The following is a 57,671-nucleotide window of genomic DNA, read 5'->3' as shown; positions in this document are numbered from 1 at the left end:
GGCAAGCCCTGGCGGCTGGCGCAGGCGGACGTCGACCGGGCTGTCGACGGCGTGCGCTGGTACGTCGACGGAATCGAGCCCATGCTCGAGGGCCGGGCCCCGCTGGACGGTCCGGTGTCCAACATCGCGAGCTGGAACTACCCGATGAGCGTGCTCGTTCACGCAGTACTGGTACAGGCATTGGCAGGGAACGCGGTCATCGCCAAGACCCCGACCGACGGCGGCGTCGCGTGTCTCACCCTGGCCTGCGCGCTCGCCGCACGCGAAGGGATTCCCGTCACCCTCGTCAGCGGCAGCGGAGGCGAGCTGTCGGAGGCGCTCGTGCGCGCGCCCGAGATCGGCTGCGTCTCCTTCGTCGGCGGTCGCGACACGGGCGCCGCGGTGGCCACGGCCGTCGCCGACCTCGGCAAGCGACACGTACTCGAACAGGAAGGACTCAACACCTGGGGCATCTGGAACCACACGGACTGGGACGCGCTCACGGCGGTCATCCCGAAGCTCTTCGACTACGGCAAGCAGCGCTGCACGGCGTACCCGCGCTTCGTCGTCCAGCGTTCGCTCTTCGACGAGTTCCTCGCCGCGTACCTGCCGGCCGTACGCACCCTGCGGATCGGCCACCCGCTCGCGGTGGAGCAGCCCGACGACCCGTATCCGCAGCTGGACTTCGGGCCGGTGATCAACGCGGCCAAGGCGAAGGAGCTTCACGATCAGGTCGCCGAGGCCATCGACCGCGGTGCCGTCCCGCTGCACCGCGGCAAGCTCATCGACGCGCGCTTCCTGCCCGGCCAGGACATGGCGGCGTACGTTCAGCCGGTCACGCTGCTCAACCCGCCGCCGTCCTCACCGCTGCACCACGCGGAGCCCTTCGGCCCGGTCGACACCATCGTCCTGGTCGACACCGAGGCCGAGCTGCTGGCTGCCATGAACGCGTCGAACGGCGCCCTGGTAGCCACCCTCTCGACCGACGACCCGGCCACGTACGAGCGGCTGGCCCCGCAGATCCGGGCATTCAAGGTCGGCCACGGGAAACCGCGCTCCCGCGGGGACCGGGACGAGCTGTTCGGCGGCTTCGGAGCGTCGTGGCGCGGCGCGTTCGTGGGCGGCGAGCTGCTCGTGCGCGCCGTCACCCAGGGCGCGGCCGGGGAGAGGCTGCCCGGCAACTTCCCCGACTACCACCTGATGCCCTGAGCCCCACGGCGTGACCGGGGGAGCTCCGCACGTCGTCGGCTTGCTGCGCCTGCTCGTAGCTGTGCCGACCCGACTACTCGCGGTGCCTTCCCCGGCTCGTCCCCTCCGCCCCTGCGCGGCCCGGATACGCAGGTGAAACGACGTCCCAAAGCTTGGTATTGTTGTCTCTGTCGCCGCGCGGAACACTCCCTGCAAGGCGGCAGACACCTGGTCCGGGTGGCGGAATGGCAGACGCGCTAGCTTGAGGTGCTAGTGCCCTTTATCGGGCGTGGGGGTTCAAGTCCCCCCTCGGACACAAGATTTTTTACGCGGCCGGTGCCGACCGATTCTTGGTCGGCACCGGCCGCGTTTCGTGGTCGTATGTCGGCTTTCACCCTCGTCGTTTTTTCATCCTCGTTGTGTTTGTCGTCGCTGCCGTGTTCTGTGCCGGCGGTGTCCAGGCATGCGCCGACAGTGTCTGCCGCCGGAGACCCGGCCCGGATATCCGGGTCAGGAGCGATCGGCCTGGTGCCTGTGCATGCGCTCGGCCAGCGGGAGGGGCGTCTCGTCCAGACCGGTGGCCGACCCGCTCGCCATCCGTGCGCAGACCCCGCGGCAGGCGACCAGTTGCTTGCCGTCGCGGTGGGAAACCACCCTCGCGTCCGCGTCCGGTGCGCTCCGGTAGTCGGTGCCGCAGATGAGGCAGGCCAATCCGGAGATCATCTCGGCGGTCGGTTCGGGACGGCCGCGGCGGTGGCCGGAGATCGAGTCCTGGGAGTACATGCGTTCCGCATCCTTTTGATCGGTGTCGAACCCTCGCCGCATCGAGCCATGTGACCGAATCTCCCTGAGGCCGTCAGGTGGTCAGTCCACCCGACGCGAGTCGATCGCTCACGTCGCTCACCAATCCCTTGGCCAAGCTGTCCGTCCTGGTGAGGAGCTCCTCGAAGGTCCGGAGACGACGGAATGTTTCAGCGTACGCCGCCTGCTCCTCCAGGGGGAGTTGCAGGACCTGAAGGCGCCGGATGTCGACCCTGGACGAACTGGAGGCGTGGGTGCCTGCCTGGCGTCCGTTGGCCGGCGCGCGCAGGCAGCCTGCGAGGAAGTGGGCATCCAGTTTCTCGGGATCCACCCGCAAGGCGTAGAGCTGGGGGCCCAAGGCGATCGGCGGTCCTCCGTGCACCCACGCTTTGAAGGCCCGAACCACTCCGGTGACCACGACGTCACCCTCCTCCGCGATGGCGTGTGCCGAGCCGGCGGAGAGCAGCCCGCTGGGGGTGCGGTCCATCAGTAGATCGGCCACGGTGAGGAGCGGCACGGCGGCATCGCGAGGTGGTGCCGCGGCCTCCGAGGATTGTTGTCCGGCGCGTAGCGTCAGTACACCGGCCTTGACGAGGTCCCCCACAGTGGTTGTGGTCTGCGGCGTCTCGGCCTCGAAGTTCAGTTTGGACAGATACTGCGCGTGGCCGGTCAGGTCGGCCAGAATGGTCCCCAACTCTCCCCAGGATGCTGCGAGTTCGATGTGGGAAGGTTCCGTACTCGATGCGGTGTAGCGACCCGGAGTGACGTCCACCTCGTCGTCCAGCAGTTCGAGGAGGGGGACGCGAACGGCGCTGTCCGGTAGGTCATCCTCCGGACGGTCGAGGCCTTCCAGGGCGGAGAGGACGAAAGAGCCGAGATCGTCCCAGTCAGGCCCTGGGTCGCGTGCGCCGATCCTTGCGAAGTGTGTGGCGTCCACGAGGAGCGCGTCCTGGCTGGGTGGAGCGGTGACAGGGCTGTCCGGAGCAGCTCTGAGGACCCACAACTGGAGTGACACGCTGTGCGGTTGGGCGCTGCCGGGCGGCAGGGCCACAACCGCCCGAAGGACCCCGGTACGCAGCAGGGAGCCTCGGATGCGGCGACCCGCCTTGCGTGATGCGACGGCGGGCGGAAGGACGATGACGGCCGCCCCGCCGGGCCTGAGGTGGGAGAGCAGATGCTGAACCCAGGCCAGTTCCGGCTCGGTCCGCGGCGGTAGTCCGTGGCTCCAGCGCTGGTCGGTGGCGAGTTCCTCGTAGCCCCAGTCGCGTTCGTTGAACGGTGGGTTGCAGACCGCGATGTCGGCCCGCACTCCGGCGAAGGGATCCGCGCGCAGCGCGTCCGCCGTGGCTATATCGATACGGAAGTCCCGGTTCTCCGCGATGAATCCGAGCCGGGCGGAGGCCAGCGCGACGAGTGCCGGATCTCGCTCGCACCCCAGCACCACCAGACCCGAACCGTCGTACTCCTGCACGGCCGCGGCAGGCAGATGACCAGTGCCACAGGCGGGATCGAAGACGGTCAGTCCGTCATCGCTCTCCCCGAGACGGACGGCGAGGGCGATACGGTTCATCAGCGCGGCGAGCTGAGGGGGCGTGGTGCTGAGCTGCCGTACATGCGTTTCGAGCCACCGTTGCAGCAGGAACTCAAAGGTTTCACGTGGCCCCTCGCTTCGCCCCAGCCTCGCCGTATCGCTCACCAACTCCCGTGCGTCAGCGGAGAGTTCGGACTGCGACATACGCGCACGAGGAGCCCGCATCCGACGGGCCGCCTCGGCGACGGCCAGGCCCGACTCGTCCCTGCTGCCCAGCGCCTCGAACCGTGGCCAGAGGAACTCGCGGCCGCCGATGTCCTTGAGCTTGCCGTTGTCCCGCAGCCACTGCTCCACCTCCGCCAGTGAGAACTGCGGACTGACGTCGGTGCCGCCGATGCGGGTGGGGAACGAGTCATGGCGGCGGCGCCAGTTGCTCACCGCCGCGCGCCCCACACCGGCGATCCGGGCGATCTCGGCCAAGCTGACGGGTACGGCCTTGGATGTACTCATCGAACAGTCTCCGAGGTGCTTGGCCGGCTGGGCTGGTCGGCGTCCCAGCGGCCGTGTTGCCGGAAAGGCTACTACGCTCATTGACTTTGTTCACAGTAAAAATCCTTGGGCTCGCTGTGGGGAAAGTGTGGAGGACGGGAGAAAATGCAGAAATTCACGCCGGGAATGGTGCTGCGCAACCGCTATGAACTGAGGTCGGTTCTCGGCCAAGGCGTGATGGGGCAGGTGTGGCAAGGGTGCGACCTGTATCTCGAGCGGCCCGTGGCGGTGAAGACGATCGCCGCGGAACTGCTGGCCGTTCCGCAGAGTCGCCAGGAGGCACTTGCTCGCTTCAAGAGGGAGGCACAGGCCGCGGCGCGCCTCGACCACTCCAACATCACCACGGTCTTCGACGCTTCGATCACGGACGACACCTGCTGTCTGGTGATGGAACTGATCGAGGGCACCACCCTGGAGTACCTCTTCGACCAGCAGGAGGGCGAACGATTCGATGTGCCCTCGGCTGTCGCCGTCGCCGCTCAGCTGTGTGCCGGGCTGTCCGCAGCCCACGCTGCCGACCTCGTGCACCGTGACCTCAAGACGCAGAACGTCATGGTCCGGCGGGACGGCGTCGTCAAGATCCTGGACTTCGGGCTGGTGAAACTACTCACCGACGCCGACCCACGCCTGACCATGACCGGTGAAGGCATCGGCAATATTCTCTGCGCCTCACCCGAACTGCTCTCCGGCCAGGGGCGGCTCGACGGCCGCAGCGACCTCTACGCGGTGGGCTGCCTGCTCCATCACATGCTCACGGGCACAGCACCTTTCGCAACCGACCAGCCGGCCCTCCTGGCCTCCCGCCATCTGAGCTCGCCCCCGCCCGCCATCTCCGACTCGGGTGTGGACGTGCCCTATGCCCTCCAGGACCTGGTGACGTCCCTGCTCGCCAAGCGTCCGGACGACCGCCCGTCCTCCGCCACCGAGGTCTACGCGGCCCTTGCGCCCTACCTTCCCGTATCGGCTCCCGAACTGGCCGCCCGCCCAGGCCTGCCCGAGGACCCCCGCCGCCCTTTCCTCGTCCCGCAAGGGCCGAGGCCCGTGTGAACATTGAGAGAATGACCTCACCGACCGGGTGCGCAGCGCCGCCCCGGTCGCAGGGGTGTGACAGGCGCCGAGGGTGACGGGACTGGGGACGGGCGCAATGCGGCGAAGCCTTGGACGGTACGAGCTCACGCACGAACTCGGCCGGGGCGGCATGGGTGTCGTCTGGGCAGCGCACGACCGGCGGCACGGCCAGGACGTGGCCATAAAACTCCTCGCATCCCACGGTCGCGGAGCCGAGCCCACGACACTGGAACGCCGGTTTCTGCGCGAGGCACGCCTCACCAGCCGTCTGGATCACCCGGGCATCCCCGCGGTCCACGATCACGGCAGCCACGAAGGCGAGTTGTACCTCGTCATGGATCTAGTCCCGGGCCGTGCCCTCGACGCCGTGCTCAAAGATGACGGCCCGCTGGCCGTGGAGCACGCCGCGGACATCGCACGGCATATCGCCGACGTGCTCGCCTATGCGCACAGCCAGAGCGTCGTGCACCGCGATCTCAAACCGTCGAACCTGATGATCACTCCGGACGGCGAGATCAAAGTCCTCGACTTCGGTGTCGCCGCCGCCCTGGAGCCCCGACCGGGCGAGACCCGGTTCACCGCCGCCAACGCCACCCCGGGCACCGTCGTCTACATGGCACCCGAGCAGGCCATCGGCCAGACCGTGCCGGCAAGCGACCTCTACTCGCTCGGCTGTGTCCTCTACGAAATGCTCACCGGGGCCCCGCCCTTCACCGACGGCAGCCCTTTCATGCTGTACCACCAGCACGCACACGAGCCGGTGCCTCCGCTCGCCGACCGCCGCTCCGGCGTCCCGACCGGATTGCGGACGCTGATAGCGGGCCTGCTGGAGAAGAAACCCGAGGACCGGCCCGGCTCGGCGGCCGAGGTGGCCATCCTGCTCGCAGCCTGGTCCCCGGCGCAGCTTCCGGCTGCCGCGACGGTGCTTGAGCACCCGCGACTGGCTGAAACGGCCGCCCTGCGCCAGTCCGGCCGACCGGCCCGCGCCTTGGAGGAGTACGAGGCCCTCATGGCTGCCTCAGGCCTGGGGCGCGCCGACCTCCTCGCGGCCCGGGTCGGAGCCGCTCTGTGCGTGAGCGCACTCGGCCGCACCCGCGAGGCCCTGGACGAGTTGAAGTCGATCCTCGCCGAGCAGCGCAGCCTTCTCGGCCCGAGTGATCCCGCGGTGCTGGACACGCGATACGAGATCGCCGTCCTGCTGGTCCGTACGGGAGAGCGCCACGCGGCCGAGGAACTCCTGCGACGCCTGGCTGACGACGAGGAGAGGGTCCTGCCGGTGGACGATGCTCGACGCGGACGCACACGCTCGCTACTGGCCCGGCTGCGGCGCATGGCCTGAGAGGCGCCCCGCACCGACCATGATTTTGTAATCTCTGTTCACAAGTATTACGTCGTGTTACTCTGCGGCCGCGCCGTTCCGGTGGGGAGACAGGACACTGTCTACGGACGGCAGCAGGAGACACCGAGGGGACAGCGCCCATGACGTCAGCAGCTCAGCGCGAGACCGAGCGGACGGGGACGCAGGAGCTCCCCGAGGAGGGCAATCTCGTCGAGGTGCGCGGCCAGTCCTGGGTCGTGGCCCGCGTCGAACCGTCCCCGACAGCCGACGGTGACGGCGCCGACGGCCATGAGCGACACAGGCCCGCCACTCTCGTCCACCTCCAGTCCGTGGCCGACGGCCGCTTCGGCGACACCCTCTCCGTCATCTGGGAGGTCGAGCCCGGCCGCCGCGTGCTGCCCGCCGGCTCCCTCCCCGACGCCTCCACCGGCACGTACGACTCCCCGAACCGCCTCGCGGCCTTCCTCGACGCCGTCCGCTGGTCCGCCGTAGCCTCCGCCGACGCCAAGACTCTGCAGGCCCCGTTCCGCTCCGGCGTCGCCGTCGAGCCGTACCAGCTGGAGCCCGTCTCCCGCGCTGTCGGCGCCCCCCGCGTCAACCTCCTCCTCGCCGACGACGTCGGCCTCGGAAAGACCATCGAAGCCGGTCTCGTCGTCCAGGAGTTGATGCTGCGCGGCCGTGCGCGGCGCACCATGGTCGTCTGCCCGGCCGGCCTCACCCTCAAGTGGCGTGACGAGATGGCCGAGAAGTTCGGCCTGGAGTTCACCATCGTCGACTCCGAGCACTGTGCCCGCCTGCGCCGCACCCACGGAACGGCCGCCAACCCCTTCCGCGTCCACCCGCTCACCATCGTCTCCCTGCCCTGGCTGCGCGGCCAGAAGGCCCAGCGCCTCCTCGACGAGGTCATCGGTGCCCCCGAGGAAAGCTCCGACGGCGAGCACAAGCGCTTCTTCGACCTGCTCGTCCTCGACGAGGCCCACCATGTCGCACCCGCCGCCCCCAAGCAGGTGTACGCCGTCGACTCCCAACAGACCAAGCTGATCCGGCGTCTCGTCCCGCACTTCGAGCACCGGCTCTTCCTCTCCGCCACCCCGCACAACGGCTACCCCGAGTCGTACACGGCGCTCCTCGAACTCATCGACGACCAGCGCTTCGCTCGCGGCGTCGACCCCGACAAGGAAGCCCTCAAGGACACCGTCGTACGACGTCTGAAGTCCACCGTCACCAACGCCGACGGCACGCCCCGCTTCCGCACCCGTAAGACCCTCGAACTCTCCGTGGACTACACGCCACAGGAGCGCGAGATCCACCAACTGCTCAGCGCTTTCGCCGAGTTGCGCCGCAAGAAGCTGACGCCGAAGGCCCGCGGTGGACGCCGCGCCGCCGACCTGGTGACGCTGCTGCTGAAGAAGCGCCTCTTCTCCTCCCCGGCCGCCTTCCTCCACACCGTCCAGGTCTACCTCTCCCACCTGGAGGACACCGGCCCCGCGCGCGGACGCGCCGCCGCGGCCGAAGTCCCCGAGTGGCTGGAGGAGTTCGCCGATCTCGTCGCCGACCTCGACGACACCGGCCTCGTCGACGCCGAGGACGACGCGCTGACCCGCTCCACCTCGCTCACCCCCGCCGAGGACGGCCAGGAACTCGACCTGCTCCAGGAGATGGAGCGCTGGGCTCTCACCCACGAGGCCGCCCCCGACTCCAAGGCCGACGCCCTGATCGGCGCCATCAAGGCCATCTGCCGCCCCGACGGCAAGAAGTGGACCAACGAGCGGGTCGTCATCTTCACCGAGTACCGCGACACCCAGGAGTGGCTCCACGACCTCCTCCAGCAGGAGGAACTCACCGACGGCGGCCGCGTCGAGCGTCTCCACGGCGGCCTGCCCACCGAGGAACGCGAGCGCATCCGCCTCGGCTTCCAGGCCGAGCCGACACGGGCAGAGGGCAAGGTCCGCATCCTCCTCGCCACCGACGCCGCCGGTGAGGGCATCGACCTCCAGAACCACTGCCACCGCCTGATCAACTACGACATCCCCTTCAATCCCAACAAGCTCGAACAGCGCATCGGCCGTATCGACCGCTGGGGCCAGAAGAACGACCCGGAGATCACCCACTTCATCGGCTCCGGCTGGCAGCAGGCCCAGGCCGGCTCCTACGAGGCCGACCTGGAGTTCCTCTCCCGCGTCGCCAAGAAGGTCGCACGCATGGAGCACGACCTCGGCTCCGTCAACGCCGTCCTCGCCGACGCCGTACAGCGTCGCATGACCGGCGACACCGCACCCGTCGACATCGAGAACGCCAAACCCAAGCCGATCAAGGGCCGCCGCACGGGCGGCGAGGTCGCGCCCGAGCAGAACGTCACGGCACAGACCAAGAAACTCGCCGACCAGTACGAGGAGACCGTTTCGTCCCTCGGCCTCAGCCCGGTCAACGTCAAGCGCGTCGTCGACACCGCCCTCGCTCTCGACCACCAGCCCGCGCTCGTCCCGTCCCCACTGCGCGCCGAAGAGTTCGAGCCCGGCGACCTGTTCGACGTACAGCCGCTCTCCGGCAGCTGGGAGCGAGCCACCCGTGGCCTCGCCCACAAGCTCCGCGAGGGCGAACAGCGCCCCCTCACCTTCTCCCCGGCCGTTGCCACGCAGGGCAGGGACGACGTGGTCCTCGCCCACCTCAAGCACCCACTCGTCGCCCTCTCCACGCGCCTGCTCACCGCCGCCGTCTGGAACGCCGACTCGGTCGGCCTGAACCGCGTCACCGCCGTCGTCTCCGACGACCCGGCCGTCACGACGACCCTGGTCTCCGCTTACGCCCGCTACGTCCTTGTCGGCACTGACGGCACCCGCCTCCACGAGGAAGTCCTGTACGCGGGCGGCTGGTTCGGCGACACCGGACGCTTCCGCCGCTGGGAGTCGGTCGGCGAACAGGGCAGGGTCCTCTCCCGCGCGCTCACCGAGGGCGCCGAGGCCGCCCCGCACCTGCGCAACGAACTGACCGAGGCCTGGCCGAAGCTCCGGGACCCGCTCTACAGGTCACTGGAGGCCCGCGCCTCCGAACTCGGCCGCCAGCTGGAGAGTCGGCTCGCCGACCGCCGGACCGAGGAGGAGCGCCGCATCACCGCCACCCTCGACCGCTTCGAAGCCACCCTGCGCACCAAACTCAAGGAGGAGGGAGACGGCGAGGGCGAACAGCTGGCCCTGCTCTCCACCCACGAACTGACCGGCCACGAGCGCCGCCAGTTCGAGGACGACCGCCGCCGCTGGCAGGAACGCCTCGAAGGCCTCCCCGCCGAACGCGAACGCGAACTCACCGCCATCGCCGCCCGCTACCGTGAGCCCCGCTCCCACCTCTTCCCCGCCGCCGTCGTCTTCGTCGTTCCCGCAAAGGAAGCCCGCCGATGAGCACCCGCCGCCCCATGAGCCGTGGAGTCGCCGCCGCCAAGGCCCAGGCCGCCGACGGCCGTCGGCAGCACCAGGAGTGGCTCGACCTCACCGAGGTCTCCGGTCCCTTCCTCACCATGCCCGTCCTGCTGCGGGCCTGGCCCCAGCTCGACACCCTGGAGAAGGACGAACGGGCCAGGCTGCGCGCCCGTCACGCTGACTGGCAGACGGACATGACGGCGGGGCGCGACGAGTGGGTGGCGTACATCCTGCGCAGCCTCCTCGGCTGGGACGACGCCCTGACGCTGCGTCAGGGCGAGGCCGAGCACCACGGCTTGGACCGCCTCACCCTGCGAGTGGCGGAGCACAACACCGAGGTACGCCCCGACTTCGCCCTCGTCGAACCGGGTACGGATCTCGCCGCCGAGCCCGATGTCGAGTCCGCCGCCAAGCGCGTACGGCTGCTGGGCATCACGGTCCCGGCAGGCACCGCGCCGACCGCCCGCGCGGGCGGTGGCGGCGACTGGGCCGCGGCCCCCGCCGACCGCCTCGCCCGCCTCCTGCGCCACCACGGCGTTCCGCTGGGCCTCGTCACCGACGGCCGCTGGTGGTGCCTGGTCTGGGCCCCGCTCGGCGGCGTCACGACCACGGCCGTCTTCGACTCCATCGGCTGGAACGAAGCCGCCGAACGCAACGTCGTCCGCGCCTTCGTCTCGCTGCTGCGCCGCCGCCGCTTCTTCGAGTACGAGGAGGCCGAGACGCTGGTTGGCCTGCTCAAGGCGAGCCTCGCGGCCGGCGAGGACGTCACGGAGGCGCTGGGCATCCAGGTCCGGCAGGCCGTCGAACTCCTCGTCGACGCCATAGGGCGAGCGGACGTGCGCGCCATGGAGCACGGTGCTGCTGGGCTGCATGCGTCCGGCGTCAGCGCGGGCGAGGTCTACCGCGGCGCGGTCGCGGTGATGATGCGCATCGTGTTCCTCCTGTTCGCCGAGGAACGCGGCCTGCTCCCGGCGGACAACGAGGTGTACGCGCGGTCCTACTCCGCCCGCTTCCTGCGCGACGAACTCAAGGCGCGGGCGGACGAGGAGGGCGAGACCTCGCTGGAACACACCACGTCGGCGTGGCACCGGCTGATCGCCCTGTTCCACGCCGTGCACGGGGGAGTGGACCACCCGGGCTCCGGCTTCCGCCTGCCCGCGTACGACGGCTCGATCTTCGACCCCGACAAGTACCCCTGGCTGGAGCGCACCACCCCGCTCCTCCCGATCGACGACCGCACGGTCCTCCACATGCTCCAGGCCGTGCAGGAGGTCCGCGTCGGCAAGGGCAGGGACCGCGAGGTCCGCACGCTCAGCTTCCGGGCGTTGGACGTTGAGCAGATCGGTTACGTGTATGAGGGCCTGCTGTCGTTTGACGGGCGGCGGGCGACTGAGCACATGGTGGGGCTGATCGGGCCGGAGGGACTTGAACACGAGGTGCCGCTACGGGAGTTGGAGTCGCTGGCGGCGAAGGCGGCTACGTCGGTCAAGGCGCTGGCGAAGGCAATCTATGAGAAGTGGAAGGACCCCAAGCCCCCGGCGACGGCGGGGCAGTTGGAGAAGCGGCTGGCCCCGCTCGGGGGTGAGGACGCGGCGGAGGCGAGGCGTCGGCTGAACGCCGTGACGAAGGACGTGGCGCTTACGGAGCGGCTGTTGCCGTTCGTTGGCATTCTTCGGGACGACCTACGGGGCCTGCCGACGGTCATCCCGAACGGCGCCCTGTACGTTACGGAGTCCTCGCTCCGGAAGAACACGGGCACGCACTACACGCCCCGGTTCCTTGCCGAGGAAGTCGTGCTGCACGCGCTGGAGCCCCTGGTGTACGAGCCGGGGCCGCTCCAGACGGCGGACACGGGGGAGTGGCGCCTCAAGTCCTCTGAGCAGATCAAGGAATTGAAGGTCGCCGACATCGCGATGGGCTCGGCGGCGTTCCTGGTGGCGGCCTGCCGCTACTTGGCGGATCGCCTGATCGAGGCTTGGGAATCCGAGGGTCGCACGGACGCGATGACGTACCGGGCGGGCCGCGCGGTGGACGCCGTGACGGCGGCGGACGCGGAACAGGACCCGGTGGTGGTCGAGGCCCGGCGTCAGGTGATTGAGCACTGCCTGTACGGGGTGGACATCAACCCGATGGCCGTGGAGATGGCCAAGCTGTCGCTGTGGCTGGTCTCCATGGACCCCGGACGGCCGTTCACGTTCCTGGACGACCGGTTGGTGGCGGGGGACTCGTTGCTCGGTGTGCACAACATGGAGCAGATTCAGTCCGTGCACATGAAGCCGGGGCAGCAGGCCGACATCCTTGCCGAGCAGGCACGGCAGTTGGTGGACCAGCTGACGCGGGAACGTCTGGCGATCACCGCGATCAAGGGGGGCGACCTGTCGGCGCTTCAGGAGAAGCGGGAGCGGCTGGCCGAGGTCAACCGGCACTCGCAATGGCTGCGGTTGGTGGGTGACCTGATCGCGGGTGCGGCGCTGGCGACGTGCGCCTCAGGGCGCGTGCCGTGGTACGCGGCGGACGGTGGCGAGCGCGTCAGAGACCTGTTTCCGCATGCGGCGTTGATTGTGCAGCGGATCGTTGAGGACGAGGTGGAGGACGACTCGGACGTGGTGCGCGAGGCGCGCGCCACGGCGGAGGAGTGGCTGGGGTCGGAGCTGCCGGACGGGGCGCTGGAGAGGCGGCCGGTGCACTGGCCGCTGGTGTTCACGGAGGTGTTCTCGCTGCGGGGTGGGTTCGACGCGATTGTGGGGAATCCGCCGTTCTTGGGGGGAAAGAAGCTGACGGGGCCTTTCGGGTCGGCTTACCGTGAATACCTTGTGGATTATCTGGCGCAGGGGGCGCGGGGCAATGCGGACCTGGTCGCATATTTTGAACTGCGTGCGCACGCATTGCTGAACTCTGGCGGGCAGACGGGTCTAGTTGCAACCAATACCCTTGCCCAGGGGGACACCCGTGAGGTTGGACTCGACCAGTTGGTTGATGGTGCTGTAGACATTCGTCGCGCAATCAAAAGTGAGTCGTGGCCTTCAAGTTCAGCGACGCTAGAGTATTGTGCAGTTTGGACCACGAGACACCCTATGGCGCCCGAATCATCCAGAATTCTCGATTCCCTGGCTGTGCCTCACGGGATCACCTCGTCGCTGAATCCGGCTTCTCGCGAGTCGTCGTGGAACGAGAAACTCAAGATCAACTCTAGTTGCGCTTTCATCGGTAACTTCGTGAATGGTATAGGATTCGTGCTCACCCGTGAGGAGGCGGAAGAGCTAGTCGCTGCAGATCCTGCGTCGAATGATGTCCTATTTGACTATTTGAATGGGCAGGATTTGAACACTGACTCGCGGGTGGCGGCCAGGCGAAAGATCATCGACTTTCGTGACCTTTCTTTGTCGCAAGCTGAGAAGTATCCGGCGGCATTGACTAGAGTGCGTGATTTGGTAAAGCCTCAACGTGACTTGTTGGGTAACGATAAGAGATCAGTGCGTGAAAAGTGGTGGCAATACGAGAAGCTGGCTCCAGGGCTGCGTACTGCTATCGCGCCGTTGGAGAAATGTATCGCCATCACGCTTGTTAGTAAGGTTGTGATGCCGGTGATGGTGCCGACCGGCCAGGTGTTCTCGCACATGCTCGGTGTCTTCGCCTCAGACGATTTCGCACTGCTTGCGGTTCTCTCCAGTGCCCCCCACTACTGGTGGGCGATCGACCGCGCCTCCACTATGAAGGGCGACCTCCGCTACACGCCCACCGACGTCTTCGAGACCCTCGTCCGCCCCCCGCTCACCTCTCGCCTCCGTGTCGCCGGGGCCCGCCTCGACGACTACCGTCGTGACCTGATGCTCGCCCGGAACATGGGGCTCACTGCCACCTACAACCTAGTCCACAACTCCGACTGCCAGGATGAGGACATCGTCGAACTCCGTCGCATCCACGAGGAGATCGACAAGGCCACCGTCGAGGCGTACGGCTGGCTCGACCTCTTGGACGACTCCGGGCAGGCCCCACCCGCCGATCCGACCCACGAGACCTTCCCGCTAGACCACGGCTTTCACGAAACCGACCAGGGCACCCGCTACACCATCGGCCTGCTCGCCCGGACCGAGATCATCGACCGGCTGCGCCAGTTGAACCACCAGGCATACGCCGACGAGGTCCACCTCGGGCTGCACAAGAAGCCGGCCAAGCACCCCGACATGCCCCCGCCCTCAGCCGAGGCCGTCCAGAAGCGCAAGGAGCAGCTGGCCGCGCGAGGTGGGTCGGATTTCGGTGAGGGCGCCGAGGGTGCCCTCTTCTGAGCCGTCAGAATGACAGCGGGCTGGTTCGCCTCACTCCAAGTGAGGCGAACCAGCCCCTTGTTCCGCTCGGAGCCCCTGGATGGGACTACCCGGCTGCGAGCGCCACGAACGCATCCCACTCGCCCCGGCCGACCCGTAGCACCTGCCCGCCATCCGCAACCTTTGAGTCCCGTACGTACACGGCGCTCTGCTGGATCACGGACGACGCACCCGACCTCCTGGGACTCGATGTATCCGAGGTGCCGATGCTCCTTCGTCTCCAGCATCACGAACGGTCCGTTCAGCCCGGCGTGGAACCCCGGCGCGGCAGGCATGACCTGAACCTCGGCGTTACGCAACGCACCGACTTCCAGCAGCCGTTGCCACTGGCCGCGCATGACCTCGGCATCACCCACCGGGTTGCGGAGCGCCTCCTCGCTGATGATGAGCGACAGCTCCGCCATCGGCACCTGCGTCGGCAACTTCTGACGGCTCAGCCGCGTCTCCGTGTGCTGGTCAGTTGTCCAGGCGCACCGGCATCAGCATCGAGAATGTGTCCTCGGTGTCGGGCCGGCGGATCGCCAGGGGTGCCGTAGGGGCGCCGAACTCCAGGATCAGCTGGTCGCAGGCTCCGGCGGTGAGCGCGTGCAGCAGGAACTCGCGGTTGACAGCGACCAGGTCCTGGCCGTCGGCACCGTCCTCGCAGATGGTCACCGTGCCGTCGGCCGTCACCTTGAGCACGCTGAGATCGACGGACCCACCGTCCGGCTTGCGCACCTCGCTCGCGCGGACGGGACCGGTCTCCACCGCCTTCCGGAAGGCCGGCACATCGATCAGGGTGCGGCGCCCGGCCGGCAGCTGGATGAGGCGACGGTAGTCGGGGAAGTCGTGATCGAGGCACTGGCCGGCCGCCTGACGGCTCCCGCCCCCCATCTCCAGCGTCACACGGTCACCGTCCACAGCGAGCTCGACGGGTTCCTCACCATTCAGCAACGCCCGCATCGCGTCGGCGAGCGGGACAGGCACGATCACCTGCACACGGGACCCGCCGTGCCCTGCAGCACCGACTCGCGCGACGGCCATCCGGTACCGGTCGGTGGCCACGACGTGGAGTGCCTCGTCCTCGATGTCGAACAGGACACCGCCGAGCATCGGCAGCTCCGGGTCGGTACTGGCGGCGAATCGGACCGCGTCCAGTGCGGCGGCCAGCTCAGGTGCGGAGACAGTCAGCTTGATGGTGGCGGTGCGGAGCGACGTCATGGGATTCTCCCGGTGTTCGAGTAGCGCTCGGAGTGTGGAGAACTCGCTGCGGGCATCGGACAGCCCCTGTTCGAGACGGCGCAGATGCGTCTGAAGGAGCTTGTGCACCAGGTCGGTGTCCGCGCTGGACCAGCCGGCCAGTACCAGCCGGATGTCCGCCAACGGCATACCGGCCCGGCGCAACCGGGCCAGCAACCGGGCCTCTTCCAGCTGCTCGGGGCCGTACCAGCGGTAGCCACTGACCGGATCCACCCAGGCGGGGACCAGCACACCGGCACGGTCGTAGAACCGCAGGGCACTCACGCCCAGTCCGCTGTCCCGGGCCATCTCACCAATGCTGCGCATCTCGCTCTCCACACCCGGGACTCTGAGCCCTGCACAAGGTCGAGGGTCAACTCCTGGACAGAGAGCCACAACCGCGTTCGAGGTTTCGGGCAACCCCGCACCACTCACCAAGTGAGTGCGAGCGCGCCTACGCCTACGCGGGCAGCGCAGGGAGCACGACCACCGAGCCGTCCTTGTTGCGGGCGATCTCAATCGCCACGTCTGTCGTGCGGCTGTTGGCCATGACGCCGTCGCCCAGCTTGTGAATTCGGTTTGCCGCGCTCATGAGGCGATCGACTTCACCCGTCGTGAAGACGGGTCGCAAACCGTTCGGACGTGCCAGCTCCAGTGCCGACAGGCGTACCAGGACACCGGCGATGCCCGACTCCAGTTCGTCGAGGCGCTGCTGATCGCGCTTGAGTACGCGGGTGAAGTTCTCGAACGGATTGCCGGGGTCGCTCTGGGCGTGCTCGACGGCTTGGAGGACGACGACCCGCCGCATCAGCGCGATGGCCAGGGAAGCGAGTTCGAGGTGGGTGCGGAACATGCCGCCGTCGTCGTCGATGCCGGGGAATGACTTGGTCAGCGTGCCGAGTTCGACGGCCTTGCCCTCGGGGAGTCTGTCGAGCGCGCTCTGCCATCGGGCGAGGCGGATGTCCGCTTTGCTCAGCGCCGTGTCGATGGTGTGCACCGCCGAGTCGAGTCCCAGCGAGACACCGAGCTTGCCCTGATCGAGCAGGATGGCCGTGGCCTTGTCGATGGCGGCACGGCAGCCGTTGAGTCCGCTGTGCTCGTCGTCGAGCTTGTCCTCCTGAAGTTGCTCCAGCAGTTCCGTGATGTGCGCGATGGCCTGCTGGCGCTTGTGGTCTGCATGCGCGCTCACCCCCACCGCCACGGCCATGAGCACGAGCGGAGCGGCCACGGTGAGCGCCGCGCCGCCGGCGGCCGCGACACCGGCGGTAGCACCGGCCCCACCGACTGCGCCTGCCGCTGCCGCTCCTCCGACCGGCACGAACGTCGCATTGGCGGCGATGCCCGTTGAGTTCATGAGTGCACTGTGGATGCCACCGGCCGCCGCCTTCGACGCCATCGGGCGAACGATGCCCTGCCCGAACTGGGCGGCGACCTTCGCCGGAACCACCATGCGATACAGACTCTCGTCGGAAGCGGTCGCTCTGGCCGCCGTAAGGGAACTTCGCGCCGATTGCGTGATGAACTGTGACAGGTGCTGCGCCAGGGGACTCGCGGCGTCGAGCGGGATGCCACGGCCGCGGTCGATCTTGTCGAGCAGCGGATGTACCTCAAGTGTGACGATCGGCTCGTCGGCCAGGATGGCCAGCACTCCGCGTAGTTCAGCCAAGCGCTCAGCCGTCATCGACTCGCCCGCGGTCAACCCTGGCACTCGGACGTCAGCGGTCGCCAGCGTCCACACGGGCACAGCCGTCTTGCGGTCGTCAGTCATCGTCTCCCCTTGTTTTCCAACGGCAGCCCACGACTGACGTCCGATCCCCCTGAACGCAGGCAATCTACGCGATCCGGGAACTTGCCACCGCCCTGGATCAATGCGGCCGTTTGTCGTAGGCGAACCACGCTGACTCGAGTGCATCTGGCAGGACGCCGTTCCTCAGGCAGTGCCGTCACCATTGCTCCTCGGTCGGTCGTATGGATGGTCGCTGATCGGGGCAAGCCGTTGGGCCTGCGGAGAAGGGCGCACCTGCCTCATGCCCGCCGTGCCAGATCGAGCGCAGCCGTATGCACGAACCAGTCCAGCACTTCACAGATCTCGTCGCCGTGCTCCGCGAAGACCCGTACCGGGAACGACGGACGCAGCTCCAGCTTCGCCTCCGGCAGCTCGATGCCGTCGATCTTGTTGAGCCGGTGCAGCAGCTCGCGGCGTTGCTCCGTGTCGTCGAACGGACTGCGGTCTTTCAGGTACTGGAAGACCACCTCGACCGTTCCGCTCACCGGGTAGATCGCCACCGGCCAGATCAGGTGGGGCCGTTGGCTGGTTCCGGCGTCGAGCATCGGGAAGCAGCTGGTCTCCTCGTACTGCCCGTAGTCGAGGTAACCGCCTTGTCTCCGCCAGAAGTCGAGGGCCGACCGCACTCCGGTGGAGGCCTCTGGCCAGTGCTCGTGAAGCTGGTCGCGGAAGCGTTCGGCCGCTTCGGCGTTCTCGCTGTCGGGCAGCGGGTCGTGTGAGACCGGCTGGGACACGTCCTTGCCGAGGAGGGTGGCCAGTTCCGCGGCGGTAAGGCGTTGCGAGCGGTGGGCCCGGCCCGAGGGGTCGAACTTCACTCCCTCGCCCTTCAGCAGTTCCTGCGGCGGCTGCCGGTCGCTGCCCTCCGCCCAGCGGAAGGAGCCGGAGATCTTGCCGTCCGCGGTGAGTACGCGATAGGCGCCGATCACTGTCGAGTTGGAGCCGAGGTAGTTGCCGACGGGCACCGGATGGCTGCCGATCAGCTCGGCGACATCGCCGTACGTCGTCCATGTGCCGCTCGGCATCGCGACCAGCGCGACGCGCAACTCCGCCCAGCCGGACCACTCTTCGCTGACCGGCTTCACTCCGCCGATCGGTCCCGGCCACAACTCCGTTGCGCGCTCGGAGAGTCGGTCGGCGCGGTTCATGATCTCGGCCTTGCCCCAGCGCTCGGCCGAGGCGATCTCCAGATTCATGCGCAGGGCGCTCGACTCAAGGATCTGCTGCTTGCGCTGGAAGGGATGGTTGGACAGCTTCGCGTTGTCGCCGGTCAGTGTGAGGTTGCCGAGTGTGTGCACGAGCAGGTCGTGGAGCTCCTGCGGAGACTGGTTCTCCTCGGTCTCGGCGGTGAGCAGGTCGAACCAGGCCTGGGCCGGGCGTTGGGGGAGTACGTGCTCCACACTGAGGGACGCCTTGTCGAAGTCGACGGGCTCGGTGGGGCGGTAGCTCTCCTCAAGACGACGCAGAATGTAGCTGCGCTGCGGGGGCCGGCCGCTCCAGTAGAACGGCTTGCTGCGGATCGCCTGCCGTAGCTCCTCGTCGCTCGGCCACCGGCGGCGGCGTCCCGAGAGGAACCTGCGGACGGCCTCGGCCGCCGGTCGGTCGGTCTCCAGCTCCTTCGGCGCCTCCATGAAGATCCGGTTGAGGCCGGTGGTCGGTGTCTGGCAGATGAGGCGCCGCACCAAGTACGACTCGACGTACAGCAGTGCTTCCGCCGCGTCTTCGGAAGTCGTACGGCCCGCTTCGACGAGGTCCAGCAGATGGAGCGCCAGCGGATAGTGGGTCTGGCCGCCCCAGGCCGTGAGGCGTTCAAGCACCCCACGGAGAGAAGCCGACGGCTCACGGTGAGGTTCGATGATGCGCAGGAACCGCTGCCCGCGCTCAGCGAGTTGGGCGACCTCGCGCTGGAGCGCGTCCTCGTCGCCGGCAAGCGGCTGGAGCCGCTTCTGCTGTTCCCGGTAGATTTCGCTCTGTTTCGTCTTGTGGTGGCCGCGTACGACGAGGTCCAACCAGACGAGAAGTTCGAGGTTCTTCGGTCCGAGGGTCTGCTGCATGGGCAGCCACAGCTCTTGGTAGACCCGCTCACCACGCTTCGGCAGGAGCATGAACACGTAGTTGCGCAGCAGGTCGCTCTGACTGAGCCCGACGCCCGTGTTGTTGATCGATTCGAAGATGCGGTACACGTTGTCGCCCGGCTCGGCGGTGATCTCCACGATCGAGAGCAGGTCCTTGAGGACGGTCTCGACTGTCTCCACCCATCGCTCTACCCCCGCCTCCTGGCCCTCGGCCAGGGCACCGCGGAAGAAGCGGTACGCCGCACCGATGTTGTCGCCCCCGCCTGCCTCGGCCCGGGACTGAACACATGCGGTGTACGCCTCCCGGTCCGCCTGGGTGGGCAGCAACCGGTAGTGATCGAAACCCTCGTGGAACTCGTTGACCAGGATCTGCCGGTGCACCCTGTCGGCGGCCCGCGAATCACCGCTCTCCTTGAGGTGGTCACGCAAGGCGGTGAAGGCCAGCATCAGGGTGGTCAGCCGTTGCTGACCGTCCACCACCAGCCATCGCTGTACGCCGCCGGCCTGGATCTGGCCCGGAGCCAGCACCACGGATCCGAGGAAGTGCGGTGCCGTGGATTCTCCGGACACATGCTGGTCGACCAGCTCCCCGACGTCCTCCCAGAGCCGCTTCAGCTGCTCCCCGCCCCAGCTGTACGTCCGCTGGTAGAGCGGCACTTGGAACTGCTTGTCCCCTTGGACGAGCTTGAGGAAGGTGATCTCCTGAGCGCGCATGCGCTTCCTTTCCCTGCGGGTGCACGGGGTACGCCCATCCATCCGGCGTTCGGCCTCGGGTGACAGCAGTCACCTGAATTTAGCGTGAACTGAGTCAACGGTGTTGAGTTTGTGCCTACTTGGGCGTTGACGCAACAGAGGACGGGTGGCGCGCTACGCGTCCCTGGCCCCCAGCACGGCCACCGACTGGTTGGAGATCCTGGGCATCGTCTCGTTCGGGGACCGGCGCAGGAGCTTCATGCTGCGGCCCTCGACCCAGGCGTTCCACGACTTGAGGTAGTAGAGCAGGTGCTCGCGTGAATCGTCGCGGCGGCGGTGCGTCTTGCCCGCGGCCAGACTGAGCATGGTGTTGCGCAGGGTGAGGCGAGGGTCGCCGGATTCCAGCCGGGCGCCAGTGATGACGCCGTCCTCCCACGGGGACTGCTCGATGTCGGGCCGCGCCGCGGTAGTGACGTACCAGCCGATGGTCGCCGCGGTGACAGTGATACGGCACGCGCGGTTGAGTGCGATGCCGTGGTGGAGGGCGTCGCGGATGCCGGGGTGTTTCTCGAGCATGACCAGGAGCTGGTCGTTGCTGGTGACCGATGAGGCTCCGCTCCAGGCGGAGTTCGGTGCGTGCAGGTAGAGGTGCAACCCTCGCAGGGCTGCGGCGAGGTGCGTCGCGTTGGCCTCGCCGGCGAGTGCGAGTGCATCCCGGCCGGTGCGCTTGCGTCCCGTGTCCATCACCGTGAAGGCGGTACGGGGCACGCCGTGTGTGACGGTCATGGGCACGGTGATTCCGGCCTTGACGACGGCCGCCAGCCGGTGCTGGCCGTCGATGAGTACATCGTCCTCGTCGAAGGCGATGCCCTGGTGTGTCAACTGCCATTCGCCGCGCTGCATTTGGCCGGCGAGCTGCTGCACTGTGCCCTTGCTCAGGGGTCGGTTGTTGGTGTTGCGAGTGAGCCACTTCGCAGCCAACTCGGGTGAGACGTGGAGAACTTCCATACGCATGGATGTGTGCCTTCCCCTTGGGGCGTTGCAGAGAACGGACCGGTGACGCTTGGGTCATCTTGCATGATACTTGTGAACTCAGTCAACGTATATATATTCATGCGGGAGTGCTTCGGGCGCGGCTCCCGTGCGGCAGCCTTGCCCTGAGGGGCCTTGAGGGCGTGATAGTGAGGCTCGGATGGTGTCCGGAGTGCCTGAGTGGCGTTGTGTGGCTTTGGGGCGACATGGGGCGGTTATCTGAACGGCGTCCCTGGTACCCTCGCCCGTGTGCTCAGTTCACACTCGAGTTGACGTGCCGGGGGGCGCGTTGTGCAGGTACTTCGGGTGGCCGGGGCGGGATTTCACGAAGGGGCCACCATGTGGCCCTCAGAATCGGTGGGGTGGCGTGTGAGCCAGAGTGAGAGTGGCCTGAGCGACGGTGTGCAGCCGGTCGGCTCCGTGTACCAGTACGGCGACGGGCTGCATGTCCGGGTCGACGACGTCGTGCCGTACGAGCTGGTCGACCCCGATGACTCCTACGGGCACCGGCAGGGCGACGACGTGGTCCGGTGCACCTTGTACCTGAGCAACGGCACCGGACAGCCCATCGACGTCGACGGAATCAGCCTGCTCGTCCGGAGCGGACCGTACGGAAAGACGGGCCGCCAGGTACAGGACTACAAGACCGAAGTACTCGACGACGAACTCGAAGGCACATTGCGCAAGGGTCGCAGAATCTCCGCGACCTGGGCCTACAGCATCCCCGCAGGCACCGCCGCGGAGCTGGACATCGAGGTGCGGTTCCCGAGTCGGCACGAGCGCGAGAGCGTCACCTTCACCACCGCCACCACCTTCACCGCCGCTCCGCCTGCTTCTGTCGGCGCTCGCGTGGCGGCCGCGCGAGCCACGCCGACGCCACTCCCCGACCAGACGGCGCTGTTCGGCGAGCAGCAGCAGTCCCTGTTTGCGGACACGGAGCCGGATGCGGCCGGTGACTATGTCCTGGCCGACGCGGGCGAGCCCCACGTTCCGGCCCGGGCAATGCTCGGGAGCATGCCGTCGCAGCCAACGGGGCTCGGACGACAGGCCGTGCCCGTAGGCACGCAGGAGCTGTCCGCCGACGAGACCGACGCCGCGCGCGTGCGCCAGATCTTCCGTTTCCTGGCCGAGGCCGAGGAATCCAAGGCCCGTCCGGTCCGCACGCTCGACGGCGCCGCCGGCACCGTGTGGTTCGAGGAACTGCCGGACACTCCGGGCGTCGAGGTGATGCTCGACGGTGTGCTCGCCACCGACGCCCCGGCCTGGCTGACTGTCGTACGTCCCGAGCGTGAGGATGTCCCTCACCCCAGGCCGCTGCTCGCGCCCTGGGTGGACGAGACGCGCATCCGCGACTTCAAGCAGACCCGCGCTCCACATCTACGACGGCGGATCGAGCCCGAATTCCCGGACTGGTCGCAGGGAATTCCGCTCGAGAAGGCCTACCACGAGCTGGACGAACACCCGAAGCGGGAGAAGATCGAGAAGCTGTACGCCGCCTGGGAACAGGAGTGGCTGGCCTGGGCGGAACGGCGGCGCGCGATCGATCCGCTCGTCAAGCTCTACGACCGGCTGCACAAGATGCACGAGGACGCTGTCAACCTCGGTGAGGCGTACGAACTCGTGCTGGGATTCGGCCGACTGACCTGGCAGACGGCCGGTGGCCAGCGTGTGGAACGGCATCTGGTCACTCATCGGGCCACCATCCAGCTCGACCCCTCCACCGGCACGCTGACCGCGGCTCCGGACCCGACGGGCGTCGGCCTGGAACTCGAGGAGGGCATGCTCGAAGGGGCTCAGCACGTCCCGGGTGCCGTGCGGGAGGGAATCGTCGAAGTGCTGGAAGGCGCCACCGACGTCACCGATCCGGCGCACTTCGAGGCCCTGCACACTGCCCTGCGCAGCTGGGTCAACGCCGCGCACAGCGCCGGAAGTTACCTGCCGACCGTGGAGCGGGCCAAGCCGCGCACCCTCGACGTACCGCAGGTGGGACTCACACCCGCACTCGTCCTGCGGGAACGGAACCGTCGTTCCACGATGGATGCCCTCAAGGCCATCGCCCGCCAGATCGACGGCGGCACGCCTCCCACCGAGCTGCTCGGCTACATCGCGGGCCGCGACGGTGCGCTGACCGCCGCCGACCTCGCGGCAGCCGAGGGTGACGCAACGGAGAGCAGCACCGGCGAAATGTACTTCGCGCTCCCGGCCAACGAGGAGCAGCGCACCATCGCCGAACGTCTGCGCGCCAACCGGCTGGTTGTCGTGCAGGGCCCGCCCGGCACCGGCAAGACACACACCATCGCCAACCTGGTGACGGACCTGCTCGCGCAGGGCAAGCGTGTCCTGATCACCAGCCACACTCCGCGGGCCCTGCGCGTGCTGCGCGACAAGCTTCCGGAGTCCATTCGCGACTTGTGCGTGAGCCGCACCGAGGACGGCGCGGCCGCTCAACGAGAGCTCGAGGCATCCGTACAGAAGATCCTCAGCGAGTACGCCGGCTACGACCCGAAGGCCTCGCAGCGTGAGATCCGTACGCTCCAGACGCGGCTCGCCGCGGCCCGGTCCGCCCAACAGGCCATGCTGCGTGACCTTGCCGTACTGCGCGAGCAGGAGACCCACCGCTTCGAGGCGGAGATCGGCGACTACAGCGGCAGCCTCCAGGAAATCGCCGAGCGCCTCACTGCTGAGGCGGGCAGATACGACTGGCTCGGCCAGGTTCCGCAGGAGCGGCCCACGCTGAGCACCGACGAAGCTCTGCGCCTCCTGCACACCACCCGCGCGTTCACCCCGCACCACCAGGTCCTGGCGGCCGAGGTGCCCGGTCCCTCCGAGCTGCCGAGTCCCGGTGACTTCGAGGAAGCCGTCTCCGTCGTGCGGTCCGCGGAGGAAGCGCACGCGGTGGTGCGACAGGACCCGCTGTGTCAGGAGTACGACACGGTTGTGCGCGGCCTCGGCGAAGCCGAACAACAACGGCTCTCGACGGCTCTCGACGCGTTCTCCGCCACCCGTGCCCGTGCCGCGTCGCTCGCTGCCGCGGCCGGCGGGTGGGCCGTGGCGCTCCTGAGGGAGGTGATCGCGGGGCAGGACTGGCAGGCTCGCAGTCGGCAGGCCGCGGTCACCGATGCCCTCGCGGCGGTCGACGCCTCGCTTTCCACCCTGGGTACCGCAATGGTCAGCGGCCTGGAGCAGTACGACCCGGCCACCGCGCTCGGCCAGGCCACCACCCTGTACGACGGGCTCGGCCAGGGGCAGAAGCTGCGCGGGCCACTCGGCATGCGCTCGAAGCTGGCCAAGGCCGCCGGCACGTTCGCGGAGAGTGTCCGTGTCGACGGGCGGGTTCCGGAAGATGTCGAAACGGCGGCCGTCGTTGTCGCCCGCGTTCAGCTCGAACTGCGCCTGACACAGGTGGAATCCGAGTGGGGAAGCCCTGCCGGAGCCTGGCAGGGGCACGGTCCGCGACTCGCTCGCCTGCGGCAGGACGGCGAGATTCTCGAAGCGCTACTCGCCGTCGCCGCCGCCCGCACCGACGTGCTCACCGCCGCAGCGACCTCACCGGTACTGACCGTGGCCACCTGGCACGACCAGTCCGTCGAGAACGCCGTACGAGCCCTCCTGCGCGCGGCGACCACCCTGCGCGCCGCCGAACAGTCACGCAAGGTCATCGCGGACACCGAGGAACTCCTGCGCGCCTGGAGCGACCGACCGGACGTATCTCCCGCCGTGGCGCGTGCACTCGACACCGTGCGCGCCCAGAACCCCGACGGCTACCGCGAGTTCAGCCACGAGATCGCCGAGGTTCGGGAGGCTGCCCGGCTGCGGGCCGAGCAGCACGCCGCACTCACCCGTGCGCAAGAAGCGTTTCCCTCACTCGCCGAGCGGATCACGAACGCGCCCGAGGACGCCGCTTGGGATGCGCGACTGCCCCTTCTCGCCCAGGCCTGGGCCTGGTCCGCGTGGCGCGACCGCATGGAGCGGCTCACGGATCCGGAGGCCGAGCGCGCCCTGCGCAAGCGACTGACGGAGGCCGACGACGAGGCCCGCATCATGCTCGCGAGGCTCGCCGCCGCCCGTGCCTGGCATCGCTGCCTCGGGCTGCTCACCGGCGACCAGTCCCGGGCCCTCAGCGCGTACCAGCAGGCGGCACGGCGCATCAAGGGCAAGTACCAGCATCGTTACCGGCGCGACGCACAGGCCGCACTGCGCAAGGCGCAGACGGCGGTGCCGGCCTGGATCATGCCGCTGCACCAGGTCGCGGAGACCGTGCCCATGGATCGGCCCGGCATGTTCGACGTCGTCATCGTCGACGAGGCCAGCCAGTCCGGCCTGGAGGCCATGCTGCTGAGCTGGCTCGCCGACCGGATGGTCGTCGTCGGCGACAGCAAGCAGGTCAGCCCCTCCAACGTCGGCCTCAAGCAGGACGAGTACTTCCATCTGAGGGACCGGTTGCTCACCGCACTCGAGCCGGACGTCCGCAGCCTCTTCGGCCCCGAGTCCAGCTTCTTCGATCTCACGGAGGCGCTCTCCGCGGGCCGTGGCACGCTCATGCTCAAGGAGCACTTCCGGTGCATGCCGGAGATCATCTCCTTCTCGAACGAGCTGTGCTACAACGGCCGGCTGCAGCCGCTGCGACAGTACGGCGCCGAACGCCTCCCCCCGGTCCGCACCGTGTACGTGGAGGATGGCGAAGCCATCGGCAGCAATACCCGGCTGGCCAACACCGCCGAGGCCGAAGCACTCGTCGACGCGATCGTGCGCTGCTGCGCCGACCCCGCGTACGAGGGGAAGACCATGGGCGTCATCAGTCTCCGCGCCAGCAAGGGGCACTTGGCGGAACTGGAGAACCTGCTCGCCGAACGCCTCGACTACGAGCAGCGTGAGGAGCGGCGCATCCGGGTCGGTGACGCAGAGGACTTCCAGGGCGACGAACGCCACGTCATGTTCATCTCCTGCGTCAACTCGGCCACCACTGCCGCCGGTTCCGTGCCGGGAGGCTTCAACGGCAAGACGTACGAGCAGCGGCTCAACGTCGCCGCTTCCCGCGCGCAGGACCAGGTGTGGGTGTTCCACAGCGCGCGCACCGAACAGTTCCACGAGAACGACCTTCGCCGGCAGTGGCTGGACCACCTCACCCGACCCGCGGAGGAGGACACCGTTGCGGTCGAGGGCGAGGTACTGCCCGACGTCCGGCACGAGGCCTTCGACAGCCTGTTCCAGCAGAAGGTGTACCTGGAGCTGACAGCGCGCGCCTACCGTGTGCGGCCCGGGTACCGTGTCGGCCGTCACGCCATCGACCTGGTCGTCGAGGGCGGGACACGCAGACTTGCCGTCGCCTGCGACGGCGACGCCTTCGCCGAGGGCGAGGACGCGTCGACCGCCGCAGCGAGGCAGCGTGACCTGGAGCGTGTCGACTGGACCTTCGTGCGCATCCGCGGAAGCCGGTTCCATCTCGACCGTGAGCAGGCGCTCGCGCCGCTCTGGGCGGAGTTGGAGCGGCTGGGGATCGAGCCGGTCCGTGAAAACGCGGAGGAGCTCGCTCCCGGGGCCGAGGAGGCGCGGACCGAGGCCTTGCCGGTCAACGATCTGGACAAGGACGAGCCGGAAAGCGAGGCCCGGGACCGAGAAGCCCTGGAGGGCGCAAGTCCGCGGGCGAATTCCCGGGCAACCACCGGCACGCCCTCCCGGCCGCCGACGTCCGTCTCCCCGTCCTCAGACCCGCGCGAGTCCGCATCGGCTGCGGCGAGGGACACGGGCCCGGCTTCCGCGCCCGCTCCGGCGGGCCGGAGAACCCCGGTCCCAGCACCCGCTCCGGCGGGCCGGAAAATCCCGGTCCCAGCACCCGCACGCACATCGGCGTCGACTGCAAGGACCCCCGCGCGGTCCGTAGCCCCCGCGCCACGACAGCAGCCGGCACAGGCGCCCACCCAAGCCGCACAACGTTCCCTCCCCGTTCACGAGATTCCCGCCGCCGCCTTCCATCGGCTGGTACGCGAGATGCAGCAGCTGCAGGCCGCTGTCGACGCTCCGGACGAGACTCCCGACGGCATGGACGCGGCGAGACTTGTCTTCCTCAGGAGGACACAGGCCGATCAGCGGGACCGCCGTACGAAGCGCCTCGTTTTCCTGCGGACGTTCCTCGACGCAGTCCGCGTCGGGCGGGAGACGGACATGCCGAAGGTTGTCGTTCCCGGCGCGCTGCTCGTCCTCCAGTTCGACGGGCAGGTCGATGACGACACCCTGTACACGGTCGCCGAACTGCCCACCGACGAGGCGGACATCGTTTCTCCGTCGTCTCCGCTGGGGCACGCGCTGATGTGGCAACCGGCGGGACGTGAGATCTCGTACGACGCTTCTCACGGCAAGACGCACAATGTCGTCGTCCGCGAGATCCGGGTCTGAACTCCCGGGCCGAAGCCGCAATCTCGGTATTCACCGATGAGCCTCGCTGCCCGAACCGGCTCTTGGTTCGGGCAGCAGGGCCTGTGCATCTCAGTCGGCGACCGGGTCCAGCATGCGGCTCCGCTCACCGCTCCACGAGATCGCCAGCGCATCGCGTGCCCGGGTGCACGCCACGAACAACAGGCAGTGTTCGGCCAGCAGATCCGACTGGTGCTGCACGGGATCCACTTCGGCCGGCGTCACATGCGGGGCGAACGGCAGCACACTCGACGTCACGCCCACCACAGCCACGCACCGGAACTCCAGCCCCTTCATCGCGTGCATGGTGGCCACTCGCACGCCCGATACCCCCGGCCCGGGATCGTCCTTGACCGCGACCGCCGGGATGCCCTCCCGGCGCAGGCGTGTGATGACCGCGTCGACCAGCGTGTTGAACCGGGCGCACACCGCCACCTCGGACGGCTTGACACCGTCCTGTTCGATCCAGGTCCGGATCTGCTCGGTCAACGCCCGCAGTTCCTCGTCCTGGCCGGTGTATCCGCGGGCTGCCGGAATACGGCCGTGCAGCTGGGAACGGTAGCCCCGGAGCGAATCCCGGCCACTGTCGTCATCGTCGTCCTCACCGAGCCGGCCCACGGGCTGACCGTCGAGGAGGGATGCGGACCAGCGCAGGATCTCTTCCGTGCTGCGGTAGTTGAGGCGCAGCCGGGACGTGCGTCCTCGGACGTTGATGTTCAGCGAGCGCAGCGAGACGCGGGAGTCGTAGATCCGCTGGTGTGGGTCGCCGACGAGGAACATGTCGTCGGACTGGGGAGCCACGCACGCGCGCAGTACCCGCCACTGGGCCGGGTGAAGGTCCTGGGCCTCGTCCACGACGACGTGGCGGTAGCGCGGTCCGCCGTCGGCGAGTATCCGGGCAGCCTGGTCGCACAGCTGTGTGTACGTCGCCGAATCCCGCGAGGCGAGGTCTGCCGTGAACCGTTCCATGACGCGCCACAGGCGGGCTCTCTGTACCCGCCCCACTTGCGTGCCGCGTCCCCGTCGTACACAGCGCAGGTACTCCTCGGGGGTACGCAGTCCCTGCGCCAGGATGACGTTGCGGTACTCCTGGGACAGGAACTGTTCTGTCCACGGGAGCTGCTCGCGTGCGGTGGCACGCGTCCAGGCGCTTTTCTCCGCGGCGGCCGACAAAGGTTTCGGTGACCTGCCCCGCGCCTCTCGGATGACCCGGGAAGCGAGGGAATCCACCGTCGTGACGTCGACGCGTTTCAGAAGGTGGGCGTCGGCGTCGCCGAGCAGGAGCGCCAGGCTGTCCCGCAGAGCAGCCGCCATGGCGTTCGTGAAGGTGGTCAACAGGATCCGGTCGTCCTCACGGCCGGTACGCAGCAGATGCCGGACGCGGTGCAGAGCCACGACCGTCTTGCCGGTGCCGGGGCCGCCGGTGACCTGAGCGGGTCCGTTGAAGCCGGGGTGGTAGGCGTACCGGCGCTGGGCGGGGTGAAGGAAGATCCGCCAGCGGGTGAGGTCCTCGGTGAGGATCCGCTCCAGCTCGCCAGGGCCTGTCACCTCCACGATGCGGTTTGGGGTGTTGAGGATCGCCTCGGTGAGGGTGACCGTCGGTCGGTCCTGAGCCGTACGCACCGTCTGGCCGCGCGGAGCGATCAGCTGCTCCCAGACGTCTTCGGCGGAGTAGTCGGCCGCCAAGTACTCCAGCACCTCGTACTGGTCGGCGGGCATCATGGGCGGCGCCATGACCGTCAGGTCGTCGGCCGTGACGCAGACGCGGGCCAGTCCGAGAACCTGGTCGTCGATGCCGAGGTCGCGCAGGACGGTGTCGGAATGCTTCTCGAAGAGGCGGGCGGGGGTGGAGACCGCCTTCGTCTCGAAGTAGGTCTCCATCTGCTCAAGGGCTTCGATGTTGCGTACCTCAAGACCGCCGGTGGCGCCGTTGACGGAGTAGGCACGTTTGCAGGCCCAGTTGATGGCCTCGTCGTGAGGGGCGACACGGAGCAGTGTGAACAGTTCGCTTCCGTCGTCGGGGGCGAGCAGGACACCCCGGTAGAACTTGGTTATGCGTATCGTGCGGATCCTTGGATCACGCGCCCGCTCCAGCTTCTCCAGGTGCATGCCCTTGCTGGCGTGGAGCTGGGGAACGGTCATGCTCCGGAACATCTGGATCGCGTCGTTGACTTCCTTCTGGACGGGTCTCTGCAGCGAGATGAGGTCCGCGACGAAGTCGTCGGAGAGGGCGAGTCGGGGCATGGGCGTCCTCGGGCCGCGGGTGGGCGGTGGTCGAGGACCAGCCTAGAGACTTGTTCCGCGCGGAGCGACGAAGCGCCTCATAATCATTGTGTGAACTAAGTCAACGGTCTATATTTCTCGTGCTGCCGTACGATCGATTCACGCTTGCGCCCCAACGGACCTGTCCGAAAGGACCCACCGAATGCCGGCCCAGCCTGCCCAGGCCGCTGTCCCGCACCCGCTCGACGAAGTGCCCCAGACGTTTCGTGCCGGGGACTCGTACGCGGTGCGGGACGGACTCGTGACCTATATCCGCCGCGATCTGCTGGGACCGTGGGACGGCGATACCGAGACCCTGTCGAGCGCCTCTTCCGGGCCGCGCGACCGTTACCTCGTCGGCATGCTCGGGCCGCGGCCCCAGGCCGTCACCGGCGACGAGATCGCACGGGCTGCCGCCCAGAGCGCGGACAGCGACTCGGGCGACGAGCAGGAGGGCGACGAAGGTGAGCCCCAGGACCGGTTGACCCCACAGGCGGCCGGCCACATCTGGGCATCCTCCATGGGACTGTCCTTCACGGTCCCGGCTTCTGTCGGCACGCTCAGCGCCAACGTCCGCTGGGGCCGCTACACACAGTCCGAGGAAGCCACCGACCGGGGCACAACTCGCCGGGTCTGGTCGCGTGAGCCGATCGAGCACCCGGTGGACATCGACGTGACCGGCGCGGCCGACCGGACCGTCGAGCTGGAAGGCGACGCTGTCGTACTCGACGTGCAGGTACGACAGCACACCGGTCGAGCAGGCGCCGAAGATCTGCGCGTCGTCGAACTGGCCCTGGTGAACCGGCAGCAGGACAGCCGCGAGGCTCGCGACGCCCACTGGCTCTTCCAGACCGCGATCGAGATCACCGCTTTCCCCGACGACCAGGCCGCCGTCTTCCTCCCGGTCGACGACCCCCTTGATCCCGTGAACCAGGGCAACGCCCCCGAGGACGCCGAGGACCGGCGGCTCCGGCTCCTCTACCGGGACAGCCTCAGCCACGCCAAGGGCCGTAACGTCGCCGTCCACGCCCAGGTGCGCGACGGTGAGCGCAACGCGCACCGCCTCACGACCACCTGGCTCCCGGAGTACGACGTCCGAGCCACCACCGCACCGGCCCTCGAGGAGCAGGATCTTCTCCGTGGGCTCGAACTCGGGATGGACGAGCTCGCCGCGCTCGCGGTGCCCGCCCGCCGGACCGAACTCAGTGCCGCGCTCGCTCCGCTGGCCGACGGCTACGGCACCTGGCTCGAACAGCAACGTGGTAAGGCCCACTCGCTCCCCGCCGACCTGCGCGAATCCGCCGGCGTCGCCATCGAGCAGGCACTGGAGATCTGCGACCGCATCACCCTGGGCATCGACAGGCTCGTGGCCGACGACACCGCCCTGGAGGCCTTCCGATTCGCCAACCGTGCCATGGCACTGCAACGGCGTAACACCGCTATCGCTGCCGCCCGCGCCGGTCGTGAGGACGACCGGGACTCCTACCGGGAGGCGCACGACGAGGTGTACGCCAAGGGCAAGGAGGCTGCCAGCTGGCGTCCGTTCCAACTCGCCTTCGTCCTGCTGAACCTCGACTCCCTCACCCAGCCCGGGCACGCCCACCGTGGCACCGGCCGCGAAGCACTCGTCGACCTGCTCTTCTTCCCGACCGGTGGTGGCAAGACCGAGGCGTATCTCGGCCTCGCCGCCTACACCTTCGCGCTGCGACGCCTGCAGGGCACACTCGGCTCGGGAGCGGAGGCACGCAGCGGCGAGGCGGGCGTCGGTGTCCTCATGCGCTACACCCTGCGTCTGCTGACCGCCCAGCAGTTCCAACGCGCCGCCGCGCTGGTCAGCGCCTGCGAGGTGCTGCGCCGCGAGGAGTTCGCACGGGACGTCCGCTGGGGCACCACCCCGTTCCGTATCGGACTCTGGGTGGGAACCTCCGTCTCGCCCAACTGGTTCGACGAGGCGAAGGAGCAGATCGCCGACGCCAGGGAGAGCGCGAGCGACAAGCACGCCCGAGTCCTTCAAGTCCTCACCTGCCCCTGGTGCGGCAGCGGGCTCACGGCCCGCTCCCACATGGAGTACGACGAAGGGCGGCGCCGCGTCCTGTTGTACTGCCCGCGCGGGGAAGGCGAGGACCGCTGCCCCTTCTCACGGCGCGATTCGCCTGGCGAAGGCATCCCCGTCCTCACCGTCGACGAGGAGATCTATCGGCTCGCCCCATCTCTTCTGATCGCCACGGTGGACAAGTTCGCCCAGCTCCCGTGGAACGGGTACGCCGGTCTGCTGTTCGGCAGGGTCACCGAACTCTGCCCCAGGCACGGCTACCGCCACGACGACCTTGACGCCAAGACCGGCTGCGGAAGCCGCCACAACGCCAAGGGCGACCTGCCCGGCGTCACCGCACAGCCCGTCACCCGCCTGCGGCCCCCGGACCTGATCATCCAGGACGAGCTGCACCTGATCTCGGGTGCGCTCGGCACCATGGTCGGTCTTTTCGAGTCGGCCGTCGATCAGCTGTGCACCTGGAGCGTCACCGACGCCAGGGGGCAGCGCCGCGAGGTCGGACCCAAGATCGTCGCGTCGACCGCGACCACCAAGCGGGCCGCCGACCAAGTGCTCGGCGTCTTCGGCCGCAAGGTCGCCGTCTTCCCGCCCCAAGTCCTCGACGTCGGTGACACTTTCTTTTCCCGACAGGTCGAGCTGAGCCGCGAGAATCCCGGCCGCCGCTACCTGGGCGTGTGCGCGCACGGCACTCGACTCAAGGCTGCCGAGATCCGCGTCGCCGAGATCCTGCTCCTCGCCGGCCAGCAGCTCTTCGACGACTACGGCAAGCCGGCAGACCCGTATATGACACTGGTCGGCTACTTCAACGCGACCCGCGAACTCGCAGGCATGCGGCGCTACATGGACGACGACATCACCACCCGCGTGCGCTCCAACGGCAGCCGCAGAGGCCAGGACACCCTCGCGGATCGCATCGTGAGCAGAGCCGGCATGCTCAGCATCCAGGAGCTGACCTCGCGTATCTCCTCAGCCGACATCGGCTCGGCCCTCAAGCGCCTGGAGATCGGCTTCGACCCCGAGCGCGACACCTCGGACCGGCGACGCGCCTTCCTGCGCGAGTACGCGACGGCCATGAAGGAGAAGCGTGAACCCCGCGCCGCCATGACGCCCACCGCCAGGCAGGCAGTCGATGTCGTCCTCGCCACCTCCATGCTGCAGGTGGGTGTCGACGTCTCCCGGTTCGGTCTGATGCTGGTCGTCGGCCAGCCCAAGAACACCGCCGAGTACATCCAGGCGTCCTCGCGCGTCGGCCGTGACGCCAAGCGCCCGGGTCTTGTCGTCACCCTCTACAACTGGTCACGCCCCCGGGACCTCGCCCACTACGAAGACTTCGAGCACTACCACGCCACGTTCTACCGCCAGGTGGAAGCTCTCTCCGTCACCCCGTTCACCCGTCGCGCCCTCGACCGAGGCGTGGCCGCCACCTACGTCGCCGCGTTGCGCCAGGCGGCATACGACACTTCCCGCAACCTGGACGCCCATCACGTAGACCTCAATGGGCCGCTCGCCCAGGACGTCGAACGCCGGCTCCTTGAACGGGCCGAACGGGTGGGCGGTGAGCGGCCCCGCCAATACCTGAGCGAACGCCTGGACCGGCTGAAGGACGAATGGCGCCGCAAGCGCGACGAGAACAGCTCGGCCCTCGGCTACCGGAAGGAAAAGCGCAAGACGACGATCGTGAGCGGGCTGCTGAGGCGGGCAGACGGATCCCGGTGGACCGAGCTGACAGTCGGCATGTCGATGCGCGAGACGGAGAACGAGATCAACCTCCTTCTCCCCGGTGGCGGGGCCTTCCTCGAAGAAGCCTCAGGCGGCGGCCCGGACTGGAACTTCGGAGCGTCTGACACCGACTCCGACCATGACATGGCGGCCACCGTGGACAGCGACGAGTACGGACCCACCACTGCCGACGCGGCCAAGAAGGGACAGCGATGAGCATCAACAGCAATCGCAGAGTCGGCGCCGTCCGTCCCAGCCATCTCATGTTCACCGCCGGTATCGGCTCCCTCGTCGACCTGCCGAATTTCTCGGTCCTCGTCAAGGGACTCGACTCCTGGAGCTATTCCGGCATCACCGACTACGACATCGACGAACCCCGGCTGCGCGCCGCCGTCAACCGATCCCTCCAGCGCTACGGGCGCGGACAGGTCGAGCAACTGCGCGCCGCCCCCTGGCTGGAGGGTGGGGACATGGACCCCAAGGGCTGGGCCGCACAGGGGGTCGGGGTGCCCGTCACACCGTTTCCCCAATGGCTACGCTGCACCGCCTGCAACGTGCTGGCCGCCGTCGACTCCGCCGAGTTCGCCTTCATCAACGCCAATCCGCGTACGCCGCACGAGGCGAAGTTCCTCCACGACTGCAAGCGTGGGAAGCCTCTCGCCGTGGCTGCCCGCTTCACCCTTGTCTGCACCCTCGGCCACCTCGACGAGTTTCCGTACACGGCATACGTCCACCACGGGCAGACCTGCACCAAGACCCCGCGTCCCAAGCTGCGTATGAAGGACCACGGCGGCAACCAGGCCGCCAACGTCACCATCGAATGCGTCGCCTGTGGCATGAAGCGCAACATCCGGGAGGCGATGGGTGAACGAGGCCGCCATAACCTGCCCTCGTGCCGCGGACGTCACCCGCACCTGGGTACGTACGAGACGAACGGCTGCAAGGAGGGTTCGGTCCTGATGGTGGCGGGCGCGTCCAATCAGTGGTTCCCGCTCACCCTCAGTGCTCTGGCCCTGCCCAAGGGCCGGGGCGGAGACGTCGACAAGCTCCTCGACGACCACTGGCCCGACCTGCAACTCGTCGGTGACCGGGGCCAGTTCGACTTCATGGCGAGCATGCCCAAGTTCGGGTTCCTCAAGGAGTTCGACGCCGACGCGGTCGTTGCGGCGATCTCGGCTCGCAAGCAGGGCTCCGACGGGCCGGCTCCCTCCGCACCCGACGTCCAGGCCGACCTCTTCGGCCCTGAATGGGACGCACTCTCCGGCGCCATTCCAACACCCAGTGACGACTTCGCACTGAGGGAGGTCTCCGTTCCACCCCTCCTGGGCGAACTCTTCTCCGACATCCGCCAGGTCGAGCGGCTGCGCGAGGCACGCGCCTTGATCGGCTTCACCCGACTCGACGCCCCGGACCCCGAGTCGCCGGAGATCGCCAGCAGGGTGGACCTGTCCCGCGGTGCACAGACCTGGGTGCCGGCCAGCGAGGTTCGCGGCGAGGGCATTTTTCTGCGGGTGCGGGACGACCTCATGGCCGAGTGGGTGGCGCGCATGGAGAAGTCGCCGCAGATGGAGGCCCACAGGGAGGCTTTCGGTCGGTTCCGCGCCAATCGAAAGTCGGACCGCAAGACGAGCGACTTCGATCCTTTCTACGGTTGGCCCGGGGCACGGTACATCGCCCTGCACACTCTTTCTCACCTGCTGATCCGTACGATCGCCCTGGAATGCGGCTACAACTCGGCCTCACTCGCCGAGCGGATCTATGCGGGAGACGAACAGAGCCCGAAGACGGGAATTCTCATCTACACCGCTGTTCCGGACTCCGAGGGCACCCTCGGCGGCCTGGTTTCCCTCGCTGAAGAGCGCGAGTTCGACCGGATCGTCCGCCGTGCTCTGACAGACGCCGGTCACTGCTCTGCGGACCCACTGTGCTCCGAGCGTCTGCCGCACGATCCGGGCGACTATCTCCACGGGGCCGCCTGCCACGTCTGTCTCTTCGTATCCGAAACCACCTGCGAGCGGGCCAATCGGTTCCTGGACCGTCGCTTCCTCGTCCCTCTCTCCGGAGACAAGGAGCAGATACTGACTCCGGTCGGCCTGCTGCCGTGAGCAGAAAAGAGTTCGAGGCCACCGCTGAGGCTGCCGTCGCAGCTCTGGGCCTTACCCGTGGCAAGGACCTCGCCGGCCTGCTCGCACAACGACGCAACAAAGAGAGGGCACTGACCGAGCTGGCGACACCGGGGGTCAGCGAGGCCGTGACGAAGCTGTACGACGCGGTGGAGAGAGAGTCGGTCCCTTTCGCTGAGGCGGCTGCTTATGTGCGGGGCTATGTCGCGGCCATGTTGCAGGCCCGGGGCATGGTGCATGTCCGCACGGTGTGGAGTGGCCCCTCGACACCAGCCGTACCAGTGCGGGCGACTGCCCAGGTGCTGGTCGAGGTCATCAACGAGGCTCATGACGAACTGCTGGCCATGACGTATGCGGCCCGGCCGTATCCAGCACTGACACAGGCTTTGACCGATGCTGCGGCAAGGGGCGTGAAGACGCATGTAGTGGTCGAGACGCTGGTCGGCGCGCGCGGCCTCCTCTCGGGTCGGGAGCCGGCCGATGCGTTCGCGTCCGTTCCCGGGTTGCGTCTATGGCACTGGGTACGTGACCCGTCCGGGCACACTCACTCGCGCCAGCACGCCAAACTCGCGGTCGCCGACCGTCGCATGCTCTTCCTGGGCAGCGCCAACCTGACCGAATCAGCAGCGCAGCGCAATATCGAGGCGGGGGTACTGGTGAGCGGCGGCGAAGCACCACGGCGTGCAGCAGAGCACATTGTGGAGCTGCAACGCCTGGGCATACTCCGGCGTCTTCGACGGCCATGAAGCTGGTGTGGGGTGTCTACTTCAAGTCCGCCGTGACGGCGACGGGCCGGGGCACCGCGGCGAACGCCGACAGCGTGAACCACTCCGGCACGGCGCGGCGCAGCGCCTCAGGGCCGTCCACCTTGACCGCGCCGACACGCAGAGCCTCGGACCAGCTGAGGTCACCACGCCAGACTTCGATCATGCGGCGCAGGCCGGCGGTCACCGTTACCGTCACCGCGTAGCCGGGGTCCACGTCGCAGACGTCGGTGCCCTCGGGAGTGATCACCAGCCACCAGTCCCGAGTGCCCGTGGGGACGTCCGGGAAACTGAAGCGGACCACCGTCCGCCCGTCGGGGACGGCATCACGGACGACGTTTCGATGCAGGTCCCACAACAGCAGTTTCGGATCGAGATCCTCGTCGCCGATCTGTCCGATCCAGCGGGTGCCCCAGATGCCGAGTGCCTCGATCACCGGCCGCAGTTCATGTCCGGCCGCGGTCAGAACGTACTGCACCTCTCTGCCGTCGGTCCGCTTCTCCACGACGCCGGCGCGCACCAGCTGGTGCAGCCGCTTGGACAGCAGTGTGGGGGACATCCGCGGCACACCGCGGCGCAGGTCATTGAAACGTCGGCTGCCGAGGACGAGCTCACGGACGATGAGCAGCGTCCAGCGCTCGTCGAGCAGCTCCATCGCTTTGGCGACAGGGCAGAACTGGCGATACGAGGACCCCATGCCGGGCAGAGTATGCCCCCGCTGCCGGACAAACCAGACCAGTCGCAGCCGGACAGTGTCGAATGCCGACGCTCCGGTACAGATCTGGGACTAGCGGACGGCGTACCCCGTTCTTAGTCTCCGTGCCGTGGCGGACAACGAGTGCGGACAACGAGTAACGAGTGCGACAACGAATTCGGGGTCCCCACAGCCGTCGTAGTGCACGGAAAGTGTCCAAGTGTCCAGAAGGAGTGCTGTCATGAGCGAACTGACCGACGCGGTCGAGGTCGACCGTGCTCTGAAAGCCAGGCACCGGGCGATGTGGGCGCAGGGTGACTACCCTGCCGTGGCCGCCGAGATCATCCCCGAGCTGGGTGAGGTCCTGGTCGAGGCGTGCGGGCTGCGCGATGGTGGCGAGCGAAGCGAGGCGGGGTCTCTTCGGAGTGAAGGCCGGGGGAGGAGGCTGCTGGACGTGGCGGCAGGCTCGGGCAACGCCGCGATTCCCGCGGCGCTGGCCGGGGCGAGTGTGGTGGCCTGTGACCTGACCCCGGAGCTGTTCGAGGCCGGGCGGCGACTTGCCGCGCAGCGCGGCGCCGAAGTGGAGTGGCGACAGGCTGACGCCGAGGCGTTGCCGTTCGGGGACGGCGAGTTCGACACGGTGCTGTCCTGCGTCGGGGTCATGTTCGCCCCGCATCACCAGGCCGCCGCCGACGAACTCGTACGCGTCTGCCGCCCGGGCGGCACGATCGGCTTGCTCAGCTGGACGCCCGAGGGCTTCCTCGGTCAGATGCTCGCCACGATGAAGCCCTACGCGCCGCCGCCCCCGCCGGGTGCGCAGCCTCCGCCCCTGTGGGGAGACGAGGACCACGTCCGCGCCCTGTTCGGAGACCGGATCACGGACATCGAGGCGCGCAAACAGACCGTGCTGGTCGACCGCTTCAAGAGCCCTGAGGAGTTCCGCGACTACTTCAAGGAGCGCTACGGCCCGACGATCGCCACCTACCGAGCCATCGCCGATGACCCCGCCCGTACCGCCGCGCTGGACCGCGACCTCGCCGAACTCGCCCGGCGACACGACCAAGGGGCGGGCAGCACGGCCATGGAATGGGAGTACCTGCTGTTCACCGCCCGCAGGTCAGGTGATGAGGTGCATGCTTGACCCTGCGAACGGGGGGGGCGGCGGCGGTCGGGGGGGTGCGGGGCTTTCGCCGGCCCGCCCTTCACACCCCTGGCTCGGCCGAGGGTGAGCAGCTCACACAGCAAGGACCCCTGGATGAACGACGTGTCGGCCTCCTACCAGCTCATGCCGGGTGCGCCGGACTCTCCGGTGATCCTGCACGTGCCGCACTCCTCGCGGGCGATACCTGCGGACGTACGGGCTGGGATCGTGCTCGAAGACGCCGCGCTGGAGCGGGAGTTGGACCACATCACCGACGCGCACACCGCTCGGATCGCGGAGGAGGCCGCCTCTCGTGCCGCCACCGAGCCCTGGCGGTTCGTCAACCAGCTGTCGCGACTGGTCGTCGACCCCGAACGGTTCCCGGACGAGCGGGAGGAGATGCTGGCCGTCGGCATGGGCGCGGTCTACACGCGGACCACACACGGGAAGGAGCTGCGCCCGGCCGACCACGACGGACAGCCGCTCATCGAGCGGTACTTCCACCCGTACGCCGCCGCCATGACGGACGCTGTGACCGAGCGGTTGGACGCCGTCGGACGGGCCGTGATCATCGACGTCCACTCCTATCCGACCGAGCGTCTGCCCTACGAGCTCCACGGTGACGGACCCCGACCGCCCATCTGCCTGGGCCGGGACGCCTTCCACACCCCGGCCGATCTGCTGGCCCACGCCGAGAAGGCGTTCGCGGGCTTCGGCGGCACGGGAGTCAACAGTCCCTTCGAGGGGACGTACGTCCCGCTGAAGTACTACGGGAACGACCCACGGGTCAGCGCCCTGATGATCGAGATCCGGCGGGACGTCTACATGTCCGAACCGGGTGGCGCGGCCGGCTCCGGTCTCGGCGCGCTCGCGGGCGCGCTCTGCGAACTGGCCGACATGGCTGGTACGGCTGGCACGGCACGGCTCTGACGCGTGCCTGCCTCCACCAGGAACGGGTTCGGTTCCCTGACCACGACACATACAGCCCGTCGTGGGTCAGCGATTGGTCGGGGTCCCGCGCCCCGCGCTCTCCGTCCACGGGCGCCACGGCGGAGCGCGCTACAAAGGGTGAACACCTCGGTCGCCGTCCTCCCTGTTGATCAGCGAGAAGAGGACCGCGTCACGCCAGTAGCCGGTTCTCTGGTACTACCGACGCATGGGGATTGAGCGGTTCATCGGTATCGACCTCGCCTGGGCGCAGGGCGGAGCCCGTGTCAAGCCCAACGAGACCGGCGTAGCCGCCATCGACGGTCACGGTGTGGTGATCGACTGCGGCTGGACCTTCGGGCTCGAAGAGACGATGGCATGGCTTGCCAAGACAGCCGTTGGCGGATCGACCCTGGCCTTTGTCGACGCCCCGCTGGTCGTCGACAATCCAGCCGGCCAGCGGCTGTGCGAGCGGGAGGTCGGCCAGAGGTACGGCCGGTGGAAGGTGAGCGCGAACAGTACCAACCAGAGCTCTCCCCGCCGGGCCGGAGTGCTGTTGAGGGAGTTGCTGCAGGAGTCCGGCTGGGCCTACGACGACGGCAGGGGTGGGCCGCCGACGGGCGGGCTGGTCGTCTCCGAGTGCTATCCGTATACGACCTTGGTCGGCGCGTCCGAGTTGGGCTACGACCAGGAGCGCCCCACGTACAAGCGTCGGCCGGCGCGAGTACCGACGGCGCAGTGGCGAGCGGTCCGGGCGGAGGAGTGCGACAAGCTGATCTCGCACATGGTGGGCCTGGCCACCGCGGATCCGCCCCTCCTGCTCTCCTCCCACCCGATCTCCCGTCGGCTGCTCGATGAGCCCTCACCTCAGCGGGCAGCCGACTACAAGCATCGGGAAGACCTCATCGACGCGCTGCTCTGTGCGTGGACTGCCGCGCTGTGGTCCCGGCACGGACTGGCGCGCTGCCAAGTCCTGGGAGCGGACAGCCTCGCACAGCCCGGATGCGCTCCTACCATCATCGCGCCCGCCCGCCCCGAGCAGCGGCGTGGCAGCGGGGCGAGCTGAATCGAAGGGGAAAGCCTGCCGGGTCGGCCGGGTGGAGCCGCCCGCCCCGCCTCTGCAGGACGGGCGGCTCGGGCAGGGCTCAGTAGAGCTTGTTGACAGCCGTCACCGTGGTCGCCTTGAAGTCCGCGACCTGGGCATGTTCGAAGGTGCCCATCTGCGCCCACCGGACGTAGGTCACGGTCCTGCCGTCCCGGCCCACCGAGAAGAGGCTGACGTCGGAGGAGCCCCAGTCGGAGACGGTGTGCAGGCCGTGGACGGTCGCGCCCTCCTCGACGTCGATTTTGCCGTAGTTCTTCTCGGTCGCCGTGAGGTCGGGATTCTCCTCCATGAGCCGCTCGGCACAGTCGGTGATCTTCTGGCGCAGCAGGGCGGCGAACGCCTTGGCCCGCTGCTCACTGCGCTCCACCACGGTGACCTGGAACGCGTTGGTGTCGTACTCGGTCCAGTACTCACGGTGGCTGGAGATGGACGGCAGCGCCTCCCCGACGCAGACCGGCGGATGCTCGGGCTGCCCGGCGACGACCGGACCGGCGTACCAGGGCGACGTCGGGTGCGGCGGCAGCTCACCCGGTTCCAGGAACCGGGGAGAGCCCGCAGCCATCGCCGGGGCGGCAGCCAGGGTGAGTGCGGCCCCGGTGGCCAGCGCGGCCAGCGCGAGCCGGGTACCGCGGATGCGGACGTTCATGATTCCCCCATGCGTTGTGTGTCGAGACGACCGGATACGGAAGGAGGGGACGCGCTCGTGCGGCCCGTCAAGAACCTTCCGGTCATGACGTCCAGTAAGACTCATTAAGGTGCACTTCCGTTGCTCTGCACTCTTGCTGCAGATATGCAATGAATGTCACCGGACGGCAACGGAGCACGGTGCTCTCCCGTGCCCCGGAGGGTGTTGGGTCCGCTGTTAGGGTGCTGCGCGGAAGTGGAGTACGAGGCGGGGGCGTTGAACATCGGCCGGTACCGGATCACAGACGTTGCGGACATGTCGCCTGCGTTGGCGACGGTCTTGGGGGTGATCGTGACCGCCTTTATCGTCGGGTTGGTGTGGGCAGTACTGCGGCTACCGGACGCCGCGAAGCTCAGGAGTCCGGCCGCACGCGAGCGCGCGAAGCGCCGCAAGGAAAGCCAGAAACGACAGAAGAAGCTGCGGTCGCGGCGGGAGTCCCTGCAGCGCAAGGCAGCCCGGCGCGAAGACACGACATAGCAGCGCTCACCCTTGGCGGACCGGGGAGTCTCCCCAACTGACCTGTTGGCGTGAGGACTTCAGCCGGACCGGGAACCCACTTCGGCCCATACGGTCTTGCCGCTCGGTGCAGCTGTCACCGAACAGGCCATCCACGTACGGGACTCCAAGGATGTGACGCGTCCTCACTTCGCGGTCGGGCGTGAGGGATGGTCGCCGTTCGTGGAGTTCGTGAGCTCCGTGTCGGGCGTCTGAGGCTGAACCCGCGTATCCCGGCGGTGACGCTGTGGCGTACGCCGCCGGGATGGCCGTCAGGTGGCCAGTCCACCTGACGCGAGTCGATCGCTTGCCTGCCTGGCGTACGCCGGGGAGTTGTGACGTGCTCACCCCGACAAGGGAAATCGCACCCGACCGCGCGTTGCTGGCCGCAGGTGCGCAGAGCCTCCTCGCGCTCGACCAACCCCTCACCGTCAGCCAGGCGTGGGCGCGCTTCAATTCAGCCGGGTTCAGAGCTCCGGTACCGGACCCGGCCCCGGCTCAGAAGCAGCCGTTGACGGTGGCGGCGAGGCCGTCGAGGACTTCCTTGGTGTCGGCAGGGTCGGCAGAGGCCCCGTTCTCGATGAAGGAGAAGACCTTCCAGCGCCCGTCCTGGCCGACGGTGAGACCGCTCAGGGCCAGGGCGCCGGTCAGAGTGCCGGTCTTGGCCTGGACCTCGCCCGTGGCGCAGATGCTGGGTTCGGTGTCGAAACGGCCGAGGCCGGGCCCCAGAGTGCCGGTCTCGCCCGCGACCGGGAGCCCGTCCAGGATCGGCCCGAGAACGGTCTTGTGGCGCGGGTCGGTCAGCAGATCCACCAGGTCCGCGAGAGTGGTGGCGGGTATCCGGGCGGAACGGGACAGCCCGCTGCCGTCGAACAACTCCACGCCGTCGAGCGGAACGTCGTACTCCTCGCTGAGTACCGTGCGCACGGCCGTCGCCCCGCCCTCGAACGTGGCGGGCTGCCCGGCGGCGATCGCGGTCATCCGCAGCAGCGTCTCCGCGATGTTGTTGTCGCTGTTGAGGATCATCCTCTTGACGATCTCGGACAGTGGCGGAGAACTGTGGCTCGCGACCGGCACGTCGCCGGCGGCAGTGGTGCCTCGGACGACCGTGCCGTCCGTGGTGATTCCCTGGTCGGCGAGCAGCCCGGCGAAGACCTCCCCGGCATCGAGGGAGGTGTCCATGACGGGGTTGCCGTCGACCACCAGGGGCCGGACGGGGGAGACCACGTCCGGGAAGTAGCCGTCGGTCCAGCCGGTGGCGAGTGCGGGCTCGGGGAAGAGGCTGTCGTCGACGCGCACCTTGACCGAGGTCAGGCCGGCGGCGGACAGGCCGTCGGCGGCCGTCTTCGCGAGGGCGGAGAGATCGTCGGTGGTCAGGACCCGGTCGCCGCCGCCGATCAGGGTGAGCGTGCCGTCGCCGTAGACGACGCGGGTGGTGAAGCGGTGGTCCGGGCCCAGCGCGGTCAGGGCGGCGGTCGCGGTGGCGAGCTTGGTGTTGGACGCGGGCATCAGCGCGGTGGACGCGTTGTTGCCGAAGATCTCACGGTCGGACTCCGCGTCCATCACGAAGCCGCTGAGATTGGCGCCGAGGCCGGCCTCTTTGATCCGGGACTCCAGATCGTCGGCGATCTTCTGGTCGGTCGGACTCAGAGGGGTGCCGTCGGCCGCGAAGGCCGAGTAGCCCGCCAGGATGGATCCGATGATGGGTCCGGTCGCGGTGAGGCCGAGCACGCGCCGGGCCGTCGGGCTCATGGGTTTTCGCTTGCGATGACGCCCGCCGGCAGACGCGCCGCCGTGGGCGCTGTGCCGGGGGATGGATGCCGACACTGAGGAGCGGGGCGGCGGAAGGCTCGTACCGCTCCTGCCAACCGTGATTTCTGACATGGCAGTTCCGTTGGCTCGATGGGGAGAGACGGTCGCGTAGCCTGCCCGCCCGTACAGACCTCCCCGAGAATCGGACTGCGGCTTCGCGGAGACCTGAGTGTCTGCTGGGGGTCGGGGCCGCAGTAAGAGTCAAATATCCCGACCGGTGAGTAAGTTTTGAGGGTCACACGATTCAAGGTGATCCAGGCGCACGGTGCTGGGATGGCGACGGCTCAGGTCCTTGTGTGACCTGCGCGTCGTGCGGTCCCTCAGTTGTCCTCGTCAGCGATCTTGTGGGGCAGGTCAGATCACGCGAAAAAGGTCCGCGGCCGCGTGGACGTCGGTGAGGTCCTCGATGGAGCGGAGGTTGTCGCACAGGGCGTCCAGGACCGAGCCGGCTTCGGCGGCGGGTGGGGTGCCGATGGCCACGCCGAAGACGCGGAAGCCCAGTAGGTGTTTGGCGTCGTTCCAGCCGCGTGTCCATTCCTCGGTGACGTCGCATTCGTCGTCGGTGAGCATCACGATGTCGCCGCGCTTGCGGGCGGCGTCGTTGAACTCCTCCTCCAGCAGTTCGCGGGCTGCTGTCAGCGGCCTCTGGTAGCTGGTGCCGCCGCCGAGGAAGGTCTCCGCGAAGTCGAGGGTCCGGTCGATGCCGGCGGGCTGGTCGGCCGGGAAGCGGAAGACCTGGAGCTTGTCGGCGGCGGAGAACAGGATGCCGACGAAGTCACGCTTCGCGTGGCGAGCCTGGTCCAGCAGCGCGAGGGCGCACGCCTTGGCCCACGCCTCCCGGGTGACTCCGCCGGGCCCTTCCGCGTACATGGAGTGCGAGGTGTCCACGCACGCGATGATGGCGCCCTTGCCGGTGGTCTGCTCTCCCTGGCTGTCGTAGAGCATCAGCTCCCCGGCGGCGTAGCGCGCGGCGAACACCGCACGCAGCTCGGGCACGCCGAGGCCCGCCAGTTCGGAGGGGATGACGCGGGAGAGATCGTTGCCGAGCGTGACGCCGACCAGCTCCCCGGCGGCGTTCTCCACCTTGCGGGCGCGCTCACCGCCCGCCATCTGCCGGAAACGGCCGATCAGTTCGGCCCACTGTGCGAGACGGCTGGTGCGCAGCCGCTCGGCGAGCCGGGCGCGCTGGTCGAACGGCATCCGCTGCAGCTCGCCGGGGCCGACGCCCCACGCGCGCATCAGCGCCGCCTCCTCGCGTACGGCCTCGGCGGCCTTTGCCGCCGCGTTCCGCGCGGCGGCACGGATGCCGGGGACCGCCGCCGTGAGGGCCTGCGCGGCGGCCTGGGCGGACTGCTGCGCAGCGGCCTTGGAGGCCTCCGCGGCTTCGATCGCCCGTTGTACGGCGTCGGCGGCCGACGTCGGCACGGTGCCCTCCTCGTCGGCGGCCTGCTGGAGCGCCTCGCCCACGGCGGTCGCCGCGCCTTCGGCGTTCCGTTGGGCCCGCTTCGCCTGCTCGGCCTGTTCCTGGACATCCCGGGAGTGCTCCAGCAACCGACGCAACGCGGCGGCCTGGGCGAGTACGGCCATGGCGGCGGCGTAGGGGTCGCCGGCCGTCTCGCGGTGCAGCTCGGCGAACTCCGGTGACTCCACCAGTGACGTGATGACCTGGTGGTTGACCAGCCGGGAGAGGTCCATCTCCGCGCGCTCGCGCAACCGCGGCCTGACCTTGTAGGCGGCCAGGAACGCGTCGATGAGGAGGTCGGTGGTGTGGTCGTAGTGCTCGTCCAGCTCCTCGGCCAGCTCGCGCAGTCCGGCCGACTGCTCGTACGTGTCGCGCCATGTGATCTGTTCGAATCGGTCCGCGACCACGGCCGCGGTGTGCCGCTCGGGAGCGGCGGCGGACAGGCTCAGCCACTTCCCGGCCCGGCTCGCCAGCTCGCCCAGCCTGCTCGGTTTCTTGCCCGTCTCACCCGTCTCGCCCATGCCCCTGAGCTCCCCGCTGTTCAGAGTTGGGCCTGCACCATGCTCGCGTCCATGCCGAGGGCCTCGGTGAGAACGCGGGCGCGGACGGCGCGCTGGCGGCCGGTGACCCGGTCGATGGCGGCGGTGGAGCGGCCGGCGCCCGCCGCCTCCTCGCGCAGCTTCTCAAGGCGCTTTCCCGCCATGGCGAGCTGGTTGTGGGCCTTCTTGATGACCCAGTCGCTCAGCGCCTCGCGGGACTGCCCGGCCATGGCGTCGAGTTGGGCCTCCAGCTCATCGATGGTGTCGGCCAGGTCGAGCGCCTCCTTGGCGTCGGGGTTGACCAGGTGCAGCACCTCGCGCTCGACGGTCGGGCGCTCGGCGGGGGAGTCCCACAGCACGTGAGTCAGCACCGACAGGTCGGTCTCTCCGACCGCCGGGCGGCCGTCGAGGTACGCGGACGCCTGGAGCAGGCCCACCGCCTGCCGCCAGCGGCGGTCGGAGGCGACGAGTTCCTTGCGGCGCAGGGTGGCCCGCAGCGTACACACCGCGTCCACGATCACCTCGGGGACGTCCACGGCCGGGACGGCTTCGGTCACGGCGTGCTGCAACGCGGCCAGCTCGATGGTCGTCTGTGGCGCCGGCGCCGGGCGGCTGACGGCGGAGCGGACCAGCGCGGCGAAGTTCGAGGGGTCTTCCAGGTATCCGACCTCGATCCGCACAAGCAGCCGGTCGTAGATCGCGGCCGTGTCCTCTCCGACGGGCAGTTCGTTGCTCGCCGTGATGGCCCCGATCAGGGGGCAGCGGATCGGCTCGCCGCCGTTCTCGGGGTGGTAGATCCGCTCGTTGAGGTAGCCCAGCGTCTCGTTCAGCGCCGCCGTGGAGCACTTGAAGATCTCGTCGATGAACGCGACATGCGCGGTCGTGGCACGGCCTTCGTAGACCTGGCGGTACTCGCCCCGGGCCAGTGCGGCAACGTCGATGGGACCGAACATCCTCGTCGGCGCGGTGAACTTCGACAGGAGGATCTCCCAGTACGACGCCCCCTCGACCCTGCCCGTGAGCTCCCTGGCCATCTCGGACTTCGCCGTTCCAGGCGGGCCGAGCACCAACGAGTGCTGCCCGGCCAGCAGCGTCACCACCAGCGTCCGCACCACATCGGCCCGCTCGTAGAAACGGTCCGACAGCTCGTCGCTGATCGCCCGCAGCCTCTTGGCCGTGTCCTGCGCGTCCGGTAAACCCATGTTCAACTCCTTGCCCGCGCCGCCCTGTTGAGCTGACGCGACGGCCCTTCGCCCGAGCAAGATACTTGGAGACCGGGAAGACTCTCCGAGCCCTCGATCGATTCCCACAACTCGTTCTCACTCTTCGGCGCTTCGGCGATCGCGGTACCGCCCGTTTCAAGCCCGCCTCAAGCTCGTAGCACGTCCAAGGCCGTGAGTGCCGCGTGCAGTTCGGTGCGGCGTTCGCCGGATTCGAGGTCGCAGTCCAGGAGGCGTTCGATGGTGCGCAGGCGTTGGTAGACGGTTTCCCGGGAGAGGGAGCCGCGGCGTGCGGTGGTCGTCTTGTTGCCCGCGGCGTCCAGGTAGTGGCGCAGGGTCGTCAGCAGGTCGGTGCCGTGCCGGGTGTCGTGGTCGATGAGGCGGCCCAGCTGTCGTTCGGCGTACTCCTGGATGCGGGGGTCCTCGCGGAGCGCGTACAGCAGGCGGCGCAGGCCGATGTCGGACAGTTCGTGGAAGGAACGGTCCGGGGGGAGGGGGCGGCCGGGCGGGGTCGCCTCGGCCACGCGGGCTGCCTCGCGGAAGGAGCGGGCGGTGTCGGAGAGGTCCGTGACCTCGGAGCCGACGCTGACGACCGTGTGCGGGTCCAGGTCGAGCGCGGTGCGGCTCAGCCGTTCGACCGTGGGCCGCCAGGGCTGGGCGGGGCGCAGCGCCAGCAGGATGCCGAGGCGGCCGGGGGCCAGTTCGCCGACGAGTGCCGGGAGCCCTGCCGTGCGGAGCTCCGCGGACAGGAGGGTCTCCGGCTCCGCGGTGTCGTCTTCCGCGCGGAACTCGCGGATGTCGTGGGGGTCGCGGGTGTCGCGCATGCCGCGCATGTCCACGAGTACGGCGAGGAAGTGGTGCTCCTCGGTCGGCAGGCCCAGGGCGGCGGCGCGGGCGCGGGCGTCCGCCGGGGAGCGGTGGCGCTGCTCGGCCAGGTCCCGCAGGGCGCTTCGGTGTGCGGTCCGTTCCCAGGGGGTGGAGTGGATGAGGCGGGCGATGGTCAGGGCCATCGCCGTCCGCTCCAGCACGGTGACGTCCTCCGGCGCGAGTGCCCTGGCAGCCGCCGAGGCTCCGTGAGCCGATGACGATGGGCCGGACGGTGCGGGGAGCATCGCCACCCTGCCCCAGCGTTCGCCCTGGTACTCCACGGGTGTCACCAGCCAGCTCTCGGGTCCGCGGACGTCCGTGTGCTCGGCGGGCGGGGTGGCCCGGGAACGCTGTTCCCAGCCGGTGAGCGCCTCCTCCACCGTGCTGCCGGAGGGCTCGCAGATCAGCGCCTGGTGCACGAGGTTCTCCAGTACGACCGTGTGGCCGCTCATCTCCGCCGCGGCGCGTACGACGTCCTCGGGGCCGGCGCCGCGCAGCGTCAGGGCGGTGAACGCCTCGTGGATCCGCTGGGTCCTGCGCATCGCGTCCGCCTGGCTGCCGAGGAGGAGCGCGTGGACGACCTGGGTGACCTCCAGGAAGTTGACGTCCTTGGTCAGGGCGATCAGTGGCAGGCCGCGGGTGCGGCAGGCGTGGACGAGGGCGTCGGGCGGGCGGTGGTAGCGGCGTACGAGTTCGATGACCAGGGCCGCTGTCCCGATGCCGGCGAGTTCGTCCACGTAGCGGCGTACGCCTGTGGGGTCCTCGGGGAGGGGCATGCCGGTGGTGAGGACGAGTTCGCCGCCCTTGAGGAAGGAGGCGGGGTCGGTCAGTTCGGTGATGTGGACCCAGCGGACCGGCCGGTCGAGGTGATCCTCGCCGGTGAGGACCCGCGGCTGTCCCGAGGCCAGGACGGGAAGGGCCAGCACGTCGGCGACGCTGAGCGTGCCGACCGCGGCGGGTCTACGCTCGGACGCAGTGGCATCCTGCTCAGCCGCGTCCGGCGAGCGGGTCGTTCGGTGGTTCTCGCTCACAGTGCCTCCCTGTACGCCCGGACACTGTGACAAGCGTCGCTGACCTGCGCAAGAGCAGTCCGACGTGGGCTGCTGCGGCGCTGGACGGCCAGTCGTCACCCAGCGCGGTTGACACAACGTCCGAACACCGCCTCCCCGCCGGACAGATCGCGCGTTGTTGCCGTGCGTGGCCGCGGAAATGCTCGGGATGCAGGAGTAAGCAGACCACGCAGATCACGACGTAAGGCCGGGAGACGAACATGACCGCACTGTCGCCGCACCTTCGCCAGGCCACGCCCGTGACGGCCGTCCGGGGCGAGGGCGTCCACCTCTACGGTGAGGACGGCCGCCGCTACCTCGACTTCACTGCCGGGATCGGCGTCACCAGCACCGGGCACTGTCACCCCAGGGTGGTGGCGGCGGCGCAGGAGCAGGTGGGCACGCTGATCCACGGTCAGTACACGACGGTCATGCACCAGCCGCTGCAGCGACTTGTCGACAAGCTCGGTGAGGTGCTGCCGTCCGGACTGGACAGCCTGTTCTTCACCAACTCCGGCAGCGAGGCCGTCGAAGCGGCACTGCGGCTGGCCCGGCAGGCCACCGGCCGCCCCAACGTCCTTGTCTGTCACGGCGGTTTCCACGGCCGGACCGTGGCCGCCGCCGCCATGACCACCTCCGGCACCCGCTTCCGCTCCGGCTTCTCCCCGCTGATGAGCGGCGTGGTCGTCACCCCGTTCCCGTCGACCTACCGCTACGGCTGGGACGAGGAGACCGCCACCCGCTTCGCCCTCCAAGAGCTGGACTACACGCTCCAGACGATCTCCTCGCCCGCCGACACGGCCGCGATCATCGTCGAGCCGGTGCTCGGCGAGGGCGGGTACGTGCCCGCGAACCGCGCCTTCATGGAGGGCCTGCGGGAGCGCGCGGACCGGCACGGCTTCCTGCTCATCCTCGACGAGGTGCAGACCGGCGTGGGTCGCACCGGCCGGTTCTGGGGCCATGACCACTTCGGCGTCACCCCGGACATCCTGATCACCGCGAAGGGCCTGGCCAGCGGCTTCCCGATCTCCGGTATCGCGGCCTCCGAGGAGCTGATGACCAAGGCGTGGCCGGGCTCGCAGGGCGGTACGTACGGTGCCAACGCCGTCGCCTGCGCCGCGGCCTGCGCCACCCTGGATGTCGTACGCGACGAGAAGCTCGTCGAGAACGCCGACGCCATGGGCGCCCGGCTGCGGCAGGGTCTGGAGGCGGTGGCCGAGCGGACACCCGCCATCGGAGACGTACGCGGCCTGGGGCTGATGCTGGCCAGCGAGTTCGTCACCGAGGACGGCAGCCCCGACCCCGAGACGGCCGCCCGTGTGCAGCGCGCCGCCATCGACGAGGGCCTGCTCCTGCTGCTGTGCGGGGCCTGGAACCAGGTCGTACGGATGATCCCGGCGCTCGTGATCGACGAGACGGCGGTGGACGAGGGCCTCCAGGCGTGGTCGGCCGCGGTCGAGGCCGGTACCGCAGGGGCGTCACAGCGATGACGGACTCCCTCGCGCGCCTGGTCGACGAACTCGCCCGGACCGCTCCCGGACTGCGGATCGAGACCGGTGCGGGAGGGACCGGCGCGTACGCCTACGACGCCTCGAACTACCGGGTCCCGCCGCAGGCGGTGGCCTTCCCCCGCAGCGCCGACGACGTGTGCGCGGTGCTGCGGGCCTGCCGTGACACGGGCGTCCCGGTCACCGCGCGTGGCGGCGGCACCAGCATGGCGGGCAACGCCGTCGGACCCGGCGTCGTCCTGGACTTCTCGCGGTACATGAACCGGGTCCTGGACATCGACGCGGAGGCGCGCACGGCGCGCGTCGAGGCAGGGGTGGTCCTCGATGCGCTCCAGAGCGCGACGAGCCCGTACGGGCTGGCCTTCGGCCCGGACCCGTCCTCGCACAGCCGCTGCACCCTCGGCGGCATGATCGGCAACGACGCCTGCGGCAACCGGTCGGTGCGGCACGGGCGGACCAGCGGCCACATCGAGGCCCTGGAGATCGTCACCGCCGACGGCGTACGCGCCATCGCCGACCACACCGGGCTGCACCCGATCGACCCCGATACCGCAGGACACATCTCCCGCCTCGAACAGGACATACGGAACCTGATCGCCGACAACCTGGCTCCGATCCGCACCGAGCTGGGCCGCATCCCGCGCCAGGTCTCCGGCTACCACCTGCACCGTCTGCTGCCGGAGAACGGCTTCGACCTGGCCCGTGCGCTGATCGGCACCGAGGGCACCTGCGCGGTCGTCACAGCGGCGACGGTACGGCTCGTGGCGACGGCTCCCGCGACGGCGCTGCTGACCCTCGGTTACGACGACGTCGTCGACGCGGCGGAGGACGTGCCGGAGATCCTGCGCTGGACTCCGACCGCCGTAGAGGGCATGGACGAGGCGATCGTCGCCACCATGCGCGCCCGCCGGGGCCCGGACTCCGTCACCGGACTGCCCGAGGGGCGCGCCTGGCTCTACGTCGAACTCGACGGCGACGACGAGGAGTTGGTCGCCTCCCGCGCGGCCGAACTCCTGGCCGTACTCAAGGCCCGGGGCCGGTTGACCGGCGGCCGGGTCGTGGACAGCGTGGCCGAGCGGCGCTCGCTGTGGCGGGTCCGCGAGGACGGCGCCGGGCTCGCCGCCCGTCTCGTCGACGGCGGTGAGTCCTGGCCCGGCTGGGAGGACGCTGCGGTCGCCCCCGAGCAACTGGCCGCCTATCTACGGGACTTCCGTAAGCTGCTGGCCACGCACGAACTGACCGGCGTGCTGTACGGGCACTTCGGCGCGGGCTGCGTCCACGTACGCATCGACTTCGACCTCGCCACGGAGGCCGGTCGGGCTGCCACCCGACGGTTCCTCACCGAGGCGGCGTCCCTGGTCGTCGGGCACGGCGGAACGCTGTCCGGCGAGCACGGTGACGGGCGGGCGCGCGGCGAACTGCTGGAGGTCATGTACAGCCGCCAGATGATCCGGGCGTTCGCCGCCTTCAAGGAGATCTTCGACCCGGACGGGCTGCTCAACCCCGGCATCATCGTCGAACCGGCCGCCCTGGACGCCGACTTGGCGCTGCACACGCCCACTGTCGTGCTGCCCGTCGAGACCCTCTTCTCCTTCCCGCACGACGAGGACGGCTTCGAGGGCGCCGTGCGCCGCTGCGTCGGCGTCGGCCGCTGCCGCAGCGACGCGGGCGGCGTGATGTGCCCCAGCTACCGGGCCACCGGCGAGGAGAACCACTCCACACGGGGGAGGGCCCGGCTGCTCCAGGAGATGGTGCGGGGCGGGACCGTCCAGGACGGCTGGCGCTCGACCGAGGTCAAGGACGCCCTCGACCTGTGCCTGTCCTGCAAGGCGTGCTCCAGCGACTGCCCGGTCGGCGTCGACATGGCCACGTACAAGGCGGAGTTCCTGCACCAGCACTACAAGGGGCGGCTCCGCCCCCGCTCCCACTACTCGCTGGGCTGGCTGCCCCTGAGCGCCGCGCTCGCCGGATACGCGGCCCGGCCGGTGAATGCCCTGCTGCGCGGACCGGTCGGCAGAGCGCTCGCCCGCCTCGGAGGCGTGACCACGAAGCGCCGGATCCCGGCCTTCGCCTCCCGGCGCGCCCGACGCAAGGTCCTGCGCGCGGCGAAGACGGGCGAACCGTCGAAGGCGCTGCTCTTCGTCGACAGCTTCACTCGCGCCTTCCGCCCCCATGTGGCGGGCGCGACCGCGCGCGTACTCGCCGACGCCGGAATCCCCAACACGGCGCAGGACGGGCTGTGTTGCGGACTGACCTGGGTCAGCACCGGCCAACTGTCCGTGGCCCGCCGCGTCATGGCCCGTACGGTCGCCCGCCTCGACAGCGGCGACGGCGACGGCCTGCCGATCGTCGTGGCGGAACCCAGCTGCGCCGCCGCCCTCAAGCGGGACGTGCCCGAACTCCTCGGCACCGACGCCGCCCGGCGCGTCGCGGCCCGCGTCCACACCCTCACCGGCGCCCTGACCGACCTCGCCGCACCGGACTGGAACCCGCCGCCGCTCCCCGAATCGGTACTGCTCCAGACGCACTGCCACGAGTACGCCACCTTCGGCAGCCGCCGACCGGCCGACCTGCTGCGCAAACTCGGCGTACAGAAGCTGGCAGAGGCCGAGGGCTGCTGCGGGCTCGCGGGCAACTTCGGCTTCGAGGAGCAGCACTACGACACCTCGATGGCCGTCGCCGATCTGGCCCTGCGCCCGCGTCTCGATGAACTCGCCGATCGCACCGAGCCCGCCAGTCGCGCCGAACCCGCCGATCGTGCCGAACTCCCGGACGGCGAAGGCCCGTTGCCCGTCGTGGCTGACGGTTTCAGCTGTGCCACGCAGGTGGACCACCTCGCCGGTGACCGGGGCATCCGCGCCGTACACCTCGCCGAACTCCTCGACCCCGCCGCCCACTCGCACCCGCACTCGCACTCGCACCAGCCAGGAGAGCCCTCATGACCGACGTACTCAAGCAACTGTTCATCGGCGGCGCCTGGGTGGACGCCGCGGACGGCGCCACCATGCCCGTCGACGACCCCGCCACCGGCGAGATCATCGCCCACGTCGCCGACGCCGGACCCAAGGACGCCCGGCTCGCGGAGGACGCCGCCGTCGAGGCACAGGAGGAGTGGGCCCGTACGGCACCCCGGGCACGCAGCGAGATCCTGCGCCGCGCGCACGAGATCATCCTCGCCCGCACCGACGAGCTCGCCCTGCTGATGACCACCGAGATGGGCAAGCCGCTCGCCGAGGCCCGCGGCGAGGTGGCGTACGCGGCCGAGTTCTTCCGCTGGTTCTCCGAGGAGGCGGTACGGATCGAGGGCGGCTACGGCACCCTGCCCGACGGCCGTAACCGCATGCTGCTCACCCGCCGCCCGGTCGGCCCCTGTCTGCTGATCACCCCGTGGAACTTCCCGCTGGCCATGGGCACCCGCAAGATCGGCCCGGCGATCGCGGCGGGCTGCACGATGATCCTCAAGCCGGCCCCGCAGACCCCGCTCTCCAGCCTCGCGCTGGCCGGAATCCTCAAGGAGGCGGGACTGCCGGACGGCGTGCTCAACGTCGTCACCACCTCCCGCGCGGGCGAGGTGGTCGAGCCCTTGCTGCGCGGCGGCCGGATCCGCAAGCTGTCCTTCACCGGCTCCACGGCCGTCGGGCGGCTGCTGCTCGCGCAGTGCGCCGACACTGTTGTACGGACCTCGATGGAGCTGGGCGGGAACGCCCCCTTCGTCGTCTTCGACGACGCCGACCTGGACAAGGCCGTGAACGGCGCGATGGTGGCCAAGATGCGCAACATGGGCGAGGCGTGCACGGCCGCGAACCGCTTCTTCGTGCACCGGTCGGTGGCCGAGGAGTTCGGGCGCCGACTGGCTGCCCGGATGGGGACGTTGGTCGTCGGTCCCGGCACCCGGGACGGTGTGGACGTGGGCCCGCTGATCGACGACGCGGGCCGCGCCAAGGTCGAGGAACTGGTCGCCGACGCGGTGGAGCGCGGCGCCCGCGTGCTCGTCGGCGGGAGCGCCCCCGAGGGCCCCGGCCGCTTCTACCCGCCGACCGTGCTGGCCGACGTGGCCCCCGGCAGCCGCCTGATGGACACGGAGATCTTCGGCCCGGTGGCCGCGATCCTCACCTTCGACGACGAGGACGAGGTCGTACGCCGCGCCAACGACACCCCCTGGGGACTCGTCGGCTACCTCTTCACCGAGGGCCTCGACCGCGCTCTGCGGGTCAGCGAACGCCTGGAGGTGGGCATGGTCGGCCTCAACACCGGCCTCGTCTCCAACCCGGCCGCGCCCTTCGGCGGCGTCAAGCAGTCGGGGCTCGGCAGGGAGGGCGGCCGGGTCGGGATCGAGGAGTTCCTGGAGTACCAGTACCTGGCGATGCCGGTGGGCTGAACGCGCCCCCTTGGAGGGACCGGCTCGCGTTCAGTGCAGTTCGGCCCGCGCCGGGCTGCCGTCGACGGAGCTGTCGTCCACGGGGCTTTCCTCGACGGGGCTCTCGTCGAGGAAGCCGCCCGACTGGTGCTGCCACAGCTTCGCGTAGGCGCCGTCCGAGGCGAGCAGTTCCTGGTGCGTGCCCTGCTCGACGATTCGTCCGCGGTCGAGGACGACGAGCTGGTCCATGCCGGCGACCGTGCTCAGGCGGTGCGCCACCACGAGCGCCGTCCGCCCCTCCATGAGCCGCCACAGCGCCTCTTGGACCAGCAGCTCACTCTCGGAGTCCAGGGCGCTGGTCGCCTCGTCGAGCAGCAGGATCGGCGCGTCGCGCAGGATCGCCCTGGCGAGAGCGACGCGCTGGCGCTGTCCGCCGGACAGCTTGATACCGCGCTCGCCCACCATGGTGTCGAAGCCGTCCGGCAGTGCGTCGGCGAACTCCGTGACGTGCGCCGCCTCGGCCGCGCGGCGGATCTCGGCGTCGGTGGCGCCCGGCCGGGCGAACGCGATGTTGTCCCGCAGCGTGCGGTGGAACATCGCCGGGTCCTGCGGCACATACGCGATCAGGCCCCGCAGGTCGGCCTGGCGCAGCCTGCTGATGTCCTGGCCCCCGATCAGGATCCGGCCCGCGTCGATGTCCATCAACCGCAACAGCAGCCGGCTGAGGGTGGTCTTGCCGCCGCCGGACCGGCCGACGAGACCGATCTTCGTCCCGCTGGGCACCACCAGGTCGAGGCCCTCGAAGAGCGGCTCCGAGCCCGCGTGGGCGAAGGTCACCTGCTCGAAGCGGACGTCGGCGGCCCCGGGCAGCAGCGGCTCCGGCGAGACGGGGTCGAGCACGGTCGGCGGCGTCAGCAGCAGTTCGGTGAACTGCGCGGCCTCCGTCATCGAGCTCTCCAGGCGACGGTAGATCTGGTTGAACTCGAACATGATCCGCGTCGCGTTGCTGTAGTACGTGAAGGCGACCACGACCGCCTCCACGCCGTGCTCGCCCCCGCCGAGCGTGACCGCGAGCAGCAGGCCCAGCGCGTTGGTCAGCACGGACATCGGCGCGACCAGTGTGTCGATCCGCAGGTTGCCGTAGTCCCACGACTTCAGCATGAGCCGTCGCGACGCCGCGACGCGGGAGCGGTGCTCGGCGGCCTCGCGTTCCTCGGCGGCGAAGGCCCGGACCGTGTCCATGTTCATCAGGCTGTCGGCGACGTGGCCCGACACCCGGGCGATCGCCTCCTCGCGCTGGTCGACGAGCGCCTGACGGCGACGGATGAGGGGCACCACACACAGCCCCGTCAGCGCGATCATCGCCAGGAGTCCGACGACGAGCAGCGGTTCGTAACGCCACAGCACCACCGACCCGAACAGCAGCGGTACGAAGCTGCCCACGACCTGGAACGTCATCGTGTCGACGAACTCCTCGAAGCGGGAGGCGAAGCTCAGCACCCGCTTGGTCAGCGACCCGGCGAAGTTGTCGTGGAAGAACGCGGCGTCCTTGGCGAACAGCTCGTCCATGCCGATCACGTACAGGTGCTCGACGCCGAGGGCGTCCACGCGGTTCAGGCAGTGCATGCCGATGCGCCACAGCGTCTCCGCGAGCAGCAGAACGCCGGCGAAGCCGAGTACGTACGGCAGTGTCGAGCCGATGGTGATGTCGGCGTCGTCGGCGATACGGCCGACGAGCTTGGCGACGAGCAGCGGCGCGATGTAGAAGATGCCGATGCTGCCCAGCGCCGGCAGCAGCATCCCGGGCACCGTCCACCGCCGGAGCCGGGCCAACTCCCGTCCGTAGTAACGAAGTGCGAGGAGCACCGGTCCCCTGCCCGGCAGCGCCTTGTGCGATACAGAATGCGATTCCATGCTCACCCTGTGTTGTCGAAGGGTTCGCAGTGTCCCGCGACGGCACCCGCGGAGTCCAAGCGTTTTTCTCAACACCCTGAGGTATCAGAGGTGTTGGACCAAGTCGGTGGGTGGGACGGGCGCGGCGATGGCGCAGACGCCGGGCAGGCCGGCCAAGAGATGGGCGATGCGCGGGGCGTCGTATCCGGCATCCAGCACGACCGGGACGTCCTTATAAGGCCGCCTTATAAGGCACATCGGGATTGTGTCTTGGACGCGCTGCCCGTCCCGCTGCTGCAATCGACCGTATGACGATCCAGAACCACCGCATCGCCCTCATCCCTGGTGACGGCATCGGGACCGAGGTCCTGCCGCCCGCCCGGCGAGTGCTGGACGCCGTCGGCCGCCGCCACGGAATCAGCTTCTCCTACACCTCCTACGACTGGTCCTGCGAGCGCTATGTCCGCGAGGGCTCGATGATGCCCGAGGACGGCCTGGACCGGCTGCGTGAGGCGGACGCGATCCTGCTGGGCGCCGTCGGCTACCCGGGCGTGCCGGACCACGTCTCGCTGTGGGGGTTGCTGATCCCCATCCGCCGCACCTTCCGCCAGTACGTCAACCTGCGGCCGATCCGGGTCTTCGAGGGCGTGGACAGCCCGCTGCGCAGCGCCGCCGCGGGCGAGGTCGATCTCGTCGTCGTACGGGAGAACGTCGAGGGCGAGTACAGCGAGATCGGCGGACGGCTGAACCAGGGCACGAGCGAGGAACTGGCCGTCCAGGAAGCGGTGTTCACCCGGACCGGGGTCACCCGGATTGCTGACTACGCGTTCTCGCTCGCCGCCCGCCGCCGAGGGAGGCTCACCTCCGCCACCAAGTCCAACGGCATCATCCACACCATGCCGTTCTGGGACGAGCTGATCGCCGAGCGGGCCGCCGCGCACCCCGGTGTCACCTGGGACCAGGAGCACATCGACGCGCTGGCCGCGAAGTTCGTCCTCGACCCCGCCCGCTTCGACGTGGTCGTCGCCTCCAACCTCTTCGGTGACATCCTCAGCGACCTCGCGGCCGCGGTCGCCGGATCCATCGGCATCGCCCCGGCGGCCAACCTCAACCCAGAGCGGGAGTTCCCCTCGATGTTCGAGCCGGTGCACGGCTCCGCGCCAGACATCGCGGGCCAGGGCATCGCCAACCCGCTGGGCGCGATCTGGTCTGCGGCCATGATGCTGGACCACCTCGGCCACCCCGAGGCCGCACGGGACATCGACAACGCCATCACCGCCGTCCTGGCCAAGTCGGATGTGCTGACCCGCGACCTGGGCGGCACGGCGACGACCGACGAGTTCACCGAGAAGCTGCTGGAACTTCTCTGACCGTCCCGGCCCTTCGGAACCGCAGCCGAGTACGCCGCCGTACCGGGATCCCGAGCCGGAACTCCGAGACAACGGGCGGCTGTGAGCCGTGGGCACCTCAGGGCCCGGCTCCCGTCCAAACCACCTCGAATCGATCAGCCTCACGTCGGGGGCCCAGCATGTGCCCCGGCGATACGAAAGGAAAGTCCTGTGTCAGCTGCCAGGAAGCGCGTCGCCGTCGT

32 protein-coding genes, 1 tRNA gene and 2 pseudogenes (1 of these 35 running past the window's edge) are annotated in these 57,671 nt (G+C 69.0%); 19 read left to right on the top strand and 16 right to left on the bottom strand.

All coding sequences use genetic code 11. From position 1 onward, the window contains the following. Both OP79_RS39865 and OP79_RS39860 read left to right on the top strand, forming a co-directional pair. Window positions 1–1,188, top strand: partial view of an aldehyde dehydrogenase family protein gene (locus tag OP79_RS39865; protein ID WP_033327684.1) — the 3' portion only. 354 nt of this gene lie to the left of the window's left edge; 1,188 of the gene's 1,542 nt are visible here — the last part of the coding sequence; its start codon lies beyond the left edge, outside the window; it ends in the stop codon at window positions 1,186–1,188. 210 nt (window positions 1,189–1,398) lie between these two features. Continuing rightward, window positions 1,399–1,483 (top strand) — tRNA-Leu (locus tag OP79_RS39860). 194 nt (window positions 1,484–1,677) lie between these two features. On the opposite strand, the gene OP79_RS39855 is transcribed toward OP79_RS39860, so the two are convergent. After that, on the bottom strand, window positions 1,678–1,950 hold the full coding sequence (locus OP79_RS39855; RefSeq protein WP_033327683.1) for a hypothetical protein: 273 nt from the start codon (window positions 1,948–1,950) through the stop codon (window positions 1,678–1,680). A gap of 73 nt (window positions 1,951–2,023) precedes the next feature. Beyond that, window positions 2,024–4,009: an N-6 DNA methylase gene (locus OP79_RS39850; protein WP_033327681.1), complete on the bottom strand. Its 1,986-nt coding sequence runs from the start codon at window positions 4,007–4,009 to the stop codon at window positions 2,024–2,026. Window positions 4,010–4,153: 144 nt separating this feature from the next. On the opposite strand from OP79_RS39850, the gene OP79_RS39845 reads away from it, so the two are divergent. The 4 genes from OP79_RS39845 (at window position 4,154) to OP79_RS39830 (ending at window position 14,154) form a co-directional block, all read left to right on the top strand. Then, window positions 4,154–5,095, top strand: a complete 942-nt coding sequence (locus OP79_RS39845) for a serine/threonine-protein kinase (RefSeq protein WP_078492306.1) — start codon at window positions 4,154–4,156, stop codon at window positions 5,093–5,095. Window positions 5,096–5,192: 97 nt separating this feature from the next. Next, a complete protein-coding gene (locus OP79_RS39840; RefSeq protein WP_033327676.1) occupies window positions 5,193–6,455 on the top strand; it encodes a serine/threonine-protein kinase in 1,263 nt (420 codons plus the stop codon). Window positions 6,456–6,595: 140 nt separating this feature from the next. Next, on the top strand, window positions 6,596–9,850 hold the full coding sequence (drmD, locus tag OP79_RS39835; protein ID WP_033327675.1) for a DISARM system SNF2-like helicase DrmD: 3,255 nt from the start codon (window positions 6,596–6,598) through the stop codon (window positions 9,848–9,850). Continuing rightward, on the top strand, window positions 9,847–14,154 hold the full coding sequence (locus tag OP79_RS39830) for an Eco57I restriction-modification methylase domain-containing protein (protein WP_033327673.1): 4,308 nt from the start codon (window positions 9,847–9,849) through the stop codon (window positions 14,152–14,154). The genes drmD and OP79_RS39830 overlap by 4 nt, the downstream gene beginning before the upstream one ends. Before the next feature lie 85 nt (window positions 14,155–14,239). On the opposite strand, the gene OP79_RS57460 is transcribed toward OP79_RS39830, so the two are convergent. The 6 genes and pseudogenes from OP79_RS57460 to OP79_RS39810 all read right to left on the bottom strand — a co-directional run bounded on the left by OP79_RS57460 (window position 14,240) and on the right by OP79_RS39810 (window position 20,976). After that, complete coding sequence (locus tag OP79_RS57460) at window positions 14,240–14,335, bottom strand: DUF397 domain-containing protein (RefSeq protein ID WP_245685610.1); 96 nt, start codon at window positions 14,333–14,335, stop codon at window positions 14,240–14,242. 64 nt (window positions 14,336–14,399) lie between these two features. After that, a pseudogene (locus OP79_RS57455) lies at window positions 14,400–14,597 on the bottom strand (Scr1 family TA system antitoxin-like transcriptional regulator); the annotation flags it as partial. Window positions 14,598–14,649: 52 nt separating this feature from the next. Further along, complete coding sequence (locus tag OP79_RS39825) at window positions 14,650–15,738, bottom strand: DNA polymerase III subunit beta family protein (RefSeq protein ID WP_078492304.1); 1,089 nt, start codon at window positions 15,736–15,738, stop codon at window positions 14,650–14,652. 133 nt (window positions 15,739–15,871) lie between these two features. Next, entirely contained in the window at window positions 15,872–17,179 is a 1,308-nt protein-coding gene (locus OP79_RS39820) for a hypothetical protein (protein ID WP_033327671.1), read from the bottom strand. A 257-nt stretch (window positions 17,180–17,436) separates the two neighbouring features. Continuing rightward, window positions 17,437–19,983 (bottom strand): GmrSD restriction endonuclease domain-containing protein, encoded by a 2,547-nt coding sequence (locus OP79_RS39815; protein ID WP_033327669.1) that lies wholly within the window; start codon window positions 19,981–19,983, stop codon window positions 17,437–17,439. A gap of 153 nt (window positions 19,984–20,136) precedes the next feature. Then, window positions 20,137–20,976, bottom strand: coding sequence for a hypothetical protein (locus OP79_RS39810; RefSeq protein ID WP_033327667.1), 840 nt, complete (start codon window positions 20,974–20,976; stop codon window positions 20,137–20,139). A gap of 387 nt (window positions 20,977–21,363) precedes the next feature. On the opposite strand from OP79_RS39810, the gene OP79_RS39805 reads away from it, so the two are divergent. Next, a complete protein-coding gene (locus tag OP79_RS39805) occupies window positions 21,364–27,387 on the top strand; it encodes an AAA domain-containing protein (protein ID WP_078492309.1) in 6,024 nt (2,007 codons plus the stop codon). A 90-nt stretch (window positions 27,388–27,477) separates the two neighbouring features. Here the strand turns inward: OP79_RS39805 and OP79_RS39800 are convergent, their stop codons facing one another. Further along, window positions 27,478–29,649 carry a UvrD-helicase domain-containing protein gene (locus OP79_RS39800; protein ID WP_033327665.1) on the bottom strand — a complete coding sequence of 724 codons (2,172 nt, stop codon included), beginning with the start codon at window positions 29,647–29,649 and terminating at the stop codon, window positions 27,478–27,480. A gap of 181 nt (window positions 29,650–29,830) precedes the next feature. On the opposite strand from OP79_RS39800, the gene drmA reads away from it, so the two are divergent. Genes drmA through drmC form a run of 3 tightly spaced genes read left to right on the top strand, consistent with a single transcriptional unit; the run spans window position 29,831 to window position 36,308 of the window. Next, window positions 29,831–33,655, top strand: coding sequence for a DISARM system helicase DrmA (drmA, locus tag OP79_RS39795; protein ID WP_211270950.1), 3,825 nt, complete (start codon window positions 29,831–29,833; stop codon window positions 33,653–33,655). Then, window positions 33,652–35,544 carry a DUF1998 domain-containing protein gene (gene drmB / locus OP79_RS39790; protein ID WP_033327663.1) on the top strand — a complete coding sequence of 631 codons (1,893 nt, stop codon included), beginning with the start codon at window positions 33,652–33,654 and terminating at the stop codon, window positions 35,542–35,544. The genes drmA and drmB overlap by 4 nt, the downstream gene beginning before the upstream one ends. Next, window positions 35,541–36,308: a DISARM system phospholipase D-like protein DrmC gene (gene drmC / locus OP79_RS39785; RefSeq protein ID WP_033327662.1), complete on the top strand. Its 768-nt coding sequence runs from the start codon at window positions 35,541–35,543 to the stop codon at window positions 36,306–36,308. The genes drmB and drmC overlap by 4 nt, the downstream gene beginning before the upstream one ends. 16 nt (window positions 36,309–36,324) lie before the next feature. Here drmC and OP79_RS39780 read toward each other — a convergent pair whose 3' ends face one another. Then, window positions 36,325–37,023: a winged helix-turn-helix transcriptional regulator gene (locus tag OP79_RS39780; protein WP_033327660.1), complete on the bottom strand. Its 699-nt coding sequence runs from the start codon at window positions 37,021–37,023 to the stop codon at window positions 36,325–36,327. Between the two features lie 238 nt (window positions 37,024–37,261). Here OP79_RS39780 and OP79_RS39775 point away from each other — a divergent pair, with 238 nt between their 5' ends. From OP79_RS39775 to OP79_RS39765, 3 genes are all read left to right on the top strand, one after another. Continuing rightward, window positions 37,262–38,161: a class I SAM-dependent methyltransferase gene (locus OP79_RS39775; RefSeq protein WP_033327659.1), complete on the top strand. Its 900-nt coding sequence runs from the start codon at window positions 37,262–37,264 to the stop codon at window positions 38,159–38,161. A gap of 114 nt (window positions 38,162–38,275) precedes the next feature. Continuing rightward, on the top strand, window positions 38,276–39,091 hold the full coding sequence (locus OP79_RS39770; RefSeq protein ID WP_033327658.1) for an N-formylglutamate amidohydrolase: 816 nt from the start codon (window positions 38,276–38,278) through the stop codon (window positions 39,089–39,091). Window positions 39,092–39,317: 226 nt separating this feature from the next. Continuing rightward, the gene (locus OP79_RS39765; RefSeq protein ID WP_033327657.1) at window positions 39,318–40,154 is read left to right on the top strand and encodes a DUF429 domain-containing protein; all 837 of its coding nucleotides are present in this window, start codon (window positions 39,318–39,320) and stop codon (window positions 40,152–40,154) included. A 79-nt stretch (window positions 40,155–40,233) separates the two neighbouring features. Here OP79_RS39765 and OP79_RS39760 read toward each other — a convergent pair whose 3' ends face one another. Then, a complete protein-coding gene (locus tag OP79_RS39760) occupies window positions 40,234–40,839 on the bottom strand; it encodes a hypothetical protein (RefSeq protein WP_033327656.1) in 606 nt (201 codons plus the stop codon). 234 nt (window positions 40,840–41,073) lie between these two features. Here OP79_RS39760 and OP79_RS39755 point away from each other — a divergent pair, with 234 nt between their 5' ends. Together OP79_RS39755 and OP79_RS52690 are read left to right on the top strand one after the other, a co-directional pair. Beyond that, complete coding sequence (locus OP79_RS39755; protein WP_245685609.1) at window positions 41,074–41,355, top strand: hypothetical protein; 282 nt, start codon at window positions 41,074–41,076, stop codon at window positions 41,353–41,355. A gap of 111 nt (window positions 41,356–41,466) precedes the next feature. Next, window positions 41,467–41,589, top strand: a pseudogene (locus OP79_RS52690) (DUF397 domain-containing protein); the annotation flags it as partial. 282 nt (window positions 41,590–41,871) lie between these two features. Here OP79_RS52690 and dacB read toward each other — a convergent pair. The 4 genes from dacB to OP79_RS39730 all read right to left on the bottom strand — a co-directional run bounded on the left by dacB (window position 41,872) and on the right by OP79_RS39730 (window position 48,304). Further along, complete coding sequence (gene dacB, locus OP79_RS39745; RefSeq protein WP_078492302.1) at window positions 41,872–43,125, bottom strand: D-alanyl-D-alanine carboxypeptidase/D-alanyl-D-alanine endopeptidase; 1,254 nt, start codon at window positions 43,123–43,125, stop codon at window positions 41,872–41,874. Window positions 43,126–43,539: 414 nt separating this feature from the next. After that, window positions 43,540–45,168, bottom strand: a complete 1,629-nt coding sequence (locus tag OP79_RS39740) for a VWA domain-containing protein (protein ID WP_033327654.1) — start codon at window positions 45,166–45,168, stop codon at window positions 43,540–43,542. A gap of 20 nt (window positions 45,169–45,188) precedes the next feature. Further along, window positions 45,189–46,388 carry an AAA family ATPase gene (locus OP79_RS39735; protein ID WP_033327652.1) on the bottom strand — a complete coding sequence of 400 codons (1,200 nt, stop codon included), beginning with the start codon at window positions 46,386–46,388 and terminating at the stop codon, window positions 45,189–45,191. 167 nt (window positions 46,389–46,555) lie between these two features. Continuing rightward, window positions 46,556–48,304, bottom strand: coding sequence for a PucR family transcriptional regulator (locus OP79_RS39730; protein ID WP_078492301.1), 1,749 nt, complete (start codon window positions 48,302–48,304; stop codon window positions 46,556–46,558). Window positions 48,305–48,543: 239 nt separating this feature from the next. On the opposite strand from OP79_RS39730, the gene OP79_RS39725 reads away from it, so the two are divergent. The 3 genes from OP79_RS39725 to OP79_RS39715 are packed head-to-tail and all read left to right on the top strand — an operon-like array spanning window position 48,544 to window position 54,208. Then, complete coding sequence (locus tag OP79_RS39725; protein ID WP_033327650.1) at window positions 48,544–49,812, top strand: aspartate aminotransferase family protein; 1,269 nt, start codon at window positions 48,544–48,546, stop codon at window positions 49,810–49,812. Further along, window positions 49,809–52,772 (top strand): FAD-binding and (Fe-S)-binding domain-containing protein, encoded by a 2,964-nt coding sequence (locus tag OP79_RS39720; RefSeq protein WP_033327714.1) that lies wholly within the window; start codon window positions 49,809–49,811, stop codon window positions 52,770–52,772. The genes OP79_RS39725 and OP79_RS39720 overlap by 4 nt, the downstream gene beginning before the upstream one ends. Beyond that, the gene (locus OP79_RS39715; RefSeq protein WP_033327649.1) at window positions 52,769–54,208 is read left to right on the top strand and encodes an NAD-dependent succinate-semialdehyde dehydrogenase; all 1,440 of its coding nucleotides are present in this window, start codon (window positions 52,769–52,771) and stop codon (window positions 54,206–54,208) included. The genes OP79_RS39720 and OP79_RS39715 overlap by 4 nt, the downstream gene beginning before the upstream one ends. 30 nt (window positions 54,209–54,238) lie before the next feature. Here the strand turns inward: OP79_RS39715 and OP79_RS39710 are convergent, their stop codons facing one another. Continuing rightward, window positions 54,239–56,101 (bottom strand): ABC transporter ATP-binding protein, encoded by a 1,863-nt coding sequence (locus OP79_RS39710; RefSeq protein ID WP_078492300.1) that lies wholly within the window; start codon window positions 56,099–56,101, stop codon window positions 54,239–54,241. A 293-nt stretch (window positions 56,102–56,394) separates the two neighbouring features. Here OP79_RS39710 and OP79_RS39705 point away from each other — a divergent pair, with 293 nt between their 5' ends. After that, window positions 56,395–57,450 carry a tartrate dehydrogenase gene (locus OP79_RS39705; protein ID WP_425428672.1) on the top strand — a complete coding sequence of 352 codons (1,056 nt, stop codon included), beginning with the start codon at window positions 56,395–56,397 and terminating at the stop codon, window positions 57,448–57,450. The last annotated feature ends 221 nt before the right edge of the window (window positions 57,451–57,671 follow it).

The sequence above is a fragment of the Streptomyces yerevanensis genome, assembly GCF_000716805.1.
In the GTDB taxonomy this organism is placed as follows: Bacteria; Actinomycetota; Actinomycetes; order Streptomycetales; family Streptomycetaceae; genus Streptomyces; species Streptomyces flaveus.
Note: the sequence above shows the minus strand (reverse complement) of the source record. Positions and strands in the feature narration are given on the sequence as shown.

Excerpts from the sequence above, each read along its gene's own strand:
- OP79_RS39710 (WP_078492300.1), bottom strand. The coding sequence starts at position 56,101 with ATGGAATCGCATTCTGTATCGCACAAGGCGCTGCCGGGCAGGGGACCG.
- OP79_RS39855 (WP_033327683.1), bottom strand. The coding sequence starts at position 1,950 with ATGTACTCCCAGGACTCGATCTCCGGCCACCGCCGCGGCCGTCCCGAA.
- OP79_RS39775 (WP_033327659.1), top strand. The coding sequence starts at position 37,262 with ATGAGCGAACTGACCGACGCGGTCGAGGTCGACCGTGCTCTGAAAGCC.
- OP79_RS39845 (WP_078492306.1), top strand. The coding sequence starts at position 4,154 with ATGCAGAAATTCACGCCGGGAATGGTGCTGCGCAACCGCTATGAACTG.
- OP79_RS39735 (WP_033327652.1), bottom strand. The coding sequence starts at position 46,388 with ATGGGTTTACCGGACGCGCAGGACACGGCCAAGAGGCTGCGGGCGATC.
- OP79_RS39840 (WP_033327676.1), top strand. The coding sequence starts at position 5,193 with ATGCGGCGAAGCCTTGGACGGTACGAGCTCACGCACGAACTCGGCCGG.
- OP79_RS39780 (WP_033327660.1), bottom strand. The coding sequence starts at position 37,023 with ATGGGGTCCTCGTATCGCCAGTTCTGCCCTGTCGCCAAAGCGATGGAG.
- drmD (WP_033327675.1), top strand. The coding sequence starts at position 6,596 with ATGACGTCAGCAGCTCAGCGCGAGACCGAGCGGACGGGGACGCAGGAG.
- OP79_RS39725 (WP_033327650.1), top strand. The coding sequence starts at position 48,544 with ATGACCGCACTGTCGCCGCACCTTCGCCAGGCCACGCCCGTGACGGCC.
- OP79_RS39800 (WP_033327665.1), bottom strand. The coding sequence starts at position 29,649 with ATGCCCCGACTCGCCCTCTCCGACGACTTCGTCGCGGACCTCATCTCG.
- OP79_RS39720 (WP_033327714.1), top strand. The coding sequence starts at position 49,809 with ATGACGGACTCCCTCGCGCGCCTGGTCGACGAACTCGCCCGGACCGCT.
- dacB (WP_078492302.1), bottom strand. The coding sequence starts at position 43,125 with ATGAGCCCGACGGCCCGGCGCGTGCTCGGCCTCACCGCGACCGGACCC.
- OP79_RS39815 (WP_033327669.1), bottom strand. The coding sequence starts at position 19,983 with ATGCGCGCTCAGGAGATCACCTTCCTCAAGCTCGTCCAAGGGGACAAG.
- drmB (WP_033327663.1), top strand. The coding sequence starts at position 33,652 with ATGAGCATCAACAGCAATCGCAGAGTCGGCGCCGTCCGTCCCAGCCAT.
- OP79_RS39740 (WP_033327654.1), bottom strand. The coding sequence starts at position 45,168 with ATGGGCGAGACGGGTGAGACGGGCAAGAAACCGAGCAGGCTGGGCGAG.
- drmA (WP_211270950.1), top strand. The coding sequence starts at position 29,831 with ATGCCGGCCCAGCCTGCCCAGGCCGCTGTCCCGCACCCGCTCGACGAA.
- OP79_RS39760 (WP_033327656.1), bottom strand. The coding sequence starts at position 40,839 with ATGAACGTCCGCATCCGCGGTACCCGGCTCGCGCTGGCCGCGCTGGCC.
- OP79_RS39765 (WP_033327657.1), top strand. The coding sequence starts at position 39,318 with ATGGGGATTGAGCGGTTCATCGGTATCGACCTCGCCTGGGCGCAGGGC.
- OP79_RS39810 (WP_033327667.1), bottom strand. The coding sequence starts at position 20,976 with ATGCGTATGGAAGTTCTCCACGTCTCACCCGAGTTGGCTGCGAAGTGG.
- OP79_RS39770 (WP_033327658.1), top strand. The coding sequence starts at position 38,276 with ATGAACGACGTGTCGGCCTCCTACCAGCTCATGCCGGGTGCGCCGGAC.
- OP79_RS39715 (WP_033327649.1), top strand. The coding sequence starts at position 52,769 with ATGACCGACGTACTCAAGCAACTGTTCATCGGCGGCGCCTGGGTGGAC.
- OP79_RS39825 (WP_078492304.1), bottom strand. The coding sequence starts at position 15,738 with ATGCGCAGCATTGGTGAGATGGCCCGGGACAGCGGACTGGGCGTGAGT.
- OP79_RS39820 (WP_033327671.1), bottom strand. The coding sequence starts at position 17,179 with ATGACTGACGACCGCAAGACGGCTGTGCCCGTGTGGACGCTGGCGACC.
- OP79_RS39830 (WP_033327673.1), top strand. The coding sequence starts at position 9,847 with ATGAGCACCCGCCGCCCCATGAGCCGTGGAGTCGCCGCCGCCAAGGCC.
- OP79_RS39850 (WP_033327681.1), bottom strand. The coding sequence starts at position 4,009 with ATGAGTACATCCAAGGCCGTACCCGTCAGCTTGGCCGAGATCGCCCGG.